This window comes from Williamsia sp. 1135 (genome assembly GCF_002095395.1).
Taxonomy (GTDB): domain Bacteria; phylum Actinomycetota; class Actinomycetes; order Mycobacteriales; family Mycobacteriaceae; genus Williamsia.
The window spans coordinates 1-57,671 of record NZ_MJEI01000092.1 but is presented as its reverse complement, the minus strand read 5'-3'; the positions used below and the strand labels follow the sequence as shown (position 1 = coordinate 57,671).

Below are 57,671 nucleotides of genomic sequence, written 5' to 3'. Positions count from 1 at the left end.
GTCTCGATGACCTACGGCGCCGGCGGGTCAACCCGCGACCGCACCCTGCGGATCGTCGGGCAGCTGGCCCGCGAGACCACGTTGCTGCCGGTTGCTCATCTGACCGCGGTCGGGCACAGCGTGGAGGAGTTGCGGGCGATGGTCGGCGGCTTTGCCGATCAGGGGATCACCAACATCCTCGCGCTGCGCGGGGATCCGCCCGGTGACCCGCTGGGCGAGTGGGTCAAGCATCCCGAGGGGCTCGAGTACGCTGAGCAGCTCGTCCGACTGGTGCAAGAGCTCGGCGACTTCAACGTCGGCGTCGCATCGTTCCCCGAAGGCCACCACAGAGCTCCCGACCTCGACCACGACACGAAGTATCTGGTGTCGAAACTCCGTGCCGGAGCTCAGTATTCGATCACCCAGATGTTCTTCGACGTCGATGACTTCCTGCGTTTGCGTGACCGGGTGGTCGCGGCCGATCCCGAGCAGGGCGCAAAGCCCCTCATTCCGGGGATCATGCCCATCACGTCGCTGGCATCGGTCCGTCGCATGGTGGAACTGTCGGGTTCGGTGCTGCCCGCCGACATCGATCGGCGCCTGGCGGCGGCGGCTGGTGGCGGACCGGAAGAAGACCGGGAGGCCGTCCGAGCCGTTGGTATCGACCTCGCCACGCAGATGGCGCAGCGACTGATCGCCGAAGGTGTTCCTTGCCTGCACTTTTGCAGTCTGAACTTCGCCAAGGCGACCAGCGAGGTGCTCGAGCGCCTCGGCATGAACGTGATGGCTGCCTGAGCCGCCGGGGTCAGGGCGCCAGCGTACGGCCCTTCCAGATCAGCTTCCCGGTGACGCGGGCCCGCAGTGAGTCTGCGACGGCCACCGCGCTGATGATCATCGACAGCGGGTGCGCGATCGCGGAGAGCACGTCGGGGCGACCCAGGGCTCCGGTCTCCACACGACGGGCGATCAGGCGCGAGGCGATGCTGCAGGCGAGTGCTGCCGCGGCCCGACGGCGCCGTCTTCCGGCGGCTACGTCGACAAGTGGGATCAGGTTCGCCCAGCCGAACACCACGGCTACGGCCACGGCTCCGGCCGGACCCCCGAATTCTGTTCCCAGCCAGCGTCGATAGCCCTGCCAGGTCTCGGCGGGACCGTCGTACATCCGGCATGACGCCACGTCTTTGCCACTGCGGACGGTCGAGCCGAGTCCGATGTCGCGGTACTCCCGAGCAAGCGCGAGGTCGTCCGTGATCTTTCCGCGCACCGACGCATGGCCACCGGACCGCCGGTAATCAGCACTCGAGGTGATCAGGAATTGACCGTTCGCCACCGCCATCGATCGCCATTGCAGTCGTTCGGAGACGCCCAGGGGCACCGAGCCCAACCATGACCAGCACAGCAAGGGCTGGACCAGGTGCTCGAAGACGGATCCGGCGCGCTGCGCGGGCCATACAGACAGCAGGCCGCCTGCATTGCCGCAGGTGCGCACACCCCGGGCGAGGGCGGTCGGCGCCAAGCGGACGTCGGCGTCGACGAACGCGATCATCCCCTCGCCGACGCGATCGGCGAGCAGGGTCATGGCGTGGATCTTCCCGGTCCAGCCCGGTGGTGGGGGAATGTCGTTGCGGTACAACTCGAAGCGGGGATCGTCGGCAATCGCTGCGGTTGCGATGTCGCCGGTGCCGTCGGACGAATCGTCGTCGCAGATCAGCACCCGCAGATCCGGGATCCCGGTCTGGGCCTTGAGGTCAGAGATCAGCGACGTGATCCGAGAGGCCTCGTCGCGAGCCGGGATGCACACCCAGACGGGTTCGTCGATCGGCCCGCTCGGTTCGGCCAACGATCCGACCCGCCGGACATTGGCAAGTGCCACAGCCACATTGACTGCCGACAATCCCAGCGGTAACCAGCCGATCAGCGGGTCGACCGGTCGTCGTCGCGAGGGCCGCCCGGCGTCGTGGCGTTCTGCCGAGTGTCCACAGGTCGTCGGGCCGGAGCGCCGGGTCGAGGTGACTGGTCGCGATTGACCCACGCCAGCGCAACGACGATCACCGTGACGGCCAGCGCGATTCCCGCCATCAGTCCGGTCCATCCGGTGAACGCAGCGGTTCCGGGTTCTTCGTAGTTCGCCTCGGCGGTCATGGGTGAGGCCTTGCCGATCTCCGGCTTCCACGAGACCGCGTCCTCGCCGTCCTGCTGCCCGTTGGTGGCGCTGACCGGGCCGGCGAACTGGACGGAGAACTCGACGTAGTCCCTGCCGGGCGCGAGGCCCTGCAGATCGGCGGTACCACGGAAGGCGACGACATCGCCGCGACGCTGTGCGTTGAGGTCCATCGTCACCGACGTGTCCGGATAGGCGTCGTCGACCAGTTCTCCGAGTTGGGTGAACTGCCCGAGGGTCGCCTCGGTGAAGGTCGCGCGCGTCCCGATCAACCCGTCTCGTTTGAACTCGGTCGCGCTGACCACCGACTCCAACGACTGCGGGACGACGATTTGCGGCCCCTTCTCCTGGCCGACGTCCTTCTCGGCCAGCACCATGGCTCCCCAGAGACGGTCGCCGAATTCGGTCGGCGAGTTCGAGCAGGCCGCGAGCGCGGGACCGCACACCAGGACCAGCAGGGCAAGAACCAGGCTCACGGTGCCGCGGCGCTGTCGGCCGCGGGGCTGTCGGGTGATCTGAGGCACGCAGCTATCGTGCCATTAGTGCTGGGCCGCCGTGGCAAGGGCGCGCCCTCGTGCGGTCAAGCCGAGGTCGGCCGCCTCCTGCCGACCGTGCCGAACAGGCAGATCGCGGCGGGTACACCGACGATGCCCATTCCGATCAGCCCGTAGGGGACCGCGGCGGGCAACTCCGGATCGTCGAGGAAGACGAGAAAGGCCAATGCCGATCCGAGCCAGGTCCAGGTGAACCAGCCGATGGGGGTGATCGCCGAGCGCCAGGTGACGACGATCGGCTGCCGGTCGATGAACGACAGGAGCGTGAACATCACTGCGGCGACGCCGGCCCAACCGAGGAAGTTCGTGATGGGGATCTGCTCGATCCCCGGCAGGCCGGCCTCCCTGATCTCCCAGGTCCACAAGCCCGCGCTGACCATCTGCGGATCTAGATACAGGTCCCAGCCGACCATTCCCGCGGCCGCGAGCGGGATCCGGAGCCACGGTGCCGTCGTGATGAATGAGCTGATCCACCAGATGCAATAACCGCCGGCCGTCCAGGCCAGGCCGATGACGATGGGTACGTCGGCGATCGACGGGCCGATTCGGCCCGTGGCGTACTCGTACGCGCCGAAGGGGAAAGACGTTGCGGTACCGATGATCTCAGCGCTCCAGCCGACGCCCGCAGTTGCGGCCACCACCGCCACGGTTCGTAGCGTGCCGAGGCGGGCCAAGGCATGGAACACCATCGCCGCCGCGGACGCGACGACGACGACGATCGTCACCCGGTCCCGGGATGAACCCTCCACGAGGGGGTACACGATCTGCGCCGTTATCGAGACCGCCAAGAGCGCAGCAGATATTCCGAATCGGGTGTCGGTCGAGGTCATTTCCATCTGCCGCGGGTGATCTTGGCCAGTGTCGATCGCCGGTCGGACAGTACTGCGGTGGCGGCAATCCGGCCGTTCGCTCCGCAGACCCCGCCGCCGGGATGGGTGGAGGCGCCCGCGAGCACGAGGCCGGGGGCACCGGGGATGCGGTGCTGGGCCATTTCCGGATGGGGGCGCCAGATCATCATCTGATCCAGCGACATCTCCACGTGCATGATGTTGCCTCCGGTGAGACCGAGTTCGGTCTCGAGATCGGCCGGGGTCTGGATCCGGGTGTGCTCGATGGAATCGGAGAACCCCGGAGCGTGCCGGTCGAGTTCCGCGACGATGCCGGCCGCGGCCTCGGCGGCGAGGTCGCTCCAGCTGCGACCCCCGGACAGGCGGTACGGGTGCCACTGCGCCCACAGGCTCGTCGAGTGGTGCCCGGCAGGCGTCAGGGTCGGGTCGATCGCGGAGTAGCTCATCGCCACCAGGGCGGGCCGATTCGGGAGGTCGCCCGCAGAGGCGTCGGCGTACGCCCGGGCGAGTTGCCCCCGGTCCGTCACCAGGAGCCCGAGTGCGGAGTGGACTCCGGCGTCATCGCCGATACCGCGATAGCTGGGCAGAGCGGTGCCGCCGAGGCGTACCGCCATCCCGATCCCGTTTCCGACCCGGATCTGTGCCGCCCAGCGATCGGCGGTTGCGGAATCAAAACCGCCGGCCCGCAGGAGCTTCAGGGTGGTGAGGATGTGGCAGGCACTCACGACCGAGCGGGCTCGCTGTTCGCTGCCGTCCTCACACCGCACCAGCCAGTCGTCGCCGCGCTTTTCCAGAGCCGTCGCGGCGGCGGAGAGGCGTACCTCGCCTCCGTCCGACTCGAGCTTGCGGACCAGGGCTTCGGTCAGAGCGCCGCTGCCACCGATCGCGCGGCCGGGTGGGATGGTGTGCATCGCGGCCGCGAAACCGACCATGGGGGCGGTCCCGGGCTCGTTCATCGGCGGTCCCGACTGGGCGCCGAACCAGGCGAGGGCCGCCTTGAGCTGCTCGGACTCGAACCAATAGTCCAGCAAGGAGTCGCCCGACATCAGGAACTCCTGGGACAGTCCGAGGCCGGACGAGGCCCCTTTGCCGGGTATGCGGCCCTGCAGGCCCCAGAATGCTCTTCCGAGCGCGATGGGGGAGGGCGAGGAGGTGAATGCCGACATCATCGCGGCCGACCGCTCGGACCAGACGGCCACGAACGCGCGGTAGGCCTCGGCGTCGGGTGCGCCGCAGGCATTCTCGATGGACGCGCAAGTGCGATCGAGGTCTTTGTAGAAGATGATCGGCTCGTGGGTGTCACTGCCCGGGCTGAATGCCCATGGGTCGCAATCGATGTAGCGGAGACCGTGATCGGCCAGTGCCAGTTCCTCGAGGATCGGCGTGTGCCGGATCATCAGGTGCGCCGATGATCCACGATCCACCCGGTATCCGGGGAACCTCTCGACGGTCGACACGGCGCCACCGGGGATGCTGTCGCGTTCGACCACCACGACCCGTTGTCCCGCGGCGGCCAGATATGCGGCGGCAACAAGACCGTTGTGGCCCGCTCCGATGACGACGGTGTCGATCATTGATGCTCCTACTTCAGTGGCAGAGTTCGACCAAGTACAGCAAATGGCCGCGGGTCCCCCGAGAAAGTGAAGCGACGCAACACATCGGCGAACCCCAGTCGACGATAGAGCCTCCACGCGCGGTTGTTCTCCTCGCTGATCTCAGGGGTCGAGAGCAAGACTTGCGGTTCGGTTCTGTCTGCGAGCAGTCGCACCAGCAGCGCCTCACCGATCTGCCGACCCTGCGCGGCGGGGTGCACGTGCAGTTCGGTCAGTTCGAAATAGTCGTCGGTGATCGACCGGATCCGCTCCGGATCGGCACCGGCGCGGGTCAGCCCGGAGCGAACCTGCTGGTTCCACCACTGGTCGCCTGCGCCACGGTATCCGTACGCGATCCCCACGATGGTTTCCTGCGAGGAGGCGGCGCCGGGTGACTCCACGGCTGCGACCGCCTGCCAGCCGGGACGGTGGACGTGCTCCTGCCACAGGGGAGCGCGCTGCACCTCGGTGCCCTCCGGATAGTTCATCGCGGTCACGTAAACCGTCAAGGCATCGGGTAACCACGTCCGAGCGTCTTGGGCCGAAAGGTCCACGAGCCGGATGGGCACAGAAGTTTCCGCCTTCTTCGCTTGAGGGTTGTCGCCGTCGTAGGTATATTGAATATGTCGAACGGGTGTTCGAGGCTTCAACCTCCGCAAAGGCCGAGCCACATCGTTGCCCGCACGACGTGAGGGCGGTCCGGTGGTCGACGAGGGAAGCGTGGGCCACCGGACCGGACCCACACGGACAAGATGCCGACGGAAGGATCACAACAGATGTCGACGACAATCTCGCATCCGTCACGAGGGGCCGCTGCTGCGCGCAGCCTGAAATCGAACCCGCCTCCAGATCCGGCCCAGATCATCTCGGCACGGGACCTGCTGGTCCGGGCCGAGTCCCGGCTTCGTGAATCCGATGTTGTGACCGATCCCACCGAAGAGTTCAGTGCGCTTTATCAGTCGGCGCTCAGGGCGGCCGGTGCGGTGCTCGCCGTGACCGAGCGGCCGACGCGCCGGCGCGGCTCCCGCAGCGCCTGGTCCCGGTTGCCGCAGGCGGTTCCGGAAATGACGGACTGGGCCACCTACTTCGCAGGTCTGTCGCGCCTTCGTGCGGACGCCGAGGTCGGGCTCCGCGCGGTCTCGGAGGACCAGATCGCATCATTGCGACCCCGCGTCGACGAGTTCCTGCACGCCGTCGAAACCGAAATCGTGCGACGCGAGCAGGGTAAGTCGTCGAAAATGCCCGCCGGAGCGGCCTGAACGCGGGAATTTCGCTCAGATGGACCAATCTTGACGAACTTGTGGCGGGGAATGGTGGTCGGGACTTCCAACACCTCGTATCATTTCAAGTGGGCCCACCGCAGTGGGCCCGGGCAACCGGAATCGTCCCCCGCGAGCTCTACGGAAACCACGTGCTGAAGGAGGGGGCGGGTGCCACTCTCAGAGCACGAGCAGCGCATGCTCGAACAGATCGAGAACGCTCTGTACGCAGAAGACCCCAAGTTTGCGTCCAACGTCCGATCGCGTCGCTTCGGCGGCTCCACTGCTCGTCGTCGCCTGCAAGCGGCGGTCTTGTTCATAGTTGGTCTGGTCCTTCTCATCGGAGGGTTGGTCGTAGACGTGATGATCGGTGGTTTCCCCATCATCAGTCTCGTCGGATTCCTGGTGATGTTCGGCGCCGGTCTGATGGCTTTGTGGGGTTCACGAAGCGGTCCGGCGAACGGTGCTGCCGCGGCGGGGTCGACCTCCCGTAGGTCTGGTCGTGAGCCGCGCCAGGGCCGTAAGTTCTCCGAGCGAATGGAAGAGCGGTTCAACCGCAGGTTCGAAGAGGAGTAGTCCAGGGCTCGAGATCTTCAAAACCGCGTATCGCATGTGCGATACGCGGTTTTTTTGTGTCTTGACCCTCTGAGGTCCCGTTCACCCCCGCGTTCCCCACTCTCGCCCACTTTTTGGCCGACGTGCCGCTTCTGTGGTTGCAGTGACCCATGGTGCACCCGTGCACGGTCCAGAGCGGCCCGAAACGCGCTTCCGCAGGAATGCTGCCCCACCAGTCATTACTCCCTCTGCCTGCATAGATGGGGCGGCTCATTGAAAATCAGCCAAGAAGGGGGTGGAAAGTGGAGAGTTGTGGGGTATGGTGGTGCTTGTTGGTGGGAGAGCCCGGAATCTTCCAGTCAACTGGGTTGGAGGTGTCGACATGGCTGACGCTATGTTTTTCGGCACCTACACGCCCAAGCTCGATGACAAGGGGCGGCTGACGTTGCCCGCCAAGTTCCGAGATGCGTTAGCGGGAGGCGTGATGATCACAAAAGGTCAAGATCGCAGCCTCGCGGTGTATCTGCGGGATGACTTCTACGAGTTGGCGCGAAAGGTGCTCAGTTCGCCGAAGAACGATCCGGCGGCCCGCGCATTCCAGCGTCAGTTGAGTTCGGGCACAGACGAGCAGAGGCCCGATGGGCAAGGCCGGATAAGTCTGGCACTGGACCATCGTCGCTATGCGGGTCTGGCCAAAGAGTGTGTGGTGATTGGAAACATGAGCCACCTGGAGATCTGGGACGCGCAGACGTGGCGCGACTACCAGGACGAGCACGAGGAGAACTTCTCGAGCGTGGGCTTCGACGCGCTGGATGCGGTCGAAGGGCCGTAACGCCAAGCGGACTCACGTGGGTGAATCGAGGCCTCTGCCCGATCCGACCCTGACGCACTTCCCCAGCGCCAGGTTCGGTCGGGCAGGGACCAGGACTCATCCGCGGGTCGCCGCACCGGCGGTGTGAATGATGTTGCCGACCTCTTTTTGTAACCAGACACACGCGAAGGGGCCCAGCATCGTGGATCACGCCGAGAACGTATTCGGACACGTCCCGGTGATGGCAGAGCGAATGACAGAGCTGCTGGCCCCCGCGATCACCCGATACGACGAGCACGGTCGTGGTGCGGTGTATGTCGACGGAACGCTCGGAGCCGGTGGGCACACTGAATTGGTCGCTCGAACTTTTCCCGAAGTATCGATCATCGGGATCGATCGTGACGAGAACGCACTTGCGCTCGCCCAGGAACGTCTTGCATCTTTCGGTAAGCGGATCACGTTCGTGCACCTGCGATACGACGACATCGTCGAAGCGCTTCGGCGGGCCGACGTGGCCGCCTATGACGCAGGGCTCTTCGACCTCGGCGTATCGTCAATGCAACTCGATCAGGCCGACCGCGGATTCGCATATTCTGTCGACGCCCCGCTCGACATGCGGATGAACGCCGACGATCCGCTGACCGCGGCAGACGTGCTCAACACTTACTCGCACGGTGAACTTGCCCGTGTTCTATCGGAATACGGCGATGAACGATTCGCCGGGAAGATTGCGTCTGCCGTACTGCGCGAGCGTGAGGTCGAACCGTTCACGACAAGCGCCCGCCTGGTCGAGTTGCTGTACCGGTCGATACCGGCCGCGACGCGGCGAACGGGTGGACACCCGGCCAAACGCACCTTTCAAGCGTTGCGAATCGAGGTCAACGGCGAGCTGACGTCATTGCGTGCGGCTCTGCCCGCCGCGCTCGATTCACTGGCCGTGGGTGGTCGGCTCGCGATCATGTCGTATCAGTCGCTAGAGGACCGCATCGTCAAACGGGAGTTCACCGCGCGTACGACGTCGACCACGCCGCCTGGCCTGCCCGTCGACTTGCCTGGTACCGCACCGGAATTCACGCTTCTGACCCGTGGCGCCGAGCGCGCACCTGACACAGAAATCGAGCTCAACCCACGATCGGCGTCCGTCCGGGTGCGGGCTGTCGAACGGATCGCCAGGAGGAATCAGTGACCATCACCGACAATCAGGCGAGTACTCGCGAGCGCAGGGCCCCGGCGGCACGGAAGGCGGACGGCACCAGGGTGCGCTCGGCGGCGGCCCAGCGTGCGCTCGACAAGCGCCGCAAACGTCTTGGGGGCGAAACGGTTTCCGAGCGCTCGGCACGCGGCGCGCGGGTCCGTTCGGTTCCGGTCGAGAAGGAAAAGGCGAATCCGCGCTCCGTCGTGGGTGTCACGTTTGCGCCGTTGCGCGCCGCGAAACGGGTACCGTTCGTGGTCGTGGTGGTGGCGTTGCTCCTCGCCGGTCTGGCGCTCACCCTGTGGCTGTCGACCAAGTCCGCCCAGGACTCCTATCAACTCGGTGTCGTGCGTGAGCAGAACGAGCAGTTGTCCGATCGTCGTGACGCACTGAAAAAGGCCTACGAATCCGGGGATTCGGCCCCAGAACTCTCCGACAAGGCGGGGGCACTGGGGATGATCCCGGGAAATGACAAGGCCCGGCTCGTGGTGGGTCCCGATGGGAAATCGTTCGTGGTCGGCGAGGTCAAGCCGGCTGATGGACCCAAGGCGCCGTCGATGAATGATGCACCCGCTGCGACGCCGCGAACTCCGACCACCTCGGGGCGCCCGAGCACCACGCCGACGCCGGGTGCTCAGGGCACGCCGATCGGAGCCGGCACCACGCCGGAGGCCGCGACGCCGAATCCCGCGGCCCCAGTGCAGTCGGCTCCTGATGGACAGACTCCGGCAAATCCGGCAGCGCCACCGACCTTTTCGAATGTTCTGCCATCAACTGGCGGCGCGCCGGGCTCAAATTCGGGTCAAACACGTTAGCGCACCGGAGAATTGGTAACCATGAAGTCCGTATGTGCGAGGAGCGCAGGTATCCGGTGCGCTGAGCGCAAAGGGTGTGGCCGATGACCCGGCCGACCCGTGGCGAACGACGCACCGTCCGTCCCGCCGCCGGACGCGAACGTATGGGACCATCGCGGAGGCCTCGAGGCAGGCAGGGAAATGGCGGCGCCTCGGCCCGCGCCACCGAAAATCCCAGTGGTGCACCGCGATCGAACGGTGTTCGTAGCGGTTTTCCGGTGGGCGGTTCGGTGCATGGTCGGGGAGAAGCGGTCAAGGCGGGGCGGCAGTTCCTCGTGCGGCATCGCTTTGCCACCGCGCTGATCCTGCTCGTCGTGGCGGTGGTCGCCATCAAGATGGTGATGCTCCAGATCGTGGATGCGCCGGGACTGTCGGCAGAGGCCGCGAGCCAACGCGCGGTGACCGAGGTCCTACCCGCCAAACGCGGCGCGATCGAAGATCGCAACGGCAAGGCGATCGCGTATACCGACGATGCCCGCGCGCTGACCTTCCAGCCGGTGAAGGTGCGCAAGGAGATCGAGGATGCCCACACAAAGAACTCTGCCCTGCCGGACGTGTCGACCAGGATCAGTCAGATCGCAGCGGGGATCAGTGCCGAGCTCGGGGGTGAGTTCGAGGAGTCGTCCCTGCGGGAACTGCTACAGAGCAACGAGAGCTTCGTGTACCTCGCCCGTGCCGTCAGCCCGGAGGCCGCGAACAAGATCATCGACGAGTTCCCGGAGGTCGGGTCCGAACGGCAGGACATCCGCCTCTACCCCGGTGGTCCGTTGGCCGCCAACATCGTCGGCGACGTCGACTTCGACGGCAATGGCCTGATCGGACTCGAATCATCCATGGATTCCGTGCTTTCGGGTACCGATGGCTCGCGGACCTACGACCGCGGTTCCGACGGCGCGGTGATTCCCGGCAGTTCACGCAACCTGCATCCATCGGTCGACGGTGGCACCGTGGAACTCACCATCGATTCCGATGTCCAGTGGTACGTGCAGAACCAGGTGCAGCGTGCCAAGGAATTGTCCAAGGCCGAGAACGCCTCTGCGGTGGTTCTCGACGTGAAGACCGGCGAAGTTCTCGCCATGGCCAACGACGGCACCTTCAATCCCGCCAAACCCCTTGACGAGCAGGGTGATGCACAACTCGGTGACCTGCCCGTCACATCGCCTTTCGAGCCCGGTTCGGTGAACAAGATCATCACCGCGGCAGCCGCGATCGAGTACGGGGTCACCACCGCCGATCAGGTTCATCAGGTGCCGGGCAGCATCGACATGTCTGACGTCACCGTGAAAGACGCCTGGGCGCATGGGGTCGAGCCGTACACCACCACCGGCATCTTCGGTAAGTCCTCGAACGTCGGGACCCTGATGCTGGCAGACAAAGTCGGTGAAGACCGATTCGCCGACATGGTCAAACGATTCGGACTCGGCCAGCGTGCCAATGTCGGGCTACCGGCGGAGAGCGCCGGAGTCGTACCGGCCCGCAGTCAGTGGTCCGGCGGTACGTTCGCCAACCTGCCGATCGGGCAGGGCCTGACGATGACGTTGCTGCAGATGACCGCGATGTATCAGGCGATCGCCAACGACGGTGTTCGCGTCGAACCGCGAATCATCAAGTCCATCAACGGCGATGGTCAAGAAGGTGAACTCGCACCGCCCGACGGGGTGCGCGTGGTCAGCCCACAGACCGCCAAGACGGTGCGCGACATGTTCCGCGCGGTGATCCAGAACGACCCGATGGGTGTGCAGATGGGCACGGGGTCGAAGGCCGGGGTACCCGGTTACCAGATCAGCGGCAAGACCGGAACCGCCCAGCAGGTCGACCCTGACTGTGGCTGCTACTCGCAATCGAGTTACAACATCACCTTCGCCGGCATCGCGCCCGCCGACAACCCGCGCTACGTGATCGGCATCATGCTCGACAATCCCTCGCGGAGCAGCGACGGCAGCGGTGGACAAAGCGCGGCACCGCTGTTCCAGACCATCGCGTCGTGGATGCTGCAGCGCGAGCAGGTACCACTCTCGGCTGAGCCCACCCCACCACTGGTGTTGCAGGCGAACTGATCCGTCGGCGGTATGTTGTGGAAATGTCTGCTCCCGAGAACTCGGTGCTGCGCCCAGCCGCGGTGACACCGACCGAAGTCGCGGTGCTGTCGGCGGCGAGTGGTGCGCGGATCGATCTGATCGGCGAAGTCACCGAGAAGACCGAGGTCACCGGCGTCACCCTGCGCGCGCAGCACGTACGTGCCGGCGATCTCTTCGCGGCCCTGCCCGGAAGCAAGGTGCACGGTGCTCAGTTCGCCGCCGATGCCCTGGCCGCCGGGGCCACCGCCGTGCTCACCGACCGGGCGGGCCGCGACATCGTCGAGGCTATCGCGGGGCCGATCGATTGCGCCGTCCTGGTGCATCCCCGGCCGCGTCAGGTGCTCGGGGAGCTGAGTTCGCGAATCTACGGCCAGCCCTCGCGCCGGATGACGCTGGTCGGCATCACCGGTACCTCGGGCAAGACCACCACCAGCTACCTCACCGAGGCGGCCCTGATGGCGGATGGTCACTCGGTCGGCCTGATCGGTACGGTCGAGACCCGTATCGCGGGTATCCGTCAGCCGAGCGCCCTGACCACCCCGGAGGCCCCGGAACTGCAGGGTCTCCTCGCTGCGATGCTCGAGCAGGGCGTGGACGCCGCCGTCATGGAGGTCTCGAGCCATGCCCTCGAGCTCGGCCGGGTGGACGGCAGCGTGTTCGGGATAGGAGCGTTCACCAATCTCTCGCAGGACCATCTCGACTTCCATCCCACGATGCGCGACTACTTCAACGCGAAATCGTTGCTCTTCCACCCTGATTCGGCGGTGCACGCGTTGCGCACCGTCATCTGCGTCGACGACGAATGGGGCCGGGAGATGGCCCGTATCGCCGGGGAGAACGCGATCACCCTCTCGACCGGCGACACCGCGGCCCACTGGCACGCCGGCCCATCGGACGTCGCTGCCGACGGAAGTCAGACGGTGACGCTGACTGATCCCGCCGGGGACACGTTCACGATGACCGTCCCCATGCCTGGGCGATTCAACGTCGCCAACGCCTTGACCGCCGTCGCGATCGCCTCGGTGGCGGGCGTGGCGACCACCGTCGCGATCGCGTCGATCAGCGATGTTGCAGTGCCAGGCCGGGTCGAACGGGTGAGCCGAGGGCAGGACTTCCTCGCCGTGGTCGACTACGCGCACAAGCCTGCGGCGCTCGACGCAGTCATCGAGACGCTACGCGGTCAGGCGAACGGGCGGATCGCGGTTGTGGTGGGAGCCGGTGGCAACCGGGACACGGGCAAGCGGCCGCTCATGGGAGAGGCTGCGGCGCGGGGAGCGGAGCTGGTGGTGATCACCGACGACAACCCTCGAACCGAAACGCCCTCGGAGATCCGGGCACGGGTACTGTCCGGCGCGCACGCTGTGGCGGCCTCGGCGCGGCCCGACGGCGCAGAAGCCGTGCGCGAGATCGGGGACCGCGCCGAGGCCATCCGCGCCGCGGTGGCGTGGGCGCGGCCCGGCGACGTGGTCCTCATCGCAGGTAAGGGACACGAAGCCGGGCAGGAGATCCATGGCGTCAAACACCGGTTCGACGACCGCGTCGTCCTCGCCGAGGCGATCGACGAGGTGCTGACCGAGCGCAGCTCTCCCGCTGCGGATGGGCCGGCGCGATCCCGGAGGCACGATTGACCCCGCAGACACGATTGACGTTGTCGGACGGACGCACGGCGGGTCATCTGCTGCCCCATCCGGCCGGGCCCGTGACTGCGCGATCGGTGCGGTCGGCGCTGCGTGAACTCGCCGATGCCGTGCATGCCCAGCCGGAACGGCGCAGCTGGGCCATACTCGGTGAGCTCGATCCGCCCGACGAACTCGACGCTGGCGACGCGCTCGAGATGACGCGATGGGTGGTCGCACACGACGAACTCGGGCGGCTCGCGGTACGACTCGACATCGCTCAGGTGATCTGTGTCGGGACGTCGCGGGCGATGCACGGCCTCCACCAGGGGGCGGTCATGGAAGGGTCGTGGGGTTCGGAGGCGGTGCTGGTGTCGGGCCCGAAGGAGGCGCTGGACATACTGGATGCGCAACTCGGCCAAGACGACGTGGTCCTGGTCATGGGTGGACGTGAGCTGAGACTGGCCGAATCATTTGTGGCCGACGGGGTATCGAAAGGTGAGGACTTCTAGGTGAGACAGATCCTGATTGCGGGGGTGATCTCGCTGGCTGTCGCGATCCTGCTGACCCCGGTGCTGATCAAGGTCTTTTCACGACAGGGCTTCGGCCAAGAGATCCGGGTCGAAGGGCCCAAGAGTCATCAGACCAAACGCGGCACCCCGTCGATGGGTGGCGTCGCCATCGTCGCGGCTCTGTGGGCCGGGTACTGGGGCGCCCATCTGGTCGGACTCGCGACCGACGGAGGCGGTCCCACCGCGTCCGGCATCCTGGTGCTCTCGCTGGCCACGACGCTGGCAGTGGTCGGGTTCCTCGACGACTTCATCAAAATCCGCAAGCAGCGCAACCTCGGTCTGAACAAGACAGCGAAGTCGGTGGGCCAGCTGATCGCCGCCCTCCTGTTCGGTGTCCTGGCACTGCAGTTCCGGAACGATGCCGGGTACACACCGGCAAGCACGAACCTGTCGTACGTACGCGAGATCGACGCCATCACGATGGGCTCGGTCGCGTTCGTCGTGTTCGTCTGGCTGGTGGTTTCGGCCTGGTCGAACGCCGTCAACTTCACCGATGGACTCGATGGTCTCGCCGCCGGATCGATGGCGATGGTGCTGGGCTCCTACGTCCTGATCACGTTCTGGCAGTACCGGAATGCCTGCGTCGGTGGACCGAAGACTGCCGAACCCGGCTGTTACACCGTGCGCGATCCACTCGACCTCGCGCTCATCGCTGTGGCCGGCGGCGGCGCGTGTCTGGGATTCCTCTGGTGGAATGCCGCGCCTGCGAAGATTTTCATGGGCGATACCGGCTCACTCGCACTCGGCGGCATGCTGGCCGGCCTGTCCATCACTACCAGCACCGAACTGCTGATGGTGGTCGTGGGTGCACTGTTCGTCGCAGAGATCATCTCGGTGGTCATCCAGATCGCGGTGTTCCGGACCACAGGCCGGAGAGTCTTCCGAATGGCGCCTTTCCATCACCACTTCGAACTGTCCGGGTGGGCAGAGACCACGGTGATCATCAGGTTCTGGCTGCTCACGGCCATCGCCTGCGCGCTGGGACTGTCGCTGTTCTACAGCGAGTTCCTCACCGCCAGCGGGGGATAGGCATGAGTGCAGAACCCGGGAACTCCGTACCCGGCTCGGTAGCTCCGGAACTGTGGTCGGGTCAAGTTCTGGTCGCCGGGGCCCGGGTCGCGGGTGCGTCGGCAGCGCGATTCCTGCTCGACCTCGGCGCCGTGGTGACCGTCTGCGACAACAACACCGAGATCGCCGCCCCGCTCGTGAGCGCCGGGGCGACCGCGGTCTCGACAGATGAGCTCCTCGAGCGCCCCGACTGGACCGCCGGCTACGACCTGCTGGTCGTTTCACCGGGTTTCCGGCCGGATGGTCCGCTGCCGACGGGCGCGCTCGCTGCCGGACTACCGGTTTGGGGCGAGGTCGAATTGGCCTGGCATATCGACAAGTCCGGAGTACTCGGCCCATCGCGACGGTGGCTGGTGGTCACCGGCACCAACGGTAAGACCACCACGACCGGGATGATCGAGTCGATCGTGACCGCTGCCGGCGTGCCGGTGGCGGCGTGCGGCAACATCGGTCTCCCGGTCCTCGACGTCCTCGTCGCCGAACCCCGGGTCGAGGTGCTCGCAGTCGAATTGTCGTCGTTCCAGCTCTACTGGGCGCCATCGGTCCGCCCGACCGCGGGGGTCGTCCTCAACATCGCCGAAGACCACCTCGATTGGCACGGGTCGATGGCCGCCTACGTCGCGGCGAAAGCGGTTGCGTTGTCCGGGCCGATCGCCGTGGTTGGACTCGACGATCCGGTGGCGGGGGAACTCACGGCCGGCACACCGGGCGCACGCACGATCGGTTTCCGGCTGGGGTCCCCGCACGACGGGGAACTCGGTATCTCGAACGGCCAACTGGTCGACCATGTCGATTGGGATGGCAGTGGTGATCAGTCGGTCGTACCCCTGATCAGGGTCGAGAAGGTTCGTCCCACAGGCCCCTCCGGCCAGCTCGATGCGCTGGGGGCTGCGGCCCTGTGCCGGGCGATCGGGATCTCTCCGCAAGCCGTCGAGCGGGGCCTCGAGACCTTCACGGTCGGCGGTCATCGTAGCCAGCCGGTCGCTGTCATCGGCGCGACCATGTTCATCGACGACTCCAAGGCCACCAACCCCCACGCTGCTCAGGCGTCGATCCTCGGACATCGCCGGGTGGTCTGGGTCGCCGGGGGACAACTCAAGGGTGCGGCGGTCGACGATCTCGTCGTCGCGGTTCGCGATCGGCTCGCCGGGGTGGTGATCATCGGAGTCGATCGTGATGTCATTGCCGACGCATTGGCACGACACGCCCCTTTGGTCCCAACAGTCACAGTAGTAACAGGGGAAGATGACGGGGTGAAGACAGCTGCCCCCACTGCGATCATGGCCGGCGCGGTGCGGGCCGCCTGGGACCTGTGCGCCGCCGATCCCGACACGCCGGACGCGGTTCTTCTCGCGCCTGCGGCCGCCTCGCTGGACATGTTCGCCGGTTACGGCGCTCGCGGCGACAGCTTCGCCGCTGCGGCCCGGGCGCTGCCGGGAGCTTCGACCGCGGGGGTTTCCTGATGCCGAAGGGTCCGGACGTCGGCAACCCGGACGAGCTGGATCTCATCGAGGCACCGGACGAGGACACCGATGCCTCCTCCGAACCGGACGTCGCGTCGGGTCAGGGCACCGTCGAGGAGTCCGAAGAAGCCGAATCATCCACGCGCCGAACATCTCCCACCCGTGACCGTAAGGTCGTCTCGCTGGGCGAGGGAATCGGATCGGTGATCTCGGCGGTCGCCGGAGTGCTCAGTCGTCCGCTGGCCTCGTTCCATCTCATCGTCACACTCACCGTGCTGCTCACCACGTTCGGTCTGGTCATGGTGTTGTCGGCGTCGTCGGTGGAGGGTTATTCGAAGACCGGATCGTCCTACGGACTGTTCACCACCCAGTTGGTGTTCGCCGCCCTCGGGGTGGTGCTGTTCTACTTCGCGGTGAGGATGCCCGTCCGGTTGATGCGCAGACTCGCTGCGCCCGCGATCATCATCACGACGATCATGTTGATCCTGGTGCTGATCCCCGGCATCGGAACCCTCAGCCAGGGCGCGCGCCGCTGGTTTGTCGTCGGCGGTCTCTCGGTCCAGCCGTCGGAGTTGGTCAAGGTCGCGCTCTGCGTCTGGGGTGCGCACCTGCTGGCCTCCCGTCGCCGCGACAACGCCTCGCTCCGCGAGCTGCTGATCCCTCTCATCCCCGTCACCTTCCTGATCTGTGTGCTGATCGTCCTCGAGCCGAACCTGAGCACCACGGTCACGATCGCGATCATCGTCGGGGCACTGCTGTGGTTCGCGGGTCTGCCGATGAAGGTCTTCGGATTCTTCGCCGTGTCCGGCGTGCTGTTGGCGGGCGTGCTCGCGATGACCGCCGGTTACCGGAGCGAGCGGGTGCGGAGCTTCTTCGGGCACATCGACGATCCCCAGGGCGCCGGGTATCAAGCCCGTCAGGCGCGCTACGCGCTGGCGAACGGGGGGCCGTTCGGCGAGGGTCTCGGCCAGAGTCGCGCCAAATGGAATTACCTGCCCAACGCCCACAACGACTTCATCTTCGCGATCATCGGTGAAGAACTGGGTCTCATCGGCGGGCTCATCGTGCTGTTGCTTTTCGGGTTGCTGGCCTTCGTCGGCCTGCGCATCGCGATGCGGTCGGTCGACCCGTTCCTGCGACTGCTGACGGCAACGATCACGGTGTTGGTGACCGCGCAGGCACTGATCAACATCGGCTACGTGGTCGGCCTGCTGCCGGTGACCGGTATTCAGCTCCCGCTGCTGTCGGCCGGCGGTACCTCGACCTTCACGACGCTCGTGATGTTCGGTCTACTGGCCAACGCTGCGCGCCACGAACCGGAAGCGGTCGCAGCGCTCGCCTCGGGTGGAGACGGTAGGTTCGGCCGGATCCTGCGTCTACCGAACCCTGTTCCGTACTCGCAGACCCGCGCCGAGGCGCTTCGTGATCGGCTCGATCGGCGCCGCGGACAGCGTCCCGGCCCGGCTGTGCGCGCCCGCCGCGCAGTGGCCACCGAACCGACCCGTCGCGCCGCGCGCAGCGCACAACCGGCGAGGAGTTACCCGCCCCGAGATCGCGATCAGGGCGGTCGAGTGCGACCGGTGCGGACCAAGGACTGGGGATATGGCGGCCCAGACGCAGCGCAGCGGAGCTCGACGCGGGGTACTGCCAGCCCACCCAGGACGCGGCAGGTGCCGTTGCGCAACAATGACCCCTATGCCCGAGACCGTCAGCCACGTGAGACCCGACGAGGCCATGATCCCTATGCTCGAGGAGTTCAGCGAGAAGAGCCGCGAGGAAGATATCGCGATCCGGACAGGCGCCGGTGACGGATCTGTCCCGTCCGGCCGGAATCGGAGTTCGAGGATATGAGTGAGCCGACCGCACCGCTGTCGATCGTGGTGGCCGGTGGGGGTACGGCGGGCCATATCGAGCCCGCGATGGCGGTGGCCGACGCCCTGATGGACATCGACCCGACGATCCGGGTGACCGCTCTGGGCACCGCTCGCGGACTCGAGACCACCCTGGTGCCGGAGCGTGGGTACCGCCTCGAACTGATTCCGCCGGTTCCGTTGCCCCGCAAGCCCAATGCCGATCTGGCAAAGCTGCCGCTACGCCTTCGTGCATCGGTCGCGGCCACCCGGAGGGTGCTCGCCGAGGTCGATGCCGACGTGGTGATCGGATTCGGTGGCTACGTGGCGCTACCCGCGTACCTGGCCGCCCGTATGCATGTGCGAGCAGGGAACCGGCTGCCGGTGGTGATCCACGAGGCGAACGCACGTGCGGGAATCGCCAACAAGGTGGGCGCCCGACTCGCGCAGCGGATTCTCGTCGCGGTTCCCGGGTCCGGGTTGGAGTCGGCCGATGTGGTGGGCATCCCGGTTCGTGCCGCGATCTCCGATCTTGACCGAGGCGCTCTGCGGGCGGAGGCCCGGGCGTATTTCGGTCTCGATCCGGATGCGCCGACCGTGCTGGTCTTCGGCGGTTCGCAGGGTGCGCGAAGTCTGAACGATGCCGTACGCGGCGCGGCGCAAGTGTTGGCGGACAACAAGATCGGTGTCCTGCACGCATACGGCAAGAAGAACACCATCGAGCACTTCGACGGGTCGCCGCCATATGTGGGGGTGCCTTACGTCTCCAGGATGGATCTTGCGTACGCCGCCGCGGACCTCGCGATCTGCCGCGCGGGCGCCATGACGGTGGCCGAAGTGTCGGCGACCGGGCTACCTGCGGTCTACGTGCCCTTGCCGCACGGAAACGGCGAGCAGCGGCTCAACGCCGCACCACTGGTGGCAGCAGGTGGTGGACTCCTCGTCGACGATGCCGACCTCACGCCCGAGTATGTGGCGCAGACGATCCCGCCACTGCTGACCGACCCCGCCAAGCTGTCGGCGATGTCGCTCGCGGCGGCAGGTGCCGGTGCGCGCGGTGCGGCCCACGCCGTTGCCGCGGCAGGCATCGAGTTGGCACGCTCGCGCCGCAGTAGGGGACAGCGATGAACAACTCGGCAACTCCTCAGGCGGATCAGTCTCTGCCACAAGCTCTTTCCCGTGTGCACATGGTAGGAATCGGCGGCGCCGGGATGTCCGGGCTGGCCAGGATCCTGCTGGCCCGCGGCGGCCAGGTGTCGGGAAGTGACGCCAAGGAATCACGTGGCGTCATCGATCTGCGGACCAGGGGCGCGAAGATCCACATCGGGCACGACCCGGCGGCACTCGAGTTGCTCGACGGCGGCCCGACCGTGGTGGTGACGACACTGGCGGCGATTCCGAAGACGAACCCCGAACTGGTGGCGGCCCGCGAACGCGGCATCCCCGTTCTGCTCCGGCCTGCGGTCCTCGCGACGTTGATGGAGGGGTATACCAACCTCTTGATCGCGGGCACACACGGGAAGACGTCGACGACGTCGATGACGGTGGTCGCACTACAGCATTGCGGCTTCAACCCGTCGTTCGCGGTGGGCGGCGAGCTCAACGAATCCGGCACGAACGCCCATCACGGGTCCGGCGGTGTGTTCGTCGCCGAGGCCGACGAGAGCGACGGTTCGCTGCTGCAGTACTCGCCGACCGTCGCCGTGGTGACCAACGTCGAGTCCGACCATCTTGATTACTTCGGGAGCACCGAAGCCTACGTCCAGGTCTTCGACGACTTCGCCGACTGTATCCGGCCCGGTGGCAGCCTGATCGTGTGTCTCGACGACCCGGGTTCGGCCGCGTTGGCGGCCAGGGTGTCGCCCCGACTGGCCGAACGCGGTGTCGCGGTGCTCGGTTACGGCGAAGGTGTGCACAGCGACCTCGCCGGTGGACTCGAGCCGATCGCGCGATTGCTGAGCTGGCAGAGCAAGGACGGCGGCGGTGTCGCCCGCATCCGGTTCGCCGATCCGGCCGGTGATGGCATCGACGTCACCGAGCACACCATTGCCTTGACGGTGCCCGGAAAACATATGGCGCTCAACGCTGTTGCGGCGTTGGTCGCAGGTGTCTGCGTAGGCGCACCCGTGGCCGAGGTCATCGAAGGCCTCGAAGGTTTCGCCGGCGTGCACCGCAGATTTCAGTTGCGTGGCCGGATCGGCAGGATTCGGGTCTACGACGACTACGCCCATCACCCGACGGAGGTGCGAGCGGTCCTGACGGCCGCGCGCGACATGGTCGACGCCGACGGCGGACGTGTGGTCGCGGTGTTCCAGCCCCACCTCTATTCGCGCACCGGGGCCTTCGCGACCGAGTTCGCCGCTGCGCTGGATCTGGCCGACCAGGTGATCGTCCTCGATGTCTACGGCGCCAGGGAGCAGCCGGTCCCCGGGATCAGCGGGTTCACCATCGCCGAGAAAGTGACACGACCGGTTGCCTTTCAACCGGATGTCTCTGCGCTACCGGATCAGGTCGCGCAGCTCGCGCAACCCGACGACGTCGTGCTGACCATCGGTGCGGGTGATGTCACGATCCAGGCACCCGAGATCGTCGATGCGCTGCGCGCGGCGTCCCGGGCACCTCGGGGTGACACCGATCCGTCCTCCGGGGGACACAGATGAGCGATCGTCGCCGCCCTCGTGGTGGTGACGACGCCCGTCGCGGTGATCGGGCCGGGCGCGACCCTGAGCCCCCAGATCTCGAGCGGGCCGACCTCGAGGATGACGACCTCACAGTGCTGGCGGATCTGACGATCCCCGCCCGCGGTGCCCATCCGTACGTCGAGGGCGCCGAGCCAGACGACCTCGACGACGGCAGCGACGACATCGACGAAGACGAGGACAACGACTCGGGGGCGGGTTCCCGGACGCGTCGCCGGGACCGGACCCGTGGCGTCCGCAGGCCAGCCGTGAGTGGGATGCGCTTGCTGGTGACGACGATCGTCACGATACTGGTGGTGATCGCTGCATTCGTCGTCGCGTACTTCACACCGCTGATGTCGGTCCGGACCATCGACGTGGCGGGCAACTCGGTGGTGCCGGCGGAAGAAATCCTTTCTGCGGCAGCCCTTTCCGAGGGCCAGCCACTCATGCAGGTCGACACCGCCGCAGCTGCTCAGCGGGTGTCGATGATCCCGCGTATCGCCACGGTCAGGGTCAAGCGCGAATACCCCTCGACGATCACGATCTCGGTTGTCGAAAGGGTCGCTGTGGTCTTCACCCAGCGTGACGGTCAGAAGTACCTGATGGACAAATTGGGATTCGAGTTCGCCCAACAGGATCCGCCGCCCGGGCTCGCCGAACTCAGAACCGCGAATCCCGGATCGGGCGATCCGTCCACACGGGCCGCGTTGACGGTGATGGGTGAAGTTCCTCCCTACGTGCGAGATCAGATCGCCGCCATCGAGGTCGATTCCCCGGTCGATATCGTCTTGCGGCTCAAGGACAAACGCACCGTTGTCTGGGGCGACGACGAGCGAAACGCGGAGAAGGCGGAAACCCTGCGGCACGTGCTGACGCAGGAGGGCACCGAGTACAACGTGTCCAGTCCGCAGAATCCGACCTTCAAATAGCCGTTTCGGGCGCAATTCGCAGAGTTTGTGGCGACACGCCGCGGCGCTTGCTGGCTCCACCCACCAAAGATGCTTAGCGTTTCCATCAGCACGCGACTACTTGACATAACTCTAAGCCTGTGGTTTAGGTTGAGGGTTTTGTTCTCCGAAGCCGTGCGCTGCAGAGCCAGCTGGTTCGGAACTAGACCAAAAGGAAGGCGAGCGCTATGACGCCCCCGCACAACTACCTTGCCGTGATCAAGGTCGTCGGTATTGGCGGCGGCGGAGTCAATGCCGTCAACCGCATGATCGAACAAGGACTCAAAGGTGTCGAGTTCATCGCCATCAACACCGATGCACAAGCCCTGCTGATGAGTGATGCCGACGTCAAGCTCGACGTCGGTCGTGACTCCACCCGTGGGCTCGGCGCCGGAGCCGATCCCGAGGTCGGCCGCCGCGCCGCCGAAGACGCGAAAGACGAGATCGAGGAGCTCATCAAGGGCGCCGACATGGTCTTCGTCACCGCAGGCGAGGGCGGCGGGACCGGCACCGGTGGCGCCCCCGTGGTCGCGAGTATCGCCCGCAAACTCGGCGCGCTGACCGTTGGTGTGGTCACCAGGCCGTTCTCTTTCGAGGGCAAACGGCGCGGCGGACAGGCCGAGGTCGGAATCACGTCGCTGCGCGAGTCCTGCGACACATTGATCGTGATCCCCAACGACCGTCTCCTGCAGATGGGGGACGCGGCCGTCAGCCTCATGGATGCCTTCCGCAGTGCGGATGAGGTCCTGCTCAATGGCGTCCAGGGCATCACAGACCTGATCACCACGCCCGGCCTGATCAACGTCGACTTCGCGGACGTCAAGGGCGTGATGAGCAACGCCGGCAGTGCGCTGATGGGTATCGGCTCGTCGCGCGGCGAGAACCGCGCGACCAAGGCTGCGGAATCGGCAATAAACTCACCGCTGCTCGAAGCATCGATGGAAGGCGCCCACGGGGTCCTGATCTCCATCGCCGGTGGCAGCGATCTCGGATTGTTCGAGATCAACGAGGCCGCGACGCTGGTGCAGGAAGCCGCACATGTCGATGCCAACATCATCTTCGGAACGGTCATCGACGACAACCTCGGCGACGAGGTACGGGTGACCGTCATCGCCGCCGGCTTCGACAGTGGTGCCCCGGCCCGCAAACCGGTCGAGTCCGCAGCCACTGCTGCGGCCCGCACCAGTGCCGCCGCCGGCTCGGGACGCGTCGCCAACGGCAGTGCGAACGGCAAGAGCGATGCCGATCGCCGCGATCCGCTGTTCGCCCAGGTTCCTGCCGGCGATCCGTTCGCCGACGACAGGTCGCCGCGAACGTCGTCGCGTCCCGCGCACGGGATGGACGAGGCCGATGACGAGGTGGACGTTCCGCCGTTCATGAAACGCTGAGTGCTTCGGTGGGGTCCAGTGCCTCCGAGGGGTTTCGGGTCAGGCGGGTCGTCACCGCGCGGGCGGGTGGCTTCTCGTCCGGACCGTTCGCATCGTTCAATCTCGGTGACCACGTCGGTGACGACCCGGAGGCGGTGCGCCAGAACCGGGTTCGACTCGCCGAGAAGATAGGTGTCGATCCCGCCCGCGTGGTGTGGATGGAACAGATCCACAGCCGCAACGTCACCACGGTCGACGGTCCCGTGTCCGAACCTGTGCCTGCCACCGACGCACTGGTGACGACGAGAAAGGATCTGGCGCTGGCCGTCTTGAGCGCAGACTGCGTGCCGCTGCTGCTTAGCGACGAGGAGGCGGGCGTGATCGCCGCCGTGCATGCGGGACGTGTCGGAGCCCGTATCGGCATCGTGCCCCGCGTACTCGAGGAGATGGAACGGGCGGGCGCCAAGGTCAGCAGGATCGGCGGTTTCCTGGGTCCTGCCGCGAGCGGAGCCCAGTACGAGGTGCCTGCTGACATGCAGGCGGACGTCGAGCGGCATCTGCCCGGTAGCGCCACCCGCACTGCCAAGGGCACCCCGGGACTCGACCTCCGGGCGGGTATCAGACGTCAACTCCTGGCCGCGGGCGTTTCGGCGGTGGCGCAGGACCCACGGTGCACGATCACCGACGTCGCACTCTTCAGTCACCGACGCGATGCGCCGACCGGCCGCATCGCGTCCGTCATCTGGATGGATACGGGCAGTGCCTGATCTTGGCGGAAGTGATCCTGCCGGTCGCCGCACCGAGCTCGCGTCGAGACTCAGCGCTGTACGCGGCCGGGTCGACGCGGCTTGCGCCGCCGCGGGGCGCGAGCCGTCCGACGTGCAACTGCTCCCGGTCACCAAGTTCTTCCCGGCATCGGATGTGATTGCGCTCGTGGAGTCCGGCGCGGCCGAGTTCGGTGAATCACGTGAACCGGAGGCCGGCCGCAAGGCCGAGGAGGTCCGGGCCACCACCGGCCGCGGCGATCTGCGGTTCCACATGATCGGTCAACTCCAACGGAACAAGGCGAAAACAGTTGCGCGGTGGGCTGATCGCGTGCATTCGGTGGACAGCACGAAACTGGCGACTGCCCTCGATCGTGCCGTCGGGGGCGCCCGTGAGGGTGGGGACCGCGACGGGACGCTGGAGGTGTTGATCCAGATCGGCCTGGACGACGACGAGGCCAAGGGGCGTGGTGGGGTCGTCGAGGGAGAACTGCCCGCATTGGCCGACGACATCGAGCAGAGTGCCAACCTGCGGCTGTGCGGACTGATGGTCATCACCCCGCTACACGGATCGGCCGAGGCCTGGATGGCCAAGGCCGCCGGTATACATCAGCGGTTTGTCGCCGACCACCCCGGTGCCGTCGAATTGTCGGCGGGGATGTCGGGCGACTTGGAAATTGCTGTCGAGTACGGATCGACATGCGTGCGTGTCGGTACCGCGATCATGGGCGAGCGACCAGTAATCTCGCCCTAACGGTTAGTCACATGAGTAACACGAGCACCATGACTAACAGGGATTGTCGAGTACCGGCCGCGGCTGAAAGAGGAAATGCGATGAGCACCATCCACAAGTTCAAGGCGTACTTCGGCATGGTCCCGCCCGGTGACTACGAAGACGACTACCTCGCCGATCCTGCCCCCGCCCGGGCGCGTCGCTACGACCGCGACTACCGCGACGAGGCGGACTACCGGGATCCCGAATACCGGGAGTACGCCGACGAGCCCGCCGCCGCGAGGCCCTTCTACCGCGACGAGGTCGAGGATCGGGACTTCCGGGAGGCCGACTTCCGCGAAGGTGAGTACGAGCGCGTTCCCGAGTACGCCTACGCCGGCGCGCGTCGGCCCCAGTTCGAGGCCATCGACCGCTACGCGGCGGCTCCGGCCCGCGTCTCCGGGCGCCTCGAGCCGCTGTCGTCGGCACGGCCCACCGCTTCCCGGCCGGGCCCGTCCGTCGGAGCGAGTACCCGCGGTGCGCTCGCGCTCGATTCGCGCGCCGAGATCGACCGGGTCTTCGAGGAAGGCAGCCCGCTGGGCAAGATCACCACCCTGCGACCCAGCAGCTACGCCGAGGCACGCACGATCGGGGAGCGGTTCCGTGACGGCAGTCCGGTGATCATGGATCTCGTGGAAATGACGAATGCGGACGCCAAGCGACTCGTCGATTTCGCTGCCGGCCTGGCGTTCGCGCTGCACGGCTCGTTCGACAAGGTCGCCACCAAGGTGTTCCTGCTCGCTCCGTCCGACATCGACGTCTCGCCCGAGGATCGCCGCAAGATCGCTGAAACCGGTTTCTACAACCATCAGTAGGTCGCTCGGGGGTCGGCGCGTCCTGCCGTTTTCCCATTTGCGTCCGATTTCAGGCAGAGTTGTGTCGTGACGATCGCCCGCGAAATTCTTTACTACATCCTCTTCATCTATTGGCTGCTGCTCCTGGGGCGCCTGGTGATCGAGTTGGTCCGAACCTTTGCCAGGGAATGGCGACCCACCGGAGCCTCGGTGGTGGTGATCGAGAGCGTGTTCACGACGACTGATCCGCCCATCAAGGCCCTGCGGAAGATTTTGCCGCCGATCCCTCTCGGCCCGGTCCGGCTCGACCTGTCTCTGATGATCACCATGATCGTGGTCCTGATCGCGATGTCGCTGGTCGCGCCCTGACGCGCTGAGGCATCGGCCACCCCGTCGTCGCCGATGGACGGATGCGACTCGCCGAGACGCCGTCCCAGTCGCCGGCTCCGAGATCGGCGCACTAGTATCGAGTAGGTTGATAACAAACGGGTCACAGATGTCCGGCGCGCCGCAGTAAATGGTTCGTTTTGGAGACCGTTTGATTTCGACATAGCAACCACAGGGTGCGACGAACGGTTCTAGTGTGACAGGATGGACGCCAGTTACAGCCTGGATGTTGATCGTGAATAATATGGCTGACCGACCCACATTCCGGGTCGATCGGAACAGTGATTCATGGATCGGCGCGCAGCTGAGCCAGCACCTACACAAGTAGAAGACCAATGCTCGACACAAGGTATAAGGGGACCGACCAATGCGGCTGACACCAGCTGATGTGCACAACGTCGCGTTCAGCAAACCGCCGATCGGCAAACGCGGCTACAACGAGGACGAGGTAGACCAGTTCCTCGACTTTGTCGAGGCCGAGCTGGCGCGTTTGATCGAAGAGAACTCCGACCTGAAACAGCGGGTCGAAGAGCTCGAGGGTGAGGTCGATCAGGCCAAGAAATCACCCGCACCGGCGGCAGAGCCTGCAACGCAGACATTCGCGCAACCCGCAGCACCGGCTCCGGAACCCGTTGCGCAGGCCGCGCCCCAGGGTGAGGACCACAGCGTTCGGGCTGCCCGCGTGCTCGGCCTGGCTCAGGAGACCGCCGATCGCCTCACGAACAACGCTCGTAGCGAGTCCGAGGCAATGGTCACCGATGCCCGCGCTCGCGCTGATGCGCTTGTGGGCGATGCCCGCTCCAAGTCGGAGGCGATGCTGAGCGATGCCCGGCAGCGTTCCGAGGCGATCTTGGCCGACTCGCAGACCCGCGCCGAGACGCAGACGCGACAGGCTCAGGAAAAGGCCGATGCCCTGCAGGCCGACGCCGAGCGCAAGCACACCGAGATCATGGGCACCATCAACCAGCAGCGGTCGGTGCTCGAAGGTCGAATCGAACAGCTCAAGACCTTCGAACGCGAGTACCGGACCCGCCTCAAGACGTACCTGGAGTCGCAGCTCGAGGAGTTGCAGCAACGGGGCAGCGCGGCACCGGTCGACAACGCGCGTGGCGGCGACGCCTTCTCTTCCGATCCGGGTAATGGTGGATTCACCAACTCGGGCGGGTTCAGCAAGCCTGGCAACTGACCGCCGGCTGAACTTCGCCGACGTTTTCGACTACTAGGACACTGCTGTGCTGGTGCTGGCGCTGGGGGCCACCCTGGTGGGATTCGTCCTGCTGGTGGGGGCCCTCTTCAGCGGTCTGTTGTGGCTTGCGATCGCCTGCATCGTCGTCTGCGTGATCGGCGTGGGGTTCTTGATCGCCGACCTGCTCGGGATCGGCCGCCCTGACAGTGAGCCGGCGCGCGAGGACACGAGTGATGACGGTCGCGCTGACGAAGACGCTGACGAGGTTCGGGATCGGTCCACAGAATCGGACCTTGAGGAAGGTCCCGAATCGCGGCAGCCCGAATCCGACAATGAGGTGACCGGACGGATGCCTCGGATCTCGCGCCACGGCAACGACGATCCGCCGACCGAAGAAATACGGTTCGACAGGCCGAGTTAGACTTGTATTCGCGTTGATCCGGCCATCACCGGGGAGCACCTGGAAGAACGGGGCTGTAAGGCCCTCAGTAGAACCAGGCGGGTGAGGCCCGTCAACGCCTCGGACGATTTTGCCGGTCCGCCGGTTGATCGAGTGAGTGGCGCCTTTTCCGGCGCAAGCGGGGTGGTACCGCGGCCGACGTAGCAGTCGGTTCGTCCCCGTGCCCAGGCAGCAACGCCAGCGCACGAGGAGACGGCAATGAATCCACAGAACCCGACGGCTACGTCCGACAACGGACCGAAGCCGGACACCGCATCGCAGACCGGCCGGGTCTACCCGGTCGTCGATCTGACCGACGGATCGAAGTCGGGCGCGCCATCGTTCCCCGAGGTGGAGGAACGGGTCCTCGCCTACTGGCAGTCCGACGACACCTTCCGCGCGTCCATCGACAATCGCAGCGATGCCCCCGAGTTCGTCTTCTACGACGGCCCGCCGTTCGCCAACGGTCTGCCGCACTACGGTCATCTACTGACCGGGTACGTCAAAGACCTGGTGCCCCGCTTCCAGACCATGCGCGGCAAGAAAGTGGACCGACGTTTCGGGTGGGACACCCACGGTCTGCCCGCCGAGCTCGAGGCCGAGCGGCAGCTGGGTATCACCGACAAGTCGCAGATCGAGACGATGGGTGTGGCCAAGTTCAACGACTACTGCCGCGCGTCGGTGATGCGGTACGCCGACGAGTGGCGCGAGTACGTCACCCGTCAGGCCCGCTGGGTGGACTTCGACAACGACTACAAGACCCTCGACATCGATTTCATGGAATCGGTGATGTGGGCTTTCAAGGCCCTCCATGACAAGGGGCTGGTCTATCAGGGCTACCGGGTCCTGCCGTACTCCTGGTACGAGCAGACACCCCTGTCGAACCAGGAGAGCAAGCTCGACGACGCGTACAAGATGCGGCAGGATCCGGCTCTCACGGTGCGGATGACGTTGGACACGGGTGACTCCGGTCCCGCCGAACTGAACGGTGTCGACGCACTGATCTGGACGACCACGCCGTGGACGCTTCCATCGAACCTCGCAATCGCCGTCAATCCCGCCACCGAGTACAGCCATGTACGCGCCGAGGACGGGAAGCAGTATCTACTCGCGGCTGCTCTGCTCGGCTCCTACGCACGCGAACTGGGTGACGCCCCCGAGGTTCTCGGAACCTACACCGGTGCGCAGCTCGAAAACCTGAAGTACCGGCCCCCGTTCGATTTCTTCCTCGGCCACGAGGGTGCTCATCGAGTACTGCTCGGCGACTACGTCACCACCGAGAGCGGTACCGGAATAGTGCACCTGGCGCCGGCCTTCGGTGAAGAGGACATGGAGCTCGCGACGGCCTACGGCATCGAGGTGGTCCAACCACTCGATCCCGGCGGCAAGTTCACCGCGCTCGTGCCGCCGTATGAGGGCCTGATGGTCTTCGACGCCAACCCGGTGATCATCAAAGACCTCAAGGCGGCCGCAAAGGTCCTGCGCCACGAGACGATCGAGCACTCCTACCCGCACTCGTGGCGGTCCGGAAAACCGTTGATATACATGGCTGTTCCGTCGTGGTTCGTTGCCGTCACGACGTTCCGTGATCGCATGGTGGAGCTGAACAAGCAGATCGAATGGTCACCGGAACACATCCGTGACGGCCAATTCGGCAAATGGCTCGAAGGTGCTCGCGACTGGAACATCAGCCGCAACCGTTACTGGGGTGCACCCATCCCGGTGTGGGTGTCCGACGATCCCGAGTACCCGCGCGTGGACGTGTACGGCAGCCTCGATGAACTCGAGCGCGACTTCGGGGTGCGCCCGGACAACCTGCACCGGCCACACATCGACGAGCTGACGCGCGCCAATCCCGATGATCTCAGCGGCAAGTCGGCCATGCGCCGGGTACCCGAGGTCCTCGACTGCTGGTTCGAATCGGGATCGATGCCGTTTGCCCAGGTGCACTATCCGTTCGAGAACACTGATTGGTTCGAGGGCACCGATACCGAACCCGGACACAGTCCCGGTGATTTCATCGTCGAGTACAACGGGCAGACGCGCGGATGGTTCTACAACCTGCACGTGCTGTCCACGGCGCTGTTCGACAAGCCGGCGTTCCGAACGGTCGCCGCCCACGGCATCGTCCTGGGCGATGACGGACAGAAGATGTCGAAGTCGAAGCGGAACTACCCCGACGTGAACGAGGTGTTCGACCGCGACGGCAGCGACGCCATGCGGTGGTTCTTGATGGCGTCGCCGATCCTGCGGGGCGGCAATCTCGTTGTCACAGAGCGCGGTATCCGTGAGGGTGTCCGGCAGGCGCTGCTGCCGCTGTGGAACGCCTACAGCTTCTTGCAGTTGTATGCCGAGCGGCCCGCACAGTGGAGCACCGCGTCGACCAACGTCCTGGACCGGTACATCCTCGCCAAGGCCGCCGCGACCCGCGACGCGATGACCGGGCAGCTGGAGACCTACGACGTCGCCGGTGCATGCGAGGAGTTCCGGCACTTCTGCGACGCACTCACCAATTGGTATGTGCGGCGCTCACGTTCGCGGTTCTGGGCGGGCCAGGACGAGGCCCCGGAAGCATTCGACACGCTCTACACCGTGCTCGAGGTGGCGTGCCGCCTTGCGGCTCCGCTGCTGCCGCTGGCCACCGAGGCGATCTGGCGTGGGCTGACGGGGGAGCGGTCGGTACATCTGACCGACTGGCCGACCGACGATGAACTCCCCGCGGACACAGAGCTGGTCGCGGCGATGGACGACGTACAGGCGGTGTGCTCGGTCGCGTCCAGTCTGCGCAAGGCGAACAAGCTGCGTGTGCGACTTCCGTTGCCGTCGTTGACAATCGCATCGGCCGACGCCGCGCGGCTGGCGCCGTACACCGACCTCATCGCCGACGAGATGAACGTGAAGTCGGTGCAACTGACCGAGGACGCCGATCAGTACGGGCGAGTGGAGCTGGCGGTGAACGCGAGAGTCGCCGGACCACGGCTGGGTAAGGACGTGCAGCGAGTCATCAAGGCGGTCAAGTCGGGGAACGTCAGCATCACCGAGCGTGACGGTGTCGAGGTGGTGAGCGCCGACGGCATCGAACTGTTGGACGGCGAGTTCACCCGCAAACTCGTTGCGGTGAAGCCGGAGTCGACGGCCGAGCTCCCGGCCGCCGCCGGCCTGGTCGTGCTCGACACCGCGGTCACCGAGGAACTCGAGGCCGAGGGCTGGGCGAAGGACCGGGTCCGCGAACTGCAGGAGGCGCGGCGGTCGGCCGGTCTCGACGTGTCCGACCGCATCAGGGTGGTCCTGGCCGTCCCGGCCGATCACCTGGAATGGGCGCAGCGCCATCGCGACCTGATCGCCGGGGAGATCCTCGCGGTCGATCTGGAGCTTGTCGACGGTCGTTCCGAGGATCCCACGGGTCCCTGGATCGCCCTCGGCGACGGAGTTCAGGCCACCATCTCCAAGGCCTGACCCGATAGTGTGCCCTTTTGGCGGACCCTACCTGGTCTTTTGTTCGCCACAAGGCCCCATTATCGGGAGGCGGGGAGGCCGACCCGGTCGAGCAGCCCGTCGATCTGCACGGTGAACAGTACCGACAGATCGATGGGAGGCTCGGCGCCGAACTGGCCGAACACCTCGAGACTGGTGAGCCCGACGGTGATGGCCCACAGCGCGAGTGCGGCGTGCATGGCGTCGTCGCTCATCTGCACATCGAACTCGCTGGTGACCGAGTCGAAGTCCAGCGTCGGCAGGGCGGCGGCCTCCGGCGAGGCGAACACGATGTGCTCGTCGGCCGCGGCGAACGTCCGCACGAGGAGTCCGACCACGCGGGTGCCGGGTTCGGTCGTCTGTTCTGCAGGCGCTTGATATCCGGGAACCGGGCTGCCGTACAGCAGCGCGTAACGGGCCGGTTCGGCCACCGCCCAGTCCCGGAAGGCACGGCAGCTCAGTTTCAACTGCTCGCGGGCATCGTCGGCGGGCGCGGCGGCGTGCGCCTCGAGGACCCGATCGGCGAGTTCTGTGTAGGCGTCGACGACCAGCAGGGTCAGTAGGTCGTCCCGCGAGGCCACGTACCGGTACACCGCTGACGACACCAGGTCGAGGTCACGGGCGATGGCGCGCAAGGACAGCGCGGCCGCGCCGTAGGTGGCGAGGTGTTCGCGACCGAGTTCGAGGATCCGTTCCTGCGTGCGTGCCCTGGCCTGTGCTCGTGGCGTCAGTTGATCGGGGATCGGGGAGTCGGTCATCTATCGATCGTGCCATAACGGAGAGCGGTGCTCTTGCTTTTCGGGGGCGGGGGGTGCACACTCGAAGAACAGAGAGCAGTGCTCTCTGATCCGATTTCCGATCAAGGAGCCCACCATGACCGCAACGACCCACTACAACCGCCCCGGCAAGAGCGTCCACTTCTTCAACGGCATGGTCGCCTGGTTGGCCAATCGCGGCATCAGGTTCGCCGGCGCCAGGACGCTCGAGGTCCGGGGACGCAAGTCCGGTAATCTGCAACGTATTCCGGTCAATCCGCTCCGGCTCGGTGGTCGTACCTACCTGATCGGCGCACGCGGCGACACCCAGTGGTCGCGCAACGTCCGTGCGGCGGGAAGCTGCGCCTTGCGTGGTGGCAGGAACGCAGTCACCTACCGTGCGCTCGAGGTCGCCCTCGAGGACAAGCCGGTTGTACTGCGGCCCTACCTCAAGCGGTGGGGCTGGGAGGTCGGGGCGTTGATGCCGGTCAAGATCACGGCCAAGTCAACCGACGCTGAGTTGCTGTCCGCAGCTGGATCGATACCGGTCTTCGAACTGATCGCGCAGCCGCGCACCTGAGAGAGCCGAGGAGGCTTACCATCGATCTTGTGCGGCAGGAAGACGGGAACAGTAGTTCCCGATGGGTGATGCACATCGACATGGATGCGTTCTTCGCGTCCGTCGAGCAGCTCACGCGGCCGACACTGCGCGGCCGCCCAGTGCTGGTCGGGGGACTGGGCGGCCGGGGGGTCGTGGCCGGCTGCAGCTACGAGGCACGCGTCTTCGGAGCCCATTCTGCGATGCCGATGCACCAGGCGCGACGACTCGTCGGGTCCGGCGCCGTGGTGCTGCCACCGCGCGGATCGGTCTACCGGGCGGTGAGTGTCCGCGTGTTCGGCCTCATCCGTGAATTGGTGCCCGTGATCGAGATGCTCTCGTTCGACGAGGCGTTCGGTGAACCCGCGGAGTTGGCCGGTGCGGACGCCGACGATGCCCGGGCGTTCGCGGAGCGGGTGCGTAAACAGATCAGCGACGAAGTAGGTCTGGCCGCGTCGGTGGGCTTCGGGAGCGGCAAGCAGATTGCCAAGATCGCCTCCGGGATGGCCAAGCCGGATGGGGTTGTCGTCGTCACTCCCGCCGAGCAGCGGGAGTTCCTCGCGCGCTTGCCGGTGCGCAAGCTGTGGGGCATCGGCCCGGTTGCGGGAGAGCGGCTGCAGCGGTTGGGGATCGACACCATCGGTGATCTCGCCCGGATGTCGCCGGTGGAAGTGTCGTCGGTCTTGGGTGCCACGGTGGGCCCGGGGTTGCACCTGCTTGCGCAAGGCGTGGATGACCGGCCTGTCGCCGAACGGGCGTCGGCCAAACAGATCAGCGCGGAATCGACCTTCGCCGAGGACATCACCGATCTGGTCCGGCTGCGCGCAGCCGTCGAGCGCGCCGCGGCCTCGGCTCACCGGCGGTTGCTGAGCGACGGGCGGGGGTCGCGGACGGTGGTCGTCAAGCTGAAGAAGTCGGACATGTCGGTACTGACCCGATCGAGCACGTTGCCGGCGGCGACGACCGAATTGCCGGTCCTCGCCGCCGCGGCGCAGCGCCTGGCGATCGATCCACAACAGATCGGACCCATCAGGCTCGTCGGGGTAGGGTACTCGGGTTTGACTGCGGTGCAACAGTTCTCGATGTTCCCGGAGTTGGACGAGTTCGAGGGGGCGCAATGCAGCGCCGACGAGTCGTCGACCGAAGAGGCGTTCCATCCCGGTGGCCGCAACCCGGAGGCAGACCGACTGCGGTGGTCAACCGGTAACGATGTGCGACATCCCGAACACGGACTCGGCTGGGTGCAGGGCAGCGGCCATGGCCGGGTAACCGTCCGTTTCGAGACCCGCAGCAGTGGACCCGGATTCGCGAAGACCTTCGCTCTCGACGACCCGGCGCTGGAAGAAGCGGACTCGCTGCACACCCTGGATTGGCCGGATGAGTTCCTGAAAGCGGCGGCGGCGGAAGAGGAGTGATGCGGGACGCGCTCGCGTCATGCGGTGGCGAAGAACTCGGCGACCTCGGAGCGTCCACCGCCGCCGGCGAGTATGGCCTGCAACGCTATTCGAGACTGGGAGGCGCGGAGCCACGGAGAGATGACGGCGCCGCGGTTGGTCAGGTCGACGGCCCCGCCGCCACCTCCGTAGTGCGCGATCACGTGGCCCTTCGGGACCCGCGAGCACACCACCACGACCACTCCACGGTCGATGACCCGCGCCACCGCGTCGACAACGTCGGCGTGGGTGTTGCCGGAACCCGTTGCTGCCAAAACGATCCCGGCTGCCCCGCGGTCTGCGCTCCAGTCGAGCAGGGCCGGGTCGACGCCGGGGTGCAGGGCGAGCAGATCCACCCTCGTTCCGGCGATGGAAGTCGGCGGGAGTACCGGTCGGGGCAGATCGGGGCGGACAGCGGCGAACGGAGCGGGAGCCCCGCTGTCGAGTTTGGTCGCACCGCGAGCGGGCGTCAGCGTGTCACCCATCGCGATCAGCACGCCCCGGTCCCGAAGGTGCTCGTCAGCGGCCGCTGTGATGGCCGCCGACAGATTCGCGGGGCCATCGGCATCGGGGGAGTCGGCCGGACGCTGCGCCCCGGTCATGATGACCGGCCGGGGATCGGAATGCATGAGGTCGAGCAACATCGCCGTTTCTTCCATGGTGTCGGTGCCATGGGTCACGACGACACCGCGGACGGCGGGATCGGCTAGCTCCGCCTCGACTGCGATTCGGATGGCGTCCTGATCCGCCGGGAGGATGGCCGACGAGTCGACGTGCAAGATCTCGCGGACGTGGAGCGCGATGTCAGTTGGCGCGATGCCTAGGACGAGATCGCCGCCACTGACGTCGGGCCGGGCGCCATCGGCGAATCCACGGCTGGCAATCGTTCCGCCGGTGGTGAGAACCGACACCACCGCACCCGTCTTGACCATGCTCGATAGCTTCTGCCGACGGTGGGCACGCGTCAAATCCATATGTTTTTGGCATAGTGGTGCAGGACCAATGGCCCCAGCGGCCTGACGACCAGATCTCACCTGCACACTTTTCGAGGTGTTGAGGTGTCAATGAGAAGGACGGATTTTGAAGTTTCGCAAGTTCGTGACCGCCGGCGTTGCCGTGTGCGCCTTTCTGTCCATCGCTGCCTGTTCCGACGACGGCGGTAGCGACGACCCGACCACAACGACCAGCACGACCGCGTCCTCGGAGACGAGCACCGGCGGTGGTGGCCTGACCGACGCCAAGAAGCCGCCGACGGCTGCTGCTCTCAACCAGATGCTGGAGAAGGCTCTCGATCCGAACGTCCCGGCGACGGAGAAGACCGAACTCGTCGAGGGTTCGGAGAAGGACCCGGCGCTCTTCGACAAGCTCGTCGCAGGTCGCGAAGCGAACCCTGACCTGACCTACGAGATCGTCGCACCGGTGCGTCCGGCCGGGACGAACCAGGCCAAGGCCAACGTCAAGGTCCAGTTGCCGGACGCTCCGCAGCAGCAGGTAGAAGCCCTCATCGTCTTCGACAACGGCACGTGGAAGCTCTCGTCGACAACCGTGTGCCTGCTCCTGAGCGGTGCCAACGTCAAGAGCCCGATGTGCCCGGCGAGTAGCTAGGTTCTCGCCCGAGCAGTATCAACGGCGGCCCCGCGATCTGATCGCGGGGCCGCCGCTTGTCTGTGTCCCGGGCGACCCGTCACTGTCCTGGCGACCAGGTCGACTCGAACCCGAGGAGCTGACTGAACGGCTGGCTCGCGTCCGCGCCGATCAGCGTGCGCCCGCCCGATATCTTCGACTGCCCGGACACCGGGACGCCGCGGGCCAGGTCGACGACCACGGTTCCCGTGCCGGTCATCGAGTAGCTCTCGATGGTGAGCACACCCCCGTCGGGCAGACGGAACGTGGAACCGACGGGCGATTCATCCACGCTGTAATCGACGGTCAGCACGTCACCCTCCCGTTTGGTGAGGGTTGCGGTGATCGTCTGACGGACGGTGGCGCCGGCGTTGACCGTGCGGACCGCCTCCCAGCGCGCGCCCACACCCACGGGTTCTGTGGGAAGTGTCACCGACCGCTGGAACGTGGCGAACAGGGATTCCTCGACCGCCTGCCGCGCGGTGTCGTCGGCGCCTTCACCCGGGAGGATCCGCAAGGAGATCGGGACGACGCCGGGGCCGATGCTCATGCCGGCCCGCGACCCGTCCTGGGCCTTGAGCGCTTGGTTGAGGGCGGTGTCGGGTGACCCCGCAGCCCCGATCCGCAGATCTATGTCGGTGGCATCAGAGCAGTTCACCCGCGCGGTCAAGGGCAGATCCACTGTGGTCGCCGTCGTCGCCGGACCTTGGTCGGTGGGGGGTGACGATGACGTGGATGTGGTGACCAGCTGCGCGGACTGCGCGTTTGCGCGGTCGAATCCGCTCAACGGGACAGACCGCGGCTCGACGCCAGGATCGAGGATGGTGACCTTCGCCGGAGGGACCGGTAGCAGCGCCGCTGCGCTCTGCCCGGCTGTGGAGTCCGTGGCGCAACCGGTCGGTGCCGGTGGCGGCGGTTGATCGTCGTCCGAGCCGCAACCCGCCAGTCCGAGGGTCAGCAGGGTCACCGCGGCGACCACCACGGGTGGGGTGAGCAGGCGGGAGATCTGGAGTCGATGGGGAATGCGCGCAGGAGCTGGAGAGGACACGGCAGCCAGCGTATCGAGCCGATCGTGGATGATGGTCAGGTGACGACCGACCCCACCCCACCCGCCGCGGACGATTCCGTCGACCCGACCGGTGTCCGACCCCGGCCAAGAATGTGGCTGGTATTGCTCATCGTCGCCGCGGTCGTGTTGACCGCCGACCTGATCACCAAGATCCTCGCCGTCGCCCTCATCGAACCCGGCGACCCCGTCGAGATCATCGGCGACACCGTCACCTTCAAACTCGTCCGCAACAGTGGCGCTGCCTTCTCGATGGCCACCGGCTATACCTGGATCCTGACGATCGTCGCCCTCGCGGTGGTCGCGGGCATCATCCGGTACAGCAAGCGACTCGGGTCGATCTGGTGGGCGCTGGGCCTCGGACTGGTGCTCGGCGGTGCGCTGGGCAACCTGATCGACCGAATCTTTCGCGCGCCCGGTCCGCTGCGCGGACACGTGGTGGACTTCATGTCCGTCGGCTGGTGGCCGGTGTTCAACATCGCCGACTCGGCGGTCGTGTGCGGTGCGGTCCTGCTGGTCGGTCTGACGTTGTTCGGGTTCGAGTTCGACGGCACCCGCACCGGAAAGAATGCACCACCGGAGTCGGAGACCGATGTGCCCGCAGTGCGGGAGTCGAAGACTTCGTCGACTCCATCGGCGAACGAGCGGTCCGAGGCCTCGGACAATGGCAAGCGACAGGAACACTGATGCGCGAAGCACGATCCATGCCGATCCCCGAAGGGCTCGAGGGCATGCGGCTCGACGCCGGGGTGGCACGCCTGCTCGGTCTCTCCCGCACGGTGGCGGCCACGCTGGCCGATGACGGGGACATCAGTGTCGACGGTGTCGCGGTGGGCAAGTCGCACAAGCTGGTCGGCGGTCAATGGCTCGATGTCCTGTTGCCCGCACCCGCCCGGGTTCTGACCATCGAGGCCCAGCCGGTTGAGGGCATGGAGATCATCTACTCCGATGACGACATCGTAGTCGTGGACAAGCCGGTCGGGGTGGCCGCCCACGCATCGGTCGGCTGGACCGGACCGACCGTGATCGGTGGCCTCGCGGCCGCAGGTTTCCGGATCTCCACGTCGGGTTCGCATGAGCGACAGGGCATTGTGCATCGCCTCGACGTGGGGACTTCCGGGGTCATGGTCGTGGCGGTCTCCGAGCGGGCCTACACGTTGCTCAAGCGGGCCTTCAAGCAGCGGACCGTCGACAAGCGGTACCACGCCATCGTGCAGGGACATCCCGACCCTCCGAGTGGCACCATCGACGCACCCATCGGCCGCAGCCGCGGCAACGACTGGAAGTTCACCGTCTCCGCCACGGGAAAACCGAGCATCACCCATTACGACACGGTCGAGATGTTCCGTTCTGCGAGCCTGCTCGACGTCCATCTCGAGACCGGCCGGACCCATCAGATCCGGGTGCACTTCTCCGCCCTGCACCACCCGTGCTGCGGCGACCTGACCTACGGCGCCGACCCGGTGCTCTCCAAGCGGTTGGGGCTCGAGCGGCAATGGCTGCACGCCCGAGCACTGTCGTTCGCTCATCCGTCCGACGGTCGACTGGTGGAGTTCACCAGTCCATACCCCGCCGATCTCCAGCATGCGCTGGACGAATTGCGGGCCGGTTAGCTTCGGTGAACTCAGCCGCCCGTACCGCATGTACCGTGGTACTCGTCGTGGGTGTGCTCGTGGCAGGGCTCTACGTTGTCGGCCGGCTCAATCCGGTACCCGCTCCGGTGATCACGGGCGATGTGCTCGGCCCGGACAACGGCGAGGAGGTATCGGCGTATCTCGTCCGTGCCGAGGCCTCGCTGAGCGGGGCCGATGACGAGCGGTGGGCGCTGATCTCGCTGGTGGACCCCATGGAGACCGTGGACGTCTGGTCGTTGACCCAGAACACCTCGATGCCCCGGAACGCCTCGACGTCGTTGTCGCAGAGCATCTTCAACGTGCCGATCGATCGCGTGCAGACGCCGACCGTGGCGGTACCCAGCGGCAACACCGAATCGTCCTTCATCGCCTCGTCTCAGGTCGCTGCGGTATCTGTGCTCCAGCGGTCCACCGGTACCGAACGCGCCCGCGCCGTCGGCGACGTCGCAGCCGCGCGCCTGCGCGCGGGCTGTGTGTGCGTGATCGGCGTCGTGGTGCGGGCGTCGCTCGATCGGCTGCGGACGTTGGCCGAGATGTCGCAGGTGCGGGCAGTGCAGGCGTTGCCTGCAGACGCCTCTTCCGGGCTCTTTTCTGTGGTCCCGTTGTTGCCGACGATGACGACCGTTGTCGCACCGACCCCTGACGATGGAGCGATTCCCGCAGCGTAGGTCGTTATAGGGTGTCCCCTAGAAATCGACGATGGATGGACACAGACCAGGTGGGGCGCGACTCGAGCACGGTGCCCGCGGGCCGATAGGGGAGATCATGTTGCAGCCGGGGTCCTGGATCGCCGGTTACCGGGTGGAGCGGGCGCTCGGCAGCGGTGGGATGGGCGCTGTCTACCTCGCGAAACACCCGGAACTGCCGCGTAGCGACGCGATCAAGGTGCTTGGCGAGCAGGTCGGTGAGGACGAGCAGTTCCGTAAGCGTTTCTTGCGTGAGGCAGAGGTCGCCGCCGGGCTCGATCACCCGAACATCGTGACCATCTACAACCGCGGGCGCAGCGACGGCATGCTGTGGATCTCGATGCAGTACGTCGCGGGTACCGACTGTGCGCAGGAACTGCACCGGACGCAGGAGAAGGCGGGTTCGCAGGTGGGTCTGCCACCAGAGCGGGTGGTCCGGATCGCGTCGGAGATCGCGCGCGGGCTGGACTACGCACATCGTAAGCAACTGCTGCACCGTGACATCAAGCCTGCCAACATCCTGCTGTCCGAGGTCGATGGGAGCCTTGATCCGAGCCTGGCCGACGAACAGCGCGTGTTGCTCACCGACTTCGGCGTGGCGAAGGCCGCGAACGAGACCGAGTCGCTCACGGTCGTCGGCACCGTGCTGGCGACGTTGTCGTATGCGTCGCCCGAACAACTCAAAGGTCAGCAGGTCGATCCGCGGACCGATCAATATTCGTTGGCGGCGACGACCTTTCATCTCATCGCCGGTCGGGTGCCGTTCAAGGGTGACAGCACGGCCGATGTCATCACCGGGCATCTGAGCAAACCTGTTCCCAAGTTGTCGGAGCTGGTGCCTGCGGTCCCTCCGGCCGTGGACTCGGTGATCGCCAAGGCGATGGCGAAGGAAGCCGATGATCGTTTCGCCAATTGCAGACAGTTCACCGATGCCTTGCAATCTGCGTTCCGGCAGAGCGGTGGTCAGGGGTCGTTCCAGGGCGTGCCCGACCGGTCGTCGAATTCGTCGAGACCGGTTCAGCAGGGCGCGACGCGGTATTCGACACCTCCGCCAGGGCAGGCCGGTTCCAGATCGAACACGCCCGCTCCCAGCTCCCAGTACGGCCAAGGTCCGCAGTACGGCCGGAGTTCCCTCTACGGTCAGGGCCCCCAATACGGCCAAGCTTCTCGTCCCGCGCAGGGGGTCTCTAGTCATTCCGGGCCCCAGCAGAATGCGGCCCAGATCTCACCGCAGCACCAGAGCGCGCCGCATCGAGCCGGCGGCAAGGATGACCAGTCGGGCTCGAACGCCGTGATGATCGCGCTGTTCATCGGGTTGGTGGTCATAGCCGTCGCCATCTTGGTGGCGATTCTCCTCGTCGCCTGAGCCGTTCTGGTCGCCTGAGCCGCACTCGTCGCCCGAGCCGTTCTGGGGCGACGGTGAGAGGTCTCGATCCCAGTCACATCAGACCCACCGTCACCACTTCGGCACCACTGCGCCGCGCCTGCCGAACCGCGTCGGTGGCCCCGCCTAGACTGAGGGTTCTTGCGGCGTCGGAGTTGATCTCGGGTAGCCGCAGGCGTTCGTGGGTTCGAAATGAGAGGCGACGCGTGTCGGATTCGTTTGTCCATCTGCACAACCACACCGAGTACTCGATGCTCGACGGGGCGGCCAAGGTCAACCCGATGATTGCCGAGGCCAAGCGCCTCGAGATGACTTCGATCGGCATGACCGACCACGGAAACATGTTCGGCGGCAGCGAGTTCTACAACGTCGCCACCAAGATGGACATCAAGCCGATCATCGGTATCGAGGCGTACATCGCGCCCGAGTCGCGCTTCAACACCAAGCGGGTGTTGTGGGGCAACCGGGATCAAAAGGGTGATGACGTCTCCGGTAGCGGCGCATACACCCACATGACGATGGTCGCCGAGAACGCGACCGGTCTGAAGAACTTGTTCAAACTGTCCTCGCTCGCCTCGATCGAGGGTCAGCTCGGTAAGTGGTCGCGGATGGACGCGGAGATCATCGCCACCCATGCCGAAGGCATCATCGCGACCACCGGGTGTCCTTCAGGTGAGGTGCAGACCCGCTTGCGCCTCGGCCACGACCAGGAGGCCCTCGAGGCCGCAGCCAAGTGGCAGGACATCTTCGGCAAGGAGAACTTTTTTCTCGAGCTGATGGAGCACGGCCTCGAGATCGAGAGCCGGGTCCGGGACGGGTTGCTGGAGATCGGCCGCAAACTCGGGATCCCGCCGCTGGTGACCAATGACTGTCACTACGTCACCAAGGGGCATGCCGCGAGCCACGAGGCGTTGCTGTGTGTGCAGACCGGCAAGACGCTCTCGGACCCGACTCGCTTCAAGTTCGACGGCGACGGCTACTACCTCAAATCCGCCGCCGAGATGCGCGAGCTCTGGGACTCCGAGGTCCCGGGTGGTTGCGACAACACCCTGCTCATCGGTGAGCGGGTGCAGAGCTACGCGGAGGTCTTCGAGCACCGCGACCGGATGCCGGTGTTCCCGGTGCCGGAAGGACAGACTCAGCAGACCTGGCTGCGCAAAGAGGTCGTCGAAGGTCTCAAGAACCGGCGGTTCCCCGGTCGCGAGGTGCCCCAGGAGTACCTCGAACGCGCCAACTACGAGCTCGACGTCATCATCCAGATGGGTTTTCCGGCGTACTTTCTCGTCGTCGGTGACCTCATCCGCCACGCGAACGAGGTCGGGATCCGGGTGGGTCCGGGTCGCGGTTCCGCTGCCGGATCACTGGTGGCCTGGGCTCTGGGCATCACGAACATCGACCCCATCCCGTACGGACTGCTCTTCGAGCGATTCCTCAACCCCGAGCGTGTGTCGATGCCCGATATCGACATCGACTTCGATGATCGCCGCCGCGGCGACATGGTGCGGTATGCGACCGAGCGCTGGGGCAGCGACAAGGTCGCCCAGGTCATCACCTTCGGCACCATCAAGACCAAGGCCGCCATCAAGGACTCGGCCCGCGTCCAGTTCGGTCAGCCCGGGTACGCGATCGCGGACCGGATCGCGAAGGCGCTGCCGCCGCCGATCATGGCCAAGGACATCACGATCGCCGGCATCACGGACAGCTCGCACGAGCGGTACAAAGAGGCCAGCGAAGTCCGCCAGCTGATCGAGACCGACCCGGACGTCAAGAAGATCTACGACACCGCGCTGGGGCTGGAAGGCCTGATCCGCAACGCGGGCGTACACGCCTGCGCGGTGATCATGTCGTCGGAGCCGCTGACCGAGGCGATACCCGTCTGGAAGCGTGCCCAGGACGGCGCCATCATCACCGGCTGGGACTACCCGTCGTGCGAGGCCATCGGGCTGCTGAAGATGGACTTCCTGGGGCTTCGCAACCTCACGGTCATCGGCGACGCGATCGACAACCTCAAACTCAACCGCACCATGGATCTCGATCTGGATTCGTTGCCGTTGGACGATCCGAAGACCTATGAGCTGCTGGCGAGGGGCGACACGTTAGGCGTCTTCCAGCTCGACGGTGGCCCGATGCGCGAGCTCCTCAAGCGCATGCAGCCCACCGGGTTCGGGGACATCGTCGCCGTCCTCGCGCTGTACCGCCCCGGTCCGATGGGCATGAACGCCCACAACGACTATGCCGATCGCAAGAACAACCGGCAGCCCGTCTCGCCCATCCACCCTGAACTCGAGGAACCTCTCAAGGAGATCCTCGCCGACACCTACGGCCTGATCGTCTACCAAGAGCAGATCATGCAGATCGCCCAGAAGGTCGCCGGGTACTCGCTCGGACAGGCCGACCTCCTGCGTCGCGCCATGGGTAAGAAGAAGCTGTCGGAGCTCGAGAAAGCGTATGCCGGTTTCCGCCAGGGTATGCTGGACAACGGCTTCTCCGAGGCGGCCATCAAGGCGCTGTGGGACACCATTCTCCCGTTCGCCGGCTACGCCTTCAACAAATCGCACGCCGCCGGCTACGGCCTGGTCTCGTTCTGGACGGCCTACCTCAAGGCGAACTATCCGGCCGAGTACATGGCCGGACTACTCACCTCCGTGGCCGACGACAAGGACAAGGCCGCAATCTATCTGGCCGACTGCCGTCGCCTGGGTATCACCGTGCTGCCGCCCGACGTCAACGAGTCGCAGCAGAACTTCGCCGCGGTCGGCGGCGACATCCGCTTCGGCCTGGCCGCGGTGCGCAACGTGGGTACGGGGGTGGTGGCCTCGATCCTGGCTGCGCGGGAAGAGAAGTCGAACTTCACGAGTTTCTCGGATTACCTGGGCAAGATCAGTGTCACGGCCTGCAACAAGAAGGTCACCGAGTCCCTCATCAAGGCGGGGGCGTTCGACTCGCTGGGCCATGCCCGAAAGGGCCTGTTCCTCGTGCACGCCGATGCCGTGGATGCGGTTCTGGGCACCAAGAAGGCTGAGGCAGTCGGTCAATTCGACCTCTTCGGTGATGCCGGTGGCGGCGAAGGGGTGACCGACGACGCCTTCGCGGTCAAGGTGCCGGAAGAAGAGTGGGACACCAAACACAAACTCGCGCTGGAGCGAGAGATGTTGGGTCTCTACGTGTCCGGGCATCCGCTGAACGGCGTCGAGCACGTCATCTCCGCGCAGACCGACACCTCGATCAGCTCGTTGCTCGAGGGCAACGTCAAGGACGGGGCCCAGATCGTCATCGGCGGGATCATCTCGGCGGTCACCCGACGGGTGAACAAGAAGGGCGAGTCCTATGCCGTGGTCCAAATCGAGGACATGGTCGGTGGGGTCGAGGTGTACTTCTTCCCGCGTGCCTATCAGGCCTACGGCATGGACATCGCCTCCGATGCCGTCGTCCTGGTCAAGGCTCGGGTGAACCTACGCGACGACAGCATGATGATCTCCGCCAATGATCTTGCGGTGCCAGATCTTTCGCACGTGGGTGTGGACAAGCCGCTCTCGCTGATCATGCCGACCAGGCTGTGCACCGCGGACCGGGTCAGCGCACTCAAGCAGGTGCTGGTGCGTCATCCAGGGACGGCCGACGTGCACGTGCGGCTGGTCAGCGGCAACAAGCAGACCACTCTGAAACTCGACGATCAACTACGCGTGAACCCGACGTCGGCGCTGATGGGCGACCTGAAAGCGTTGCTCGGACCGGCCTGCATGGCCAGCTGACTCCGCCCACGGCCTGGAATACTGGACTCGCAAGTGTGGTTGACGAAAAACGACGCTTCACACGCTCCCGGGGGACCTCGGGAGCGTGTGAGAACAACATGGAGGTTGATCGATGCCACTTCAGGGTGAATACGAGCCGAGTACCAGCGACTGGGCGCGGGAGCAGGCCGAGAAGTACGAGAAGTCCGGCGGCACCGAGGGCACGGAGCTCAACGGTATGCCGGTCGTGGTCTTGACCACTGTCGGCAACAAGTCGGGCAAGCTTCGCAAGTCCCCGCTGATGCGCGTCGAGCACGACGGAAAGTACGCAGTGGTCGCCTCGCTCGGTGGCGCTCCGAAGAACCCGGTCTGGTATTACAACGTGGTCGCGCACCCGCAGGTCGAACTGCAGGACGGCCCGAAGATCCAGGACATGGTTGCTCGCGAGATCACCGGCGACGAGAAGGCCGAATGGTGGGAGCGCGCCGTGGCAGCCTTCCCCCCGTACACCGACTACCAGGAAAAGACCGACCGGGAGATCCCGGTGTTCGTCCTCGAACCCGCGGAGTAATTTCTGTTGGGGTGAGGTGAGACGAAGCCGGAGGCGGAGCTCGACCATCGTCTGAGACGATTGGTGGCGTGACTAGAGGACAGCCGGTCGATTCGACCACCACACCGCACGTACACACCGCTCTGGACGCCGCCGCCATCGACGCGGCGGCCGAGCGGATCGGCGGTGTGGTGGTTGCGACTCCACTCCAGATCTCGGAGCGGCTGTCTGCAGCCACCGGTGCGCAGGTGTACCTCAAGCGCGAGGATCTGCAGTCGGTGCGGTCGTACAAGATCCGCGGCGCCTACAACGTGATGTCGATGCTCACTGAGGCCGAACGGGCCGCGGGGGTGGTGGCCGCGAGCGCTGGGAATCACGCACAGGGTGTCGCGTATGCGGCCCGCACCATGAAGATCCGTAGCAGGATTTACGTGCCGACCAGCACGCCGAAGCAGAAGCGCGATCGGATCCGTTGGCATGGTGGGGAATTCGTCGAGTTGATCTCGGTGGGCGACACCTACGATGCGGCGGCCGCGGCTGCGCAGGCCGACGTCCTCGAGACCGGGGCCACCTGGATCCATGCCTTTGACGACACCCGCACCGCCGCTGGTCAGGGAACGATCTCCAAAGAGATCGTCGAGCAGCTAGGACAGCTGCCGGATCTGGTCATCGTCCCGGTCGGCGGCGGCGGCGCGATCGCCGGCATGACCACCTATCTCCGTTCGCTCGGCGATCAGGTCCGTATCGTCGGTGTGGAGCCGACCGGTGCTGTGTCGCTGTCGGCTGCTCTGGTCGATGGGGGACCGGTCACGCTGAGCGGCATCGACCCCTTCGTCGACGGCGCCGCGGTCAAACGGATCGGCGGACTCGGGCACCGGGTGATGTCGCAGGCCGGTGCCACGGTCGCTCAGCATCCGGATCTGCCGCCGTCAGCCACCGTCCATCGTGGCCACGAGAAGCTGCCTCCCGGTGCCGTGCACATCACCCATGTCGATGAGGGTGCGATCTGTTCAGCGATGCTCGAGCTGTATCAGAACGAAGGCATCATCGCCGAACCCGCGGGAGCGCTCGCTGTGACAGCGCTCGAGGATCTGCCCATCGAACCGGGGTGGACGGTCGTGTGCCTGCTGTCAGGTGGCAACAACGACGTGTCCCGTTACGGCGAGGTCATCGAGCGGTCGCTGGTCCATCGGGGGCTCAAGCACTACTTCCTGGTGGACTTCCCTCAGGAGCCCGGCGCATTGCGGGGGTTCCTCAACGAGGTCCTGGGTCCAGACGATGACATCACCTTGTTCGAGTACGTCAAACGCAACAACCGCGAGACCGGTGCCGCGCTCGTGGGTGTCGAGCTCGGTGCACCCGGTGGACTCAGTCCGCTCCTGGACCGGATGAACAGTTCGCGGTTGATCTGCGAGCGGCTCGAACCGGGATCACCCGCGTACCGCTATCTGACCTGACCGGGCCACAAAAGCTCCACGTATCAGAAGACGCGCCGCCTACAGTTGGCGCGTCTTCCGATTTCCGGCTCGTTTACGGTCAGGTGCGGCGGACGATCACGGCATTGTGCCCACTCAGAATGCCATCGTCCGAGGGTGGTTCCCACGCGAGGAGCACGTCGCCAGGGAAGGGGTTCGCCACCGGCGTCTCGGTCAGGGTGACCACGGTGGTGAGCGCACCGCGGTGCATGGCGAACCACGCCCCTTCGGAGTCGAAATCGATGGCGACGGAGGCGAAGTCGTCGTCCGAGAATTCTGGCTCGCCCCTACGCAGGGCGATCAGGGAGCGATAGAACTCCAGCACCCGGGCGTGTCCGGGCTTCTCGATCTCATCCCAGAGAAGCTTCGATCGCTCGAATGTCTCGGGGTCCTGTGGGTCGGGAACCTCGTCCGCATCCCACCCGTGCTCGGCGAACTCGGCTTTGCGCCCGTTGGCGGTGGCCTCACCCAGCTCAGGTTCGGGATGGGAGGTGAAGAACTGGAACGGCGAACTCGCTGCCCATTCCTCGCCCATGAACAGCATCGGTGTGAAGGGTGAGGTGAGAACCAGTGCTGCCTTCGCGGCCAACTGCCCCGGTGTCAGATACGCGCTGGGGCGATCACCGATGGCGCGGTTACCGATCTGATCGTGATTGCACGTGTAGACGACGAGAGATGTGGTCGCGACATGCTGCGGATCGATCGGGCGACCGTGGCGCCTGCGCCGGAACGAGGAGTAGGTCAGGCCGTGAAAGAAACCTTCGCGCAGCACCTTTGACAGGCACTCCAGACTTCCGAAGTCTGCGTAGTAACCCTGGCGCTCGCCGGAGATGGTGGTGTGGATGGCATGGTGGCCGTCATCGCTCCATTGGGCGGCGAGGCCGTATCCACCCTCCGAACGCGCGGTGATCAGCTTCGGATCGTTGAGATCGCTCTCCGCGATCAGCGCGAGCGGCCTGCCGACGCGCCGGGAGAGTGCGTCGGTGCGAATCTGCAGTTCCTCGAGCAGATGGAGCGCGGTCCGGTCGACAAGCGCATGTACTGCGTCGAGCCGCAGGCCGTCGACATGGAACACCTCGAGCCACCGGAGTGCGGAGCCCAGGATGTATTCGCGGACCTCGTCGGAGTCTGCCTCGTCCAGGTTCACGGACTGTCCCCATGAGGTGGCGCCCGTGGTCAGGTATGGCCCGAACTCCGGAAGGTAGTTGCCGGATGGCCCGAGATGGTTGTACACGGCGTCCACGATGACGCCGAGACCCCGCACGTGACACGCGTTCACGAACCGTGCCAGTGCGTCGGGTCCGCCGTAGGTTTCCTGGACTGCATACCAACCGACTCCGTCGTACCCCCAGTTGTGGGTGCCGTTGAAGGCGTTCACCGGCATCAGCTCGACGAAGTCGACTCCCAACTCGACCAGGTGATCGAGTCGATCGATCGCGCCGTCGAGGGTGCCGGCGGTGGTGAAGGTGCCGATGTGCAGTTCGTAGACGACCGCACCTGCGATCGGACGTCCCGTCCACGCGAAGTCGGACCAGATCTCCGGGTCGACATCGTGAACCTGGGACAGCCCGTGCACCCCGTCCGGCTGCCGGGGGGACCGGGGGTCGGGCCGAGGATCCGCGGCGTCATCGATGAGGTAGCCGTACCTGGCACCGGCTTCGGCGGTGACCGGGGATTCCCACCAGCCTCCGTCTGTCGGGTGCATCTCGTGGGTGCGGTCGTCGATCACTACGCGGAGCTGCCGGGCGTCGGGGGCCCATACCGGAAGAAAGGTCACCTCTGAACGGTAGTTGGTGGGCCACGTCGATGCCGAGCGGAGGGGCGGCCGGGGTCGTCGTCCGAATCCGGTAAGTTAACCGGGAATCGCGGCATTGTTACGGTTTGGGGCGCTGATGAGTTAATGTGACAACGCCTGATTCAGATCCAGGTGAACAGAGTCTCCGCTGCACAGAGCATAACTTTCGTTATGGTGACGAGTTCTTCGGGTAAATAACGCGTTAGTCGGATGCTCCGATTAGCTATGTGGAACTATGAGCGAACTCATACGCACCGGGTGCGTGTGACGGGGACAACGAAGGCAGGGTGTGAGTACAGCAACCGTGGCGGCAGGTGCAGGGGGCACTTCGCGAACGCGTGGTCGTTTCGGGCCGCTACGTCGGTGGTTCCGTGAGCACGTGTTCGCCTCGTTCGAGACGTTCGGGCGTCAGATGACGCTCTTCCTCGAGGTCTTCAAAGTGCTGTTCGTCGATATAGCCAAACGGCGATTTCCGTTCGGCGAGTTCATCCGGCAGTGCGCGTTCATGGCCAACACGTCCGTGATGCCGACGCTGCTGGTGGCCATCCCGGTCGGGGTCGTCGTGTCGATCCAGGTCGGCAACATCGCCAACCAGATCGGCGCGACGTCATTCTCGGGAGCCGCCACCGGGCTCGGTGTGATCCGGCAGGGCGCGCCGCTGGTGACCTCGCTGCTACTGGCAGGGGCTGTGGGCTCGGCCATCGCCGCCGATCTCGGATCCCGCACCATCCGCGACGAGATCGACGCGATGAAGGTGATGGGCGTCAATCCGGTCCAGCGGCTGATCTCCCCACGACTCCTCGCCACCATGGTGGTCAGCTTCCTGCTGTGCGGCTTCGTCTGCTTCATCGGGTTCGTCACCGGTTATGTGTTCAACGTGTACTTCCAGGGCGGAACGCCGGGAAGTTACACCGGCACCTTTGCGTCCTTTGCGTCCCCGGCCGACCTCGCGTTCGCCATCACCAAGGCGGTGATCTTCGGCGCCATCGTGGCGGTGGTCGCCTGCGACCGTGGACTCACGACAAAGGGTGGGCCCTCCGGAGTCGCCAACTCGGTCAACGCCGCGGTGGTGAACTCTGTGATCCTGCTGTTCACCGTGAATGTGATCCTCACCCAGATTTTCGCCGTGGTAGTCCCGACGAGGGTGGTCTAGATGGTCGCGTCCAAGTACACACCCCCGGCCCTGCGGCCGCTGGAGTGGAGTAAGAAGCTCTACCAAACACCACGTGACCTGCTGGTCCTCATGGGACACCAGCTCACCTTTCTGGTGCGTTCGGTCGGCGCGGTACCGATCGCCTTCAAGCACTACAGCAAGGAGATCTGGCGACTGCTGTCCGACGTGACGTGGGTCAACGGGGCGATCGTGGTCGGTGGCGGCACCATCGGCGTCATCATCCTGCTGGGGGTGATGGGCGGGGCCACAGTCGGTATCGAGGGCTACACCGCGCTGAACCTGCTCGGTATGTCACCGGTGACCGGCGCGATCTCCGCGTTTGCGACGACCCGCGAACTCAGCCCTCTGCTGGCCGCGGTCGCGTTCACCGCCCAGTCGGGATGTCGTTTCACGGCACAACTCGGTTCGATGCGCATCAGTGAGGAGATCGATGCCCTCGAATCCATCGCGATTCGTCCGATGCCGTATCTCGTCACGACCCGCATGATCGCCGCCGTCATCTCGATCATCCCGCTGTACACGGTCTCGCTGGCCGCGAACTACCTGGCGTGCCAGTTCATGTTCCAGATCCAGAGCGGTCAGGGGCGGGGTGCGTACCTGTCGTACTTCTACCAGTTCATCTTGTCGAAGGACATGGTGTATTCGGTCATCAAAGTGGTGGTGTTCGTGCTCCTCACCACCTTCATCCAGTGCTACTACGGCTTCTTCGCCTCGGGTGGACCCGAAGGCGTCGGGGTGGCGGCCGGCCACGCCATTCGACTCGCGATCATCGTGCTGGTCTTCGCCAATCTGCTGCTGACCCTGGTGTTCTGGGGTCTGTCGCCGGGAATCAGGATTTCGGGGTGAACGCATGTTTGTAGACACAACCGGGCGAAACCCCTCCACGGCGCAGTACGCCCTGCGCGGAGTCGTGTTCCTCATCGTCGTCGCACTGGTCCTGGTGGGATTGATGTTGCGGTATCAGGGCACGTTCGAAACAAAGGTCGAGGTGACAGCCACCCTCGACGACATCGGCGACGGCTTGGTCAGCCAGGCAGACGTGCGCTACAACGGTCTGATCGTGGGTTCGGTGACCTCCATCGACGCGACGGAGACCAACCTGTCCGATGTCAACATCGAGATCGTTCCCGATCAGGCCGAAGGTATTCCGGCGAACGTGACGGCCCGCACGGTGCCGAGCAATTTGTTCGGTGTCAACTCCATCGAACTCATCCCACCGGCCGATCCGAAGGGGCATCTGTCGAACGGCAGCAAGGTGGTGGCCGACGAATCCAAAGAGACGATCGCGCTGCAATCTGTCCAGAACGACCTGCGTGAACTGTTCACGGCGGTACCGCCGGAGCAGATCGGGCGGGTCCTGGGCACGATTGCCGATACCATGCGTGGCGGCGGAAATGTGTTCAGCGCGTTCGTCGGAACGCTCAATCAGTACTGGGAGCAGATCAACGCGCAGTTCCCCGACGGTGCACCTCCAGGATTCGACAACTTCAACGACTCCTTGCGCGGGATCGAGCAGTCGACCCCGCAACTCCTCGACGCGATGGGGCGCGCGGTGATCCCGTCGATCACCATCATCGAGCGCCAGCGTGAACTCGCAGGGACGTTGACCGCAGCCCAGGGCATGATCGACAGGATCCAGACCCTGTTCGCCCGCAACGGGGACTCCGGTATCCAGATCGTGGAAAACCTCAACACCATGACAGGCGCGATCGCTGTCGATTCGGAAGCGTTACCCGGCGCGATTCGCGCTCTCAACAATCTCGCAGGCAAGGTGCTCACCGTGTTCACGGGCGTCAACGGCAAGCCTCAACTCAACATCGGGGTCAGCTTCAGTCCGTTTGTGATGTACAACAGGCAGAACTGCCCGGTCTACGACGGCGGAAAGTACGGGATGACCAGGGGACCAGGGTGTTCGGGACCGGGTACGGGGACCGGGCCGACGAGTTCAGGGCCGCTCGTCATCACCCCGAGCAGCGCACAGGGTGACGGCGGCGTGGTCCCGGCGGACGCGCCCGTCGCGGTCACCACGGCCAGTGACAACAAGACACTCAAAGCTGCGCTCGAGCGGGAACCCTCGGCCGCGGACACCCTGATGCTCGGCCCACTTGTGCAGTCGGTCCAGGTTGCCGAAGGTGGTGAGGGCTGATGGGTTACAGCAAGCCGCTCATCGGATTCAGCCTGTTCGCAGTGCTGGCGCTCGTGCTGACCTGGACGATCTGGTCGACCCTGGAACGATCGGTTCCCGGCGAGACCAACCAGTTCACAACGTATTTCAACGATGCCTCCGGTCTGCACGAAGGCGATGACGTCCGGATGGCCGGTGTGCGCGTCGGCCGGGTGGCGTCGATCGAACTCGACACCGATCGCGCTGAGGTGACCTTCGAGGTTCAGAAGGATCAGTCGATCTACTCCAACACCAGGGCGTCGATCAAATACCAGAACCTGATCGGGCAGCGGTACGTCGGACTCGACCTGGTCGAGGACTCCGAGCAGATGCGGCTGTCGCCGGGATCGACCCTGAAGGAACCCTCGCAGGACTCGTTCGACGTCTCTGCGTTGCTCGCCGGATTTCAGCCCGTCTTCGACACCCTTGATCCGGATCAGGTGAATGCGTTGTCGGAGAGCCTGGTTCAAACGTTCCAGGGCAACGAGGTCTCGCTGAGCTACACCATCGAACAGGTCGGCAAGGTGGCCACGAACTTCGCCGACAACGACCAGGTGATCGGGGCCGTGATCACCAATCTGAGCGCGGTCATGGGGGATCTGAGCAAGCAGGGCGAACAGATGCAAGAGCTCGTCGCCAACCTCGCCGGTCTGATCGAAGGTCTCAACGCCAACTCGCCGGCGCTCGGGTCAGCAGTGCAGAGCATCGGCAGTGCGACCGATCGGCTCGGCAACCTGCTCGGCACGATCCGGCCTGATGTCCAGGAGCTGGGTCAGGACCTGAAGAACACCACCGACCGCATGATCGACATCGGTCCCAAGCTCGACCAACTCGCGATCGATCTGCCACTGTTCCTGGTGCACTTCCCGATGGTCATGGGGGAAGGTGCCTACCTCAACATCTATGCGTGCGAGCTGGATGTGTCGATCGGAGGAGTTCTGTTCCCGCCCGGTTTGATCAGCCAGATCGGTGGCACCAACCACTCGGTGGTGTGTCGATGAGCCGGGCCGGGGCGTTGGGCCGCAGCTGGCGCAGCCATCGATTCTTCTGGCTCGGCGCTATCGGAGCGGTGGTGCTGATCGTGATCGTGTTCGCGACGTTCGCCGTCTCGGACTCGGGAATCGGCAAGCGGGAGTACACCGCCGACTTTTCACAGGCCGGTGGCATCCGGCCGGGCGACAAGGTGCGGGTCGCGGGCATCGACGTCGGTGAGGTGTCGGGGACCGAATTGGTACGTGACCACGTCACGCTGACGATGGAGGTCGACAAGAAGGTCGAGGTGCGCGACGACGGGTCCGCCGAGATCAAGCTGTCGACGCTGCTCGGGCAGCGCTACGTCGACATCAAGATCGGTGACTCCACCGTGCCTCTCAAAGGATCACGGATCCCACTGACCCAGGTTCCCTACGACCTGCAGGAAACGATCGAGCGCGGGACGCCCATACTCGCGGGCGTCAACGCCGAAGAACTCAGCGACAGCGTCAGCGCCCTGAACAGTCAGCTCAAGGATGCGCCCGGGGTCACCCGGACGACGTTGGACGCGCTCACCGAGATGTCGAAGGTGATCAGCAACCGCAGCGACCAGATCAATCTGCTCATCAAGGACACCGAGACGGTGACCGATGTGATCAACAGCAGCCAATACCAGCTGTCCGTCATCGTCGGCCAGGGGCAGCTTCTCGCGCAGAAGATCGTCACCCGCCAGCAGTTGGTGGTCCAGCTACTCGACGGTGTCGCCAATCTCGCCCAGCAGATGGAAGCGATGGGCGCAGAGAACAACAATCAGTTCGCGCCGTTGATCGGGAACCTGAACACCGTCTCCGAAGGACTCGAGAAGAACCGGGACAATTTGCGGCACATGCTCGAAGTGCTGCCGCTGACGGTGCGGTCGATCGCTAACACCACCGGATCGGGACCGTACGCGATGGGATATCTGCCGTGGGGCATCTTTCCCGACAACTGGCTCTGCGCAGCCCGGGTGGTGAACGGATGCTGAATCGATCTGTCGGACAACTACGCCGGACCATCACTCTCGTCACAGTGCTGATGAGCACCGCACTGATCGCGGCTGGGTGCACCCTGATACCGGCCGATCTGAAACACGCGGTGGGGCAATCGATCAAGGTGACCGCCTACTTCGAGAGCGTGGCGGGTCTCTACGCCGACAACGACATCGACGTGCTGGGGATGCCGGTCGGCCGAGTGCTGTCGATCACCCCGCAGGGTGGCCGCGTCAAGGTCGAGTTCACAGTCGACAAAGACATTCCGATCCCTGCCGACGCCACGGCCGCGATCATCAACACCTCCCTGGTGACCACCCGCCACATCGAGCTCTCGCCGCCGTATTCCGAAGGACCCAAACTGCAAGACGGCGACGTCATCACCGACGCGAAGAGCCCGGTCGAGATCGGCACCCTGTTCGACACCGTCGACAACCTGGTCGAGCAGTTCGAGGCCGATCCGGGCGGAAACGGTCCACTCAGCGACATGCTGTCGATCAGCTCGGGGATCTTCGGCGGCAACGGAGCTCGTATGAAGGCCGCGATCGACGAACTGAGCAAAGCTGCGCAGGTCGGCGTCGACAACGGCGACGCCCTGGTCGAGGTCATCAAGAACATGGATCAGCTGACCTCGGTACTCGTCGAGAATTACCCGAAGATGACCGCGTTCTCCTCCTCGATCACCCAGGTGTCGCAAATGCTCGGTGACCAGGCGCCCGGACTGCAGGCGACCATGGAGGGTCTCAACCAGACCCTGAACAACACCGCGACCTTTCTCGAAGGCAACACCACCACACTCGGTGGCTCGATGGGACGGCTGGCTGCCGTGATCAGCAACCTCAGTGACTACTCCCGGCAACTCGTCGACACGATCGACGTGGCGCCCTTGGCATTCGACAACCTCGCGAACTCGGTCTCTGTCGAGCAGCGGGCCTGGCGAGCGCAGGTGTTGATCGACAAGTCGTTGTTCGACAACGAGCTGCTCTCGACGTTTTGTGAGGCCATCAACTTGCAGCAAGACGGCTGCCGGACAGGAAAGCTGACCGGCTTCGGCCCCGATCTCGGCGTGTTCTCGGCTCTTGTGGAGATGACCAAATGAGCGCACTCTCCGGTGGCGCCCACAGGGCGAAGGCCGCCGTCGTCACCGGTCTGGCCGGAATGATGTTGCTGTCCGGGTGCGGGGTGATCCCCGGCCTGACAATCGATCAGATCCCGTTGCCTGCACCCGGCGGCGTCGGCGGCGGTTACGAGATCAAGGGCTCCTTCGGCAATGCCTTGAATCTGCCGTCTCGGGCGAAGGTCAAGCTGAACGGCAACGACGTCGGCCTCGTTGACTCGATCTCGGCGAACAACTACGCCGCCGACATCACGATGATGGTTCGAAAGGACATCGAATTGCCGGTGGGGACCGGTGCCGAATTGCGTCAGGGCACGCCGCTGGGCGACGTGTTCGTGGCCCTGTTGCCTCCCGAAGGTGGGGATTCCGCCGGAATCATGAAGCCCGGAGATTCGCTGAGTGGCGAGACCTCCGAGGCCGCAACGGTCGAAGACCTCCTTGTCACCGCCACGGCATTTGTCGACGGCGGGGCGATCAAGAACCTCACCGAGATCATCAACGAACTGTCGAACGCGGTGGGCGGCAAAGCTCCTGAGCTGACCGGCCTGATCACCGGGATGACAACGGCGATCAGCAGGCTCGCACAGAACACGACCGAGATCGACACCGCGCTGGCGTCGCTGGACGGGCTGTCCACCGACCTCGCGAACGGCCGCGAGCAACTCGTCGCCTCCATCAACACCGTCGGGCCTGCGCTGAGTGTCGTCGACGCGCAGATCCCCTCGATCGTGACAACTCTCGACAAGACAAAGGTCGTCACCGATGCACTCAACGACTTCCTCGATTCCCAGACCGGGAACACGGTGGAGCTGACCAACAACCTGCTCGTCGACGTCGAGGCGCTCGGGCGTGCCATCGGAGAGCTCGGCCCGGTCGCCGACAAGTTGAAGGTTCTGACGCCGAAGTGGGTCAACGCGACCCCGGGCAGCGCCGCGACCGTCGCAGCCAGGGTGTGGTTCCTCTCACCGGGCTTCGGATTCGACGCTGCCAGCCGCCTACCGGAGGTCGGAGACATCGACCAGGGTGTCAACTCACTGCACCAGACCCTGGTGCGAGTGTTGGCCCGGCTCGCCGGTACCCAGGGATGTTGCGGGTGATGCGACGATGACTGCCTGGTTGCTCAGAAACAAGATCCTGCTCTCCAACCTCGCATTGGTGCTGGTGATGCTGGTCGGCGTCGCGTACCTGAGTCTCGGCGTGCTGCGGTGGCGACCGCTCGCGGACTCGTATTCGTTGACGGTGGAGTTCGCCAACTCAGGTGGTGTGCAGTCGACGTCCGACGTCACGCTGCGTGGCGCCCGGGTCGGTGAGGTCGACACGATCCTCACGACACCGAACGCCGTCGAGGTCAAGGTGACCATCGACAGCAAGTACAAGATCAACAAGGATGCAGCGGTCGAAGCTCTCGGCCTGTCCGCGGTCGGTGAGCAGTACGTCGATTTCCAGCCGTCGACCGACGCAGGTCCGTACTTCTCCAATGGCGACAAGATCAGCACGCGGCAGACCTCGTCGACCGTGGCGTTCCCGAAACTCCTCGAGTCCACCGTCAACGTCGTCAACCAGATCGATCCCGACGAGCTCAAGGTGACGATCGACGAACTCGACGTCGCGCTCGACAGCGGTGGCAAGAATCAGCTGCGCGCCCTGTTCAACAGTGGCGGAGTCATCTTCGCCGATCTGTATCGGGTGTTGCCCGAGACCGTGTCGCTGATCCAGAACACTGGCACGGTCCTCGAGACCACCTCAGACGTTCAACCCGACCTGGGGACGTTGACCGGCGGCATCAGCAGTCTGATCGACGCGCTCGTGGCGTCCGACCAAGAGTTGCGCACCTTTCTGGGCAGTGCGCCCGCCCAGTTGACGACGCTCGGTGGGTCACTGAACACCCTCACCGATCCGCTGACCGACGTGCTCAAGCAATTCCTCGACATCGCTCAGCAGGGCGCGCTACGCGCTCCCGCTCTCGTCAACCTGCTTCCCTCGATCCGCGATGGGGCGATCACATCACTCTCGATGTTCCACGACGGTGCCTGGTGGGCCTACGGGTCGATCTATCCGCGACCGTACTGCGACTATCCGGTGTTGAAACAGCCGCCGACCGAGCTCTTGCAGAGCTCGGTTCCGGTCAACATGTACTGCGTCACCGAAGACCCGACGCAGCAGATCAGAGGCGCGGCCAACGCGCCGCGGCCACCGGGCGACGACACGGCAGGACCGCCGCCGAACTTCGATCCGAACGCGCGCACGGCCCCGTTGGGCTGATCTCTGGCCAGCGCTGCCCGACAAACCCCGAGAGTCTATGAGGTAGAAACGCCGTATGGCCGACAACAGTGTGCCCGAAAACCCTGACACCGGAACCGAGCCCACCGAGGGTGTCTCGGTGAGCAAACGGCCGACGGGAAAGTCGCGGAAGAAGCCCGCGGAATCCGCCTCGTATGCGCCGACCGTCGAGGCCACCGTGCCCGCGTCGACTGGTTCAGGGGCCGCGAAGCCCGGCAAGCAGATCACGATCAACGTGTCCTCTGTCGGCAAGATCGTCGCGGGTGCGCTGGTGGTGGCGTTGATCGCGGTCGCGATCTTCTTCGGCGTCAAATGGAAGTCGGATGCCGATGAGCTGGCCTCGGCGTCCGACGCGAAGCAGGCGTCCGACTACTTCGTGACGCAGTTGCTGAACTCCATGAACACCGCTACGGCGAGCGAGTACGTCGACACGATGTCGCCGCTGACGACCGGTCAGTTCCGGGACAACCTGACCAAGGAACGCGACAAGACACAGGCTGACATCACGCAGATGCAGCTGAAGATCACGCCGGACATCTGGTCGTCGGGTGTCGTCTCGGTCGACGGCGACTCGGCGACCACCTTGGTTGTCGCCGAGATCAGCGGTACCAGCAGTGTCGCCACGCAGCCGGTGACCAACGTCGGTATGTTCCGGTTGACGCTGGAGAAGCATGACGGTAAATGGCTTGTCTCGCAGATGGACCCAGGACCGTCGAGTACCGGGGTCGGATCGGACCCCGCCGCGCCCGGTGGCGAGACCCCCGCTCCCGCTCCGACCGAACCGGCGCCGGCACCTGCGCCTGCCGGCTGATCCAACAAACCCACCCAATGCAGTCGAACCCACCTGTTGCACCCCTCCCTACCACTCCTGCTGTCTTACAACGGGAGTGTCCGATTAACGGTGGATCCGACCTTGGTGTCGGTTAGTTACCGTTTGGGGTGA

At 65.3% G+C, this 57,671-nt stretch carries 51 protein-coding genes (1 of these 51 running past the window's edge); 42 read left to right on the top strand and 9 right to left on the bottom strand.

Features of this window, described 5'->3' with window-relative positions; all coding sequences use genetic code 11:
• Positions 1–774: the 3' portion of a methylenetetrahydrofolate reductase gene (locus BFL43_RS13425; RefSeq protein ID WP_094647513.1), read on the top strand. 162 nt of this gene lie to the left of the window's left edge; the window shows 774 of its 936 coding nt (coding positions 163–936); the start codon falls outside the window, past its left edge; its stop codon occupies positions 772–774.
• A gap of 10 nt (positions 775–784) precedes the next feature.
• On the opposite strand, the gene BFL43_RS13420 is transcribed toward BFL43_RS13425, so the two are convergent.
• The 5 genes from BFL43_RS13420 to BFL43_RS13405 are packed head-to-tail and all read right to left on the bottom strand — an operon-like array spanning position 785 to position 5,703.
• Positions 785–1,852, bottom strand: a complete 1,068-nt coding sequence (locus tag BFL43_RS13420) for a glycosyltransferase family A protein (RefSeq protein ID WP_240498236.1) — start codon at positions 1,850–1,852, stop codon at positions 785–787.
• 41 nt (positions 1,853–1,893) lie between these two features.
• Positions 1,894–2,664: a DUF3153 domain-containing protein gene (locus BFL43_RS29465; protein ID WP_240498235.1), complete on the bottom strand. Its 771-nt coding sequence runs from the start codon at positions 2,662–2,664 to the stop codon at positions 1,894–1,896.
• 56 nt (positions 2,665–2,720) lie between these two features.
• Positions 2,721–3,524, bottom strand: coding sequence for a carotenoid biosynthesis protein (locus BFL43_RS13415; protein WP_084893038.1), 804 nt, complete (start codon positions 3,522–3,524; stop codon positions 2,721–2,723).
• Positions 3,521–5,116 (bottom strand): NAD(P)/FAD-dependent oxidoreductase, encoded by a 1,596-nt coding sequence (locus tag BFL43_RS13410; RefSeq protein ID WP_084893037.1) that lies wholly within the window; start codon positions 5,114–5,116, stop codon positions 3,521–3,523. Before BFL43_RS13410 ends, BFL43_RS13415 begins: the two co-directional genes overlap by 4 nt.
• Before the next feature lie 8 nt (positions 5,117–5,124).
• On the bottom strand, positions 5,125–5,703 hold the full coding sequence (locus BFL43_RS13405; RefSeq protein WP_084893036.1) for an N-acetyltransferase: 579 nt from the start codon (positions 5,701–5,703) through the stop codon (positions 5,125–5,127).
• 207 nt (positions 5,704–5,910) lie between these two features.
• Between BFL43_RS13405 and BFL43_RS13400 the strand changes: the two genes are divergently transcribed.
• From BFL43_RS13400 to ileS, 22 genes are all read left to right on the top strand, one after another.
• On the top strand, positions 5,911–6,393 hold the full coding sequence (locus tag BFL43_RS13400; RefSeq protein ID WP_143695298.1) for an SAV_6107 family HEPN domain-containing protein: 483 nt from the start codon (positions 5,911–5,913) through the stop codon (positions 6,391–6,393).
• Positions 6,394–6,564: 171 nt separating this feature from the next.
• A complete protein-coding gene (locus BFL43_RS13395) occupies positions 6,565–6,969 on the top strand; it encodes a DUF3040 domain-containing protein (protein ID WP_084893035.1) in 405 nt (134 codons plus the stop codon).
• Between the two features lie 373 nt (positions 6,970–7,342).
• Complete coding sequence (gene mraZ, locus BFL43_RS13390; RefSeq protein WP_084837072.1) at positions 7,343–7,780, top strand: division/cell wall cluster transcriptional repressor MraZ; 438 nt, start codon at positions 7,343–7,345, stop codon at positions 7,778–7,780.
• A 181-nt stretch (positions 7,781–7,961) separates the two neighbouring features.
• On the top strand, positions 7,962–8,945 hold the full coding sequence (gene rsmH / locus BFL43_RS13385; protein ID WP_276206110.1) for a 16S rRNA (cytosine(1402)-N(4))-methyltransferase RsmH: 984 nt from the start codon (positions 7,962–7,964) through the stop codon (positions 8,943–8,945).
• Positions 8,942–9,766, top strand: coding sequence for a hypothetical protein (locus BFL43_RS13380; protein WP_240498234.1), 825 nt, complete (start codon positions 8,942–8,944; stop codon positions 9,764–9,766). The genes rsmH and BFL43_RS13380 overlap by 4 nt, the downstream gene beginning before the upstream one ends.
• Positions 9,767–9,849: 83 nt before the next feature.
• Positions 9,850–11,862 carry a penicillin-binding protein 2 gene (locus tag BFL43_RS13375; protein ID WP_240498233.1) on the top strand — a complete coding sequence of 671 codons (2,013 nt, stop codon included), beginning with the start codon at positions 9,850–9,852 and terminating at the stop codon, positions 11,860–11,862.
• 23 nt (positions 11,863–11,885) lie between these two features.
• On the top strand, positions 11,886–13,511 hold the full coding sequence (locus BFL43_RS13370; protein ID WP_084893033.1) for a UDP-N-acetylmuramoyl-L-alanyl-D-glutamate--2,6-diaminopimelate ligase: 1,626 nt from the start codon (positions 11,886–11,888) through the stop codon (positions 13,509–13,511).
• The gene (locus BFL43_RS13365) at positions 13,508–14,011 is read left to right on the top strand and encodes a UDP-N-acetylmuramoyl-tripeptide--D-alanyl-D-alanine ligase (protein WP_143695296.1); all 504 of its coding nucleotides are present in this window, start codon (positions 13,508–13,510) and stop codon (positions 14,009–14,011) included. Before BFL43_RS13370 ends, BFL43_RS13365 begins: the two co-directional genes overlap by 4 nt.
• The gene (gene mraY / locus BFL43_RS13360) at positions 14,012–15,100 is read left to right on the top strand and encodes a phospho-N-acetylmuramoyl-pentapeptide-transferase (protein ID WP_084837069.1); all 1,089 of its coding nucleotides are present in this window, start codon (positions 14,012–14,014) and stop codon (positions 15,098–15,100) included.
• 2 nt (positions 15,101–15,102) lie between these two features.
• Positions 15,103–16,602, top strand: a complete 1,500-nt coding sequence (murD, locus tag BFL43_RS13355; protein WP_084893031.1) for a UDP-N-acetylmuramoyl-L-alanine--D-glutamate ligase — start codon at positions 15,103–15,105, stop codon at positions 16,600–16,602.
• Positions 16,602–18,410: a putative lipid II flippase FtsW gene (ftsW, locus tag BFL43_RS13350; protein ID WP_084893030.1), complete on the top strand. Its 1,809-nt coding sequence runs from the start codon at positions 16,602–16,604 to the stop codon at positions 18,408–18,410. The genes murD and ftsW overlap by 1 nt, the downstream gene beginning before the upstream one ends.
• Positions 18,411–18,449: 39 nt before the next feature.
• A complete protein-coding gene (gene murG, locus BFL43_RS13345) occupies positions 18,450–19,580 on the top strand; it encodes an undecaprenyldiphospho-muramoylpentapeptide beta-N-acetylglucosaminyltransferase (protein ID WP_084893029.1) in 1,131 nt (376 codons plus the stop codon).
• The gene (gene murC / locus BFL43_RS13340; RefSeq protein ID WP_084893028.1) at positions 19,577–21,112 is read left to right on the top strand and encodes a UDP-N-acetylmuramate--L-alanine ligase; all 1,536 of its coding nucleotides are present in this window, start codon (positions 19,577–19,579) and stop codon (positions 21,110–21,112) included. The genes murG and murC overlap by 4 nt, the downstream gene beginning before the upstream one ends.
• Positions 21,109–22,062, top strand: coding sequence for an FtsQ-type POTRA domain-containing protein (locus tag BFL43_RS13335; protein ID WP_084893027.1), 954 nt, complete (start codon positions 21,109–21,111; stop codon positions 22,060–22,062). The genes murC and BFL43_RS13335 overlap by 4 nt, the downstream gene beginning before the upstream one ends.
• 206 nt (positions 22,063–22,268) lie before the next feature.
• Positions 22,269–23,468: a cell division protein FtsZ gene (gene ftsZ, locus BFL43_RS13330; RefSeq protein ID WP_084893026.1), complete on the top strand. Its 1,200-nt coding sequence runs from the start codon at positions 22,269–22,271 to the stop codon at positions 23,466–23,468.
• An 8-nt stretch (positions 23,469–23,476) separates the two neighbouring features.
• Complete coding sequence (gene pgeF / locus BFL43_RS13325) at positions 23,477–24,214, top strand: peptidoglycan editing factor PgeF (RefSeq protein WP_084893025.1); 738 nt, start codon at positions 23,477–23,479, stop codon at positions 24,212–24,214.
• Positions 24,207–24,965, top strand: a complete 759-nt coding sequence (locus tag BFL43_RS13320; RefSeq protein WP_240498232.1) for a YggS family pyridoxal phosphate-dependent enzyme — start codon at positions 24,207–24,209, stop codon at positions 24,963–24,965. The genes pgeF and BFL43_RS13320 overlap by 8 nt, the downstream gene beginning before the upstream one ends.
• A gap of 80 nt (positions 24,966–25,045) precedes the next feature.
• Positions 25,046–25,798 carry a cell division protein SepF gene (gene sepF / locus BFL43_RS13315; RefSeq protein WP_084893023.1) on the top strand — a complete coding sequence of 251 codons (753 nt, stop codon included), beginning with the start codon at positions 25,046–25,048 and terminating at the stop codon, positions 25,796–25,798.
• Between the two features lie 66 nt (positions 25,799–25,864).
• On the top strand, positions 25,865–26,146 hold the full coding sequence (locus tag BFL43_RS13310) for a YggT family protein (RefSeq protein ID WP_084837059.1): 282 nt from the start codon (positions 25,865–25,867) through the stop codon (positions 26,144–26,146).
• A gap of 385 nt (positions 26,147–26,531) precedes the next feature.
• Positions 26,532–27,350 carry a DivIVA domain-containing protein gene (locus BFL43_RS13305; protein WP_084893022.1) on the top strand — a complete coding sequence of 273 codons (819 nt, stop codon included), beginning with the start codon at positions 26,532–26,534 and terminating at the stop codon, positions 27,348–27,350.
• 46 nt (positions 27,351–27,396) lie between these two features.
• Positions 27,397–27,771: an O-antigen ligase domain-containing protein gene (locus tag BFL43_RS13300; RefSeq protein ID WP_084893021.1), complete on the top strand. Its 375-nt coding sequence runs from the start codon at positions 27,397–27,399 to the stop codon at positions 27,769–27,771.
• A gap of 237 nt (positions 27,772–28,008) precedes the next feature.
• The gene (gene ileS, locus BFL43_RS13295) at positions 28,009–31,245 is read left to right on the top strand and encodes an isoleucine--tRNA ligase (protein WP_084893020.1); all 3,237 of its coding nucleotides are present in this window, start codon (positions 28,009–28,011) and stop codon (positions 31,243–31,245) included.
• A gap of 59 nt (positions 31,246–31,304) precedes the next feature.
• Here ileS and BFL43_RS13290 read toward each other — a convergent pair whose 3' ends face one another.
• Positions 31,305–32,021 carry a TetR/AcrR family transcriptional regulator gene (locus BFL43_RS13290; RefSeq protein WP_084893019.1) on the bottom strand — a complete coding sequence of 239 codons (717 nt, stop codon included), beginning with the start codon at positions 32,019–32,021 and terminating at the stop codon, positions 31,305–31,307.
• A 115-nt stretch (positions 32,022–32,136) separates the two neighbouring features.
• Between BFL43_RS13290 and BFL43_RS13285 the strand changes: the two genes are divergently transcribed.
• A complete protein-coding gene (locus BFL43_RS13285; protein WP_084893018.1) occupies positions 32,137–32,598 on the top strand; it encodes a nitroreductase/quinone reductase family protein in 462 nt (153 codons plus the stop codon).
• Positions 32,599–32,627: 29 nt separating this feature from the next.
• Positions 32,628–34,031, top strand: a complete 1,404-nt coding sequence (locus tag BFL43_RS13280; RefSeq protein WP_276206109.1) for a DNA polymerase IV — start codon at positions 32,628–32,630, stop codon at positions 34,029–34,031.
• Between the two features lie 17 nt (positions 34,032–34,048).
• On the opposite strand, the gene BFL43_RS13275 is transcribed toward BFL43_RS13280, so the two are convergent.
• On the bottom strand, positions 34,049–34,981 hold the full coding sequence (locus BFL43_RS13275; protein WP_084893017.1) for an asparaginase: 933 nt from the start codon (positions 34,979–34,981) through the stop codon (positions 34,049–34,051).
• 148 nt (positions 34,982–35,129) lie between these two features.
• On the opposite strand from BFL43_RS13275, the gene BFL43_RS13270 reads away from it, so the two are divergent.
• Entirely contained in the window at positions 35,130–35,654 is a 525-nt protein-coding gene (locus tag BFL43_RS13270) for a hypothetical protein (RefSeq protein ID WP_168176630.1), read from the top strand.
• A 79-nt stretch (positions 35,655–35,733) separates the two neighbouring features.
• On the opposite strand, the gene BFL43_RS13265 is transcribed toward BFL43_RS13270, so the two are convergent.
• Positions 35,734–36,720, bottom strand: a complete 987-nt coding sequence (locus BFL43_RS13265; protein ID WP_240498231.1) for a hypothetical protein — start codon at positions 36,718–36,720, stop codon at positions 35,734–35,736.
• 39 nt (positions 36,721–36,759) lie between these two features.
• Here BFL43_RS13265 and lspA point away from each other — a divergent pair, with 39 nt between their 5' ends.
• From lspA to ilvA, 7 genes are all read left to right on the top strand, one after another.
• A complete protein-coding gene (gene lspA / locus BFL43_RS13260) occupies positions 36,760–37,425 on the top strand; it encodes a signal peptidase II (RefSeq protein WP_240498230.1) in 666 nt (221 codons plus the stop codon).
• Positions 37,425–38,351 carry an RluA family pseudouridine synthase gene (locus BFL43_RS13255; protein WP_084893014.1) on the top strand — a complete coding sequence of 309 codons (927 nt, stop codon included), beginning with the start codon at positions 37,425–37,427 and terminating at the stop codon, positions 38,349–38,351. The genes lspA and BFL43_RS13255 overlap by 1 nt, the downstream gene beginning before the upstream one ends.
• A gap of 5 nt (positions 38,352–38,356) precedes the next feature.
• Positions 38,357–39,040 (top strand): hypothetical protein, encoded by a 684-nt coding sequence (locus BFL43_RS13250; RefSeq protein ID WP_143695295.1) that lies wholly within the window; start codon positions 38,357–38,359, stop codon positions 39,038–39,040.
• 97 nt (positions 39,041–39,137) lie between these two features.
• Complete coding sequence (locus tag BFL43_RS13245) at positions 39,138–40,424, top strand: serine/threonine-protein kinase (protein ID WP_084893069.1); 1,287 nt, start codon at positions 39,138–39,140, stop codon at positions 40,422–40,424.
• Between the two features lie 224 nt (positions 40,425–40,648).
• Positions 40,649–44,194, top strand: coding sequence for a DNA polymerase III subunit alpha (dnaE, locus tag BFL43_RS13240; RefSeq protein WP_084893011.1), 3,546 nt, complete (start codon positions 40,649–40,651; stop codon positions 44,192–44,194).
• Positions 44,195–44,306: 112 nt separating this feature from the next.
• On the top strand, positions 44,307–44,744 hold the full coding sequence (locus BFL43_RS13235; RefSeq protein WP_084893010.1) for a nitroreductase family deazaflavin-dependent oxidoreductase: 438 nt from the start codon (positions 44,307–44,309) through the stop codon (positions 44,742–44,744).
• Positions 44,745–44,866: 122 nt separating this feature from the next.
• Positions 44,867–46,180 (top strand): threonine ammonia-lyase IlvA, encoded by a 1,314-nt coding sequence (ilvA, locus tag BFL43_RS13230; protein WP_240498240.1) that lies wholly within the window; start codon positions 44,867–44,869, stop codon positions 46,178–46,180.
• A gap of 79 nt (positions 46,181–46,259) precedes the next feature.
• On the opposite strand, the gene treZ is transcribed toward ilvA, so the two are convergent.
• Positions 46,260–47,975 carry a malto-oligosyltrehalose trehalohydrolase gene (gene treZ, locus BFL43_RS13225; protein ID WP_084893008.1) on the bottom strand — a complete coding sequence of 572 codons (1,716 nt, stop codon included), beginning with the start codon at positions 47,973–47,975 and terminating at the stop codon, positions 46,260–46,262.
• Positions 47,976–48,405: 430 nt separating this feature from the next.
• Between treZ and BFL43_RS13220 the strand changes: the two genes are divergently transcribed.
• From BFL43_RS13220 to BFL43_RS13180, 9 genes are read left to right on the top strand one after another with little or no spacing between them, the layout of a single operon-like run.
• Positions 48,406–49,146, top strand: a complete 741-nt coding sequence (locus BFL43_RS13220) for an ABC transporter permease (RefSeq protein WP_240498239.1) — start codon at positions 48,406–48,408, stop codon at positions 49,144–49,146.
• Positions 49,147–50,013: an ABC transporter permease gene (locus BFL43_RS13215; protein ID WP_084893006.1), complete on the top strand. Its 867-nt coding sequence runs from the start codon at positions 49,147–49,149 to the stop codon at positions 50,011–50,013.
• Between the two features lie 4 nt (positions 50,014–50,017).
• The gene (locus BFL43_RS13210) at positions 50,018–51,313 is read left to right on the top strand and encodes an MCE family protein (RefSeq protein ID WP_084893005.1); all 1,296 of its coding nucleotides are present in this window, start codon (positions 50,018–50,020) and stop codon (positions 51,311–51,313) included.
• Positions 51,313–52,332, top strand: coding sequence for an MCE family protein (locus BFL43_RS13205; protein WP_084893004.1), 1,020 nt, complete (start codon positions 51,313–51,315; stop codon positions 52,330–52,332). The genes BFL43_RS13210 and BFL43_RS13205 overlap by 1 nt, the downstream gene beginning before the upstream one ends.
• A complete protein-coding gene (locus BFL43_RS13200) occupies positions 52,329–53,327 on the top strand; it encodes an MlaD family protein (protein ID WP_206186661.1) in 999 nt (332 codons plus the stop codon). The genes BFL43_RS13205 and BFL43_RS13200 overlap by 4 nt, the downstream gene beginning before the upstream one ends.
• Entirely contained in the window at positions 53,321–54,430 is a 1,110-nt protein-coding gene (locus BFL43_RS13195) for an MCE family protein (protein ID WP_084893003.1), read from the top strand. The genes BFL43_RS13200 and BFL43_RS13195 overlap by 7 nt, the downstream gene beginning before the upstream one ends.
• Positions 54,427–55,545, top strand: coding sequence for an MlaD family protein (locus BFL43_RS13190; protein ID WP_084893002.1), 1,119 nt, complete (start codon positions 54,427–54,429; stop codon positions 55,543–55,545). The genes BFL43_RS13195 and BFL43_RS13190 overlap by 4 nt, the downstream gene beginning before the upstream one ends.
• A gap of 7 nt (positions 55,546–55,552) precedes the next feature.
• The gene (locus tag BFL43_RS13185) at positions 55,553–56,710 is read left to right on the top strand and encodes an MCE family protein (protein ID WP_084893001.1); all 1,158 of its coding nucleotides are present in this window, start codon (positions 55,553–55,555) and stop codon (positions 56,708–56,710) included.
• Positions 56,711–56,765: 55 nt separating this feature from the next.
• Positions 56,766–57,539, top strand: a complete 774-nt coding sequence (locus BFL43_RS13180) for a hypothetical protein (RefSeq protein WP_084893000.1) — start codon at positions 56,766–56,768, stop codon at positions 57,537–57,539.
• Positions 57,540–57,671: the final 132 nt, after the last annotated feature.

Coding starts and splice junctions, on each gene's coding strand:
- BFL43_RS13415 (WP_084893038.1), bottom strand. CDS start 3,524: ATGACCTCGACCGACACCCGATTCGGAATATCTGCTGCGCTCTTGGCG.
- BFL43_RS13410 (WP_084893037.1), bottom strand. CDS start 5,116: ATGATCGACACCGTCGTCATCGGAGCGGGCCACAACGGTCTTGTTGCC.
- BFL43_RS13400 (WP_143695298.1), top strand. CDS start 5,911: ATGTCGACGACAATCTCGCATCCGTCACGAGGGGCCGCTGCTGCGCGC.
- mraZ (WP_084837072.1), top strand. CDS start 7,343: ATGTTTTTCGGCACCTACACGCCCAAGCTCGATGACAAGGGGCGGCTG.
- BFL43_RS13375 (WP_240498233.1), top strand. CDS start 9,850: ATGACCCGGCCGACCCGTGGCGAACGACGCACCGTCCGTCCCGCCGCC.
- BFL43_RS13370 (WP_084893033.1), top strand. CDS start 11,886: ATGTCTGCTCCCGAGAACTCGGTGCTGCGCCCAGCCGCGGTGACACCG.
- murD (WP_084893031.1), top strand. CDS start 15,103: ATGAGTGCAGAACCCGGGAACTCCGTACCCGGCTCGGTAGCTCCGGAA.
- ftsW (WP_084893030.1), top strand. CDS start 16,602: ATGCCGAAGGGTCCGGACGTCGGCAACCCGGACGAGCTGGATCTCATC.
- murG (WP_084893029.1), top strand. CDS start 18,450: ATGAGTGAGCCGACCGCACCGCTGTCGATCGTGGTGGCCGGTGGGGGT.
- murC (WP_084893028.1), top strand. CDS start 19,577: ATGAACAACTCGGCAACTCCTCAGGCGGATCAGTCTCTGCCACAAGCT.
- BFL43_RS13335 (WP_084893027.1), top strand. CDS start 21,109: ATGAGCGATCGTCGCCGCCCTCGTGGTGGTGACGACGCCCGTCGCGGT.
- ftsZ (WP_084893026.1), top strand. CDS start 22,269: ATGACGCCCCCGCACAACTACCTTGCCGTGATCAAGGTCGTCGGTATT.
- sepF (WP_084893023.1), top strand. CDS start 25,046: ATGAGCACCATCCACAAGTTCAAGGCGTACTTCGGCATGGTCCCGCCC.
- BFL43_RS13305 (WP_084893022.1), top strand. CDS start 26,532: ATGCGGCTGACACCAGCTGATGTGCACAACGTCGCGTTCAGCAAACCG.
- ileS (WP_084893020.1), top strand. CDS start 28,009: ATGAATCCACAGAACCCGACGGCTACGTCCGACAACGGACCGAAGCCG.
- BFL43_RS13290 (WP_084893019.1), bottom strand. CDS start 32,021: ATGACCGACTCCCCGATCCCCGATCAACTGACGCCACGAGCACAGGCC.
- BFL43_RS13285 (WP_084893018.1), top strand. CDS start 32,137: ATGACCGCAACGACCCACTACAACCGCCCCGGCAAGAGCGTCCACTTC.
- BFL43_RS13275 (WP_084893017.1), bottom strand. CDS start 34,981: ATGGTCAAGACGGGTGCGGTGGTGTCGGTTCTCACCACCGGCGGAACG.
- BFL43_RS13255 (WP_084893014.1), top strand. CDS start 37,425: ATGCGCGAAGCACGATCCATGCCGATCCCCGAAGGGCTCGAGGGCATG.
- BFL43_RS13245 (WP_084893069.1), top strand. CDS start 39,138: ATGTTGCAGCCGGGGTCCTGGATCGCCGGTTACCGGGTGGAGCGGGCG.
- BFL43_RS13235 (WP_084893010.1), top strand. CDS start 44,307: ATGCCACTTCAGGGTGAATACGAGCCGAGTACCAGCGACTGGGCGCGG.
- BFL43_RS13220 (WP_240498239.1), top strand. CDS start 48,406: ATGACGCTCTTCCTCGAGGTCTTCAAAGTGCTGTTCGTCGATATAGCC.
- BFL43_RS13215 (WP_084893006.1), top strand. CDS start 49,147: ATGGTCGCGTCCAAGTACACACCCCCGGCCCTGCGGCCGCTGGAGTGG.
- BFL43_RS13210 (WP_084893005.1), top strand. CDS start 50,018: ATGTTTGTAGACACAACCGGGCGAAACCCCTCCACGGCGCAGTACGCC.
- BFL43_RS13205 (WP_084893004.1), top strand. CDS start 51,313: ATGGGTTACAGCAAGCCGCTCATCGGATTCAGCCTGTTCGCAGTGCTG.
- BFL43_RS13200 (WP_206186661.1), top strand. CDS start 52,329: ATGAGCCGGGCCGGGGCGTTGGGCCGCAGCTGGCGCAGCCATCGATTC.
- BFL43_RS13195 (WP_084893003.1), top strand. CDS start 53,321: ATGCTGAATCGATCTGTCGGACAACTACGCCGGACCATCACTCTCGTC.
- BFL43_RS13190 (WP_084893002.1), top strand. CDS start 54,427: ATGAGCGCACTCTCCGGTGGCGCCCACAGGGCGAAGGCCGCCGTCGTC.
- BFL43_RS13185 (WP_084893001.1), top strand. CDS start 55,553: ATGACTGCCTGGTTGCTCAGAAACAAGATCCTGCTCTCCAACCTCGCA.
- BFL43_RS13180 (WP_084893000.1), top strand. CDS start 56,766: ATGGCCGACAACAGTGTGCCCGAAAACCCTGACACCGGAACCGAGCCC.